The following is a 57,671-nucleotide window of genomic DNA, read 5'->3' on the forward strand; positions in this document are numbered from 1 at the left end:
AACGGAACGGACCTCATCTTCAAGTTCTTCGATGAAGAACAGAAACTGATCGATTACCGCGTTTATGGATTTGATGGAAAAAAGAAATTCAACTACCAGCGCGAAGTGGATAAGAAAACAAAAAGGTACATGGAGCAACTGGATGCCTATCTTAGGAATGGCGCAGAAAACAAATCCATCTTTTCTGTAGGCGACAGAGGGTACATCTCCGTTATCCCTGTTCGTGATGAAGGCGACTTCACATACGAAGTTTCTTACTATGGCAGCGAAAAAAAACGTAGCTGGACATTTAATCCCGATGGCGAAGATTCCAAAACAGCACAAGCGCAATACCTTGGCAGCACAGACAGCGTGGCTGTATTTTCAGTGATGAAAAAAAGTAACAGGTACACAACAAAATCTTCGTCCTTCCTGATGGGACTATACCTGCACAATGGGAAAATTGCATTTGATTTCGAGACGGATAAAGACAAATACAATTTCCTGCCAATGAACACTTCCCCTATCGCAGGCACCACCAATTTCCTTGTAATGGGTCAATATTGCGATAAAGAAGACAATATCTCTAAAGGAAAAAGTTTGGGACTTGGCATGTGGCTGGTAAATTCTCAGGGAAAAATCCTCAACGCCAAATACAATTCCTGGGGATCCGAGATCGGTAAGCATCTTAATGTAAACGCAAAGGGCCGCGTAGAAGATATCGGTTACATCTACTTCCACAAAATCCTGCAGACCGAAGACGGTAATTTCTTTGCCGTTGGAGAAGGCTATAAGCGGCAGGCTGATGCCATAGGCATTGCTGCTAATGTTCTGGCAGGCGGTGGGGCTGCATCTACAACCAAGATCAAGGTAACGGATATGATGATGCTCTGCTTCGATCAGCAGTTCAATATCAAAGCCGCCACTATTTACGATAAAACGCCAACCAATGTAGCATTACTGCGAGGAATGGATTTTGCCAACCTGCCCACTGTTGCAATGTGGGTGAAATATTTCTTCAACGGATTTGATTATGCATTCACGCAAACTGACAACTCGCATTCCACTTTTACAGTTGGTTATATCGATTTTGTAAAAGAAAAAGATTACAAAGGCGGTACTTTCAACGCTATCACATACCATAACGGACAATTTACCCGGGACAAGATCAATCTCGTGAAAAAAGGCAGCAAGCTCAGTGTGTATGAAGCCAAACTCGGCTCCATCATGATTGCTGAATATTTCAAGAAAGAAAAGAGATTTGAAATGAGATTGGAAAAGATCAATTAACCTGGTCATATGCAGCACATGAAAGATTTCCTCTCTGTAATTATCAGCTTATTGTTGCTGACGCATTCTGTTCTGGCGCAGAACAAACTGAGCATAGAAAACGTGCGCACCGTTTTCCTGCGCAGTACCGGCCCCATCACCAGCAATTATGAAGTGAAAGGGTATTTCACCTTCTTTCAGTCCGACAAAGTGGACAAAAAGAACAATGAGTACACTCTCCAGCTCATGGATGAAAACCTAAATAAGGTGAAGGATGTTCAGTTCGTTGATTCTAAAAATATCATCCTGCAGGAATCCGCTTCCGACAACAAAAGCATCCTTTTCAAATTCTATAATGCAGACCAGAAGTCTTACGACTGCAGGGTTTACGGAGTTGATGGAAAACAGAAATTCAGTTACCAGCGTGAAGTGGACAAGAAAACATTGGCTTACCTCAAAGCAATGAAAGTTCCACCCGGTTCCGAAAGCAACAACCTTTTTGCGGTAGACAACAAAGGCTTTATTGCAGTATACCAGCAGATGGTGGATGATATCCCTACATTCGAGATAAACTTCTACAGCAGTACGGACAAGAGACAATGGTCCTATGTTCCATCCGTTGTAAAGCCCGCCGGTGGCAGCTTCCTTGGCTGCAGCGAAAACCTGGCGCTGTTCAACGTGATCAAATCCGCCGGCACGCCCCTGTCTCCCAAAATAGAAACATGGATACTCGGCATCTATCTTCAATCAGGCGAACGCGCCTTCGAGATCAGAACAGATGCACAGCAGTACAACATGACGCCCATGAGTGTGATCAATTTCAAAGGCACAGACAATTTTCTGTTGATGGGTGCCTACTTCGACAAGAACGAAAAGAACCTCAGCGGCAGAAGCCTGGGTGTTGGCCTCTGGTTGATGAACAGTTCCGGCAGGGTGCTCAATTCCAAATACAATTCCTGGGAATCGGAGATCAGCAAAGTGCTCAACGTTAATCAAAAAGGAAGAGTGCAGGATTTTGGTTACGTTTTCTTCCATGATCTTATTGAAACATCCAATGGACATTTCTTTGCCGTTTGCGAAGGATACCGGAAATCCGGCTCTAAAATGCTGGTAACGGATATGCTCCTGCTTCATTTCGACGAGAAATTCAATATCAGGGAAGCGAAGATCTATGAGAAGAACAGTAATTCCCTGGATCTTCCGGCTGCTGTTGAAATGATGAACCTCGCCGCCGCTGGGAACTATATCAAATATGGCGCATACGGATTCGATTATGCTTTCACACAGATCGATAAAACACGAAGCTCCTTTTCCGTTGGGTATACAGACTATGTGAAAGACAGGGATTACAAGGGTCTTACCTTCAATGCCATTTCTTATAACAGCGGAATGCTTTCCACTGATAAGATCAATCTGAAAACCGAAGCTGGCGGCATGCGCATCTTTGCCGGAAAGCCAGGCTCAGTGATGATCCTGGAATATTTCAAAAAAGAAAAGAAACTTGATATGCGCCTGGAGAAGATCAATTAAGGTCCGGAGAGGGGGCTGACTAAAAAGATCAGGGAGCTGGCAATCGTTCGCCTCCCGGCGAGTGACTTGTATTTGTTCGCCTCCGGCGAACGCCGCGTCGCCGGAGGCGACGGAATATAAGTCACTCGCGGGACGCGAGCGACTGGCCGCACACTAAGTAAAAGAGGCGACCCAAAATCGGGTCGCCTCTTTGTATTTTCTTTCTTTGATTATAACGGATACTTATTTTCTCCGATCAGTCTCTTTGCAATTCTTCTTCTAGCCTCTTTGCTGTTGAAGGGTTCGGCTTTTGTGAAGCGTTTCAATCCCAGGAGCATCATGCGTTGCTCATCGCCTTCCGCAAAAGAGTTGATGGCGTCTTTGCCGGCTTTGTTGATACTGTCTGCTGCATCATAAAGATAGGTCTGCATGATATCGTTTTCGTATTGAACCGCATCAGCGCCTTTCATTTCCGACAATTTCATCACACGAAGCAATGCACTTTCTGCATTGAATGTTTCGATGGCCATATCGGCGATATTCATCAGGAGCTCCTGCTCATGTTCGATCTTCATCATCAGCTTCTGCACAGCAGCGCCCGCAGTCATCAGGATGGCTTTCTTGAAATTGGCGATCAGCTTACGCTCCTTTGCAAAAGGCGTTTCATCATCGGATCCGAAATCAGGAATGCTCATCAGCTCTTTCTGAACGTTCATGGCAGGCCCCATCAGGTCCAGCTTGCCTTTCATGGCACGTTTCAGAACCATATCAACGGTCAGCAGGCGATTGATCTCATTGGTGCCTTCGTAGATGCGGTTGATACGGCTGTCGCGATAAGCTTTGGAGATCACGTATTCATCGCTGTAACCATTGCCTCCATGCACCTGAACGCCTTCATCCACTACAAAGTCCAGCATTTCACTGCCACTTACTTTCAGGATCGCACACTCGATGGCGTATTCTTCAGCCGCGCCCAGCAGCGACTCATTGAATGGCTTGCCAGCCTTCAGCAATTCATTTTCCTTATCATCGATCCATTTGGAAGTGCGATAGAGAGAGCTTTCGTTCACCCACATTTTGATAGCCATTTCAGACAGCTTGTGCTGTATAGCGCCGAAATTGGCAATGGCAGTTTTGAACTGCTCGCGGGTATTCGCATACTGTATACTGGTAGTAGCAGCGCGTTTGGCGCCGCCCAGTGCAGCGGCACAAAGTTTCAAACGACCAATGTTCAGGATATTGAACGCGATGATATGACCTCTGCCGATCTCGCCGAGTACATTTTCAACAGGCACTTTACAGTCCTGGAAATAGAGCTGTACAGTGGATGATCCCTTGATGCCCATCTTGTGCTCTTCAGGCCCCTGCGTAAATCCTTCGAAACCTCTTTCAACAATGAAGCCTGTGAATTTATCCCCGTCGATCTTGGCGAATACAGTGTACACATCTGCAAAACCGCCGTTGGTGATCCAGCATTTTTGTCCGTTCAATAAATAATATTTACCGTCATCACTGAGTTTGGCGGTGGTTTTGGCGCCGAGCGCATCCGAACCGCTGTTGGGCTCGGTAAGCCCATACGCACCTTTCCATTCACCCGTTGCGAGTTTGGTGATGTATTTTTCTTTCTGCGCTTCCGTTCCGAAATACAGGATCGGCAATGTACCGATCCCGGTGTGTGCAGCAACTGCTACCGAAAAAGAAAAACCTCCGCCTAGTCCTTCATTCACCAGCGTACTGGTGATAAAATCCTTGCCGAGACCGCCATATTGTTCGGGAATAGAAGTGCCGAGCAGGCCCTGTTCGCCGGCCTTTGCCACCAGTGATGGCATCAGGCCCTGTTCCAGTTTATCGATTCGCTCGAGAATGGGGATCACTTCCGCATCAAGAAAGGACAAACACATATCCTTTACCATCTGCTGCTCTTCATTGAATTCTTCCGGGATGAAGGTATCTGAAGGAGCGCTTTCCCTGATCAGCCATTCACCGCCTTTCAGAACGGTATTTTGCTGGGTTGCTGTTGCACTGCTCATATGGACAATTTTATAAAGTGAATATTATGAATGAAAGTCTATTTCAAATTATCGTACACGATCTGTAAAACTTCTTTACATATGTCTACACGATCCGTAGGAACCCCTTCCAGCGCTTCGTTCAACGTATGCTCCGCGAGGCTCATGGTTTCTTCCTGTAATTTCTGTGCCTGTTTTGTAAGATACACCATATTCATGCGGCGGTCAGAAGAAGAAGGAACTCTTTTCACCAACTGCAGTTTTTCGAGATTGTCCACCAGTCTGGTAATACTCGGCTTGTCGCGAAAAGTAGCATTGCACAATTCCTGCTGGCTGATCCCATCCTGTTTCCACAAGTGATACAACACACTCCATTGCTCGATGGTTAAATTCAATCCCGCAGCATTGAACTTTTTCTGCAATCTTCTTGCGATTGCAGTAGAAGCCTTACCCGTGATGAAACTATATAATTCTCCTTTTCTGAATTGGTTGTTTGGCATATCGTTGTTTATGCAACTAATCGAATGTAGGATTTTTCCCGGGTTCCTGCAAGTTTTCCGTTATAATTTTTTGTGTTGCTTTTTATCAGCGATGCATCGCCGGAAATCCGCCCGGCAAGCCGGATTTTTTGTACTTTTATTTACTTCCCTTCCTTTGATTTACCAGCCCTGTACACACCCTGGAACACACCCCTAAACATCATTCAGCATGAATCGATTGCATCTGATTTGCCTGATGCTGCTGGCTTGTTGCCCGTCTGCATCATCTCAATACCGCGTAGCCGTAGTTGGTTCTTCCACCGCCGGAGGCACGGGCGCCTGGCCCCTGGACAGTTCCTGGGTGAACAGGTTCAATCAATATTACAAACACAAACTGCAGATCGTAGACAGCACTTACACACTGGCAGTTGGTGGTTACCCGGTCTACAAAGGAATGCCCAGCAGTTATGTTCCGCCTCCGGATCGGGACGGGCCGGACCATAATAGAAATGTGACCCGTGCCAATGCATGCCTGGCCGGCCTTCCATTGCCTTACAACGGCATCGTGTTCATCAATTATCCTTCCAACAAGTATGAAGAGTACAGTATTGCAGAGATCATGATATGCCTGCAGACTATTTACGATTCAGTACTAAAGGAAGGTCACCGTTGTTATATTATAACCACACAACCCAGGAGCGGTGGCATTTGGGACAATCCTGCACTGAAAAGAAAACTGGCCGTGATCAAAGATTCCATCATCAATCGCTTTGGAACGCAGTCCATCAATTTCTATGATGGGCTCCACAATCCTGCAGACAGCACCATCCTTACCAAATTCCATTCAGGCGATGGCATCCATTTCAATAACGAAGGGCATCGCGAACTTTTTGAAAGAGTTCGTGCAAAAAATGTATTCAATATTGTGTTACCGGTGAAGCTGCAGTATTTCAAGGGAGAATACGGGAATGACAAGATATCACTGCAATGGACAGCCGAATGCACAAATCCCAACACAACATTCATCATTCAGCGAAGCGAAGACGGTAAATCGTACAATAATCTTGGGGAGCTGAAGGCCACCAGTACCCAGGCCAGTGTTTACCGGTATTTGGATTCGACCCACCTGGCCGGAAAGAATTTTTATCGCCTGCAGATTCAGGAATCTGCCCAGCCTATCTACTCCAATATATTACTGATCAGGAATGCCAAACCTGGTCTGGCTTTGAACAAACTTTACCCGAACCCTGCAAACCAGCCCATGCTGGTTGCAGAACTCAGCGCAGCGCAGCATTATTCAGGGACCGTGAGTATTCACAGCATCAGCGGGCTTTCGTTCATGAGCCGGGAAACAAATTTCAGGAAAGGGGGAATGCAGCTCTGGCTACCGGTTGAACACCTGCCCGGCGGGCAGTATATACTCAGTATCCGCTATGGTGATGGGCAGTCGATCCTACGCTGCTTCAGCAAGTAGAAAAAAAGATTAGTAGATTTGGTCCTGTTCCATGCAGTCAGCCATTCTATTATACAAGCAATCGTCTGTTCATTACCGGTATGGTGGTAATGGAAATCAATTGTTACTGTGTCTGCATGGATATGGCGAAACGGCCAACAGCTTCGATTTCCTGGAATCACATCTTGGAGATGAGTTTTCTATCATCGCAATCGATCTTCCCTTTCACGGGCAAACGCAATGGAAAGAAGGCCTGGACTTTAGCGTGCAGGACCTCACGGGTATTGTACGAGCCATTCTGACTGCAAGGGGCCAGCCGTCCGATGTTGCATTTACGCTGATGGGATTCAGCATGGGGGGCCGCGCTGCACTCTCACTGTTGCAAGCGCTGCCTCAACAGGTACAACGTTTGGTATTGCTGGCTCCTGATGGCCTCAAAGTGAATCGCTGGTACTGGCTGGCCACTCAAACCCTGATTGGCAATGGACTTTTCCGCTTCACGATGCACCACCCCGCCTGGTTCTTCTTCATCCTCAACACAGGCAATAAGCTAAAACTGATCAATCAGAGTATTTACAAATTCACGAGGTATTATATACATGATGCAGCCATCAGAAAGGAGCTCTACAACAGGTGGATCTGCATGCGTCATATCACACCGGACCTCAAGGTTATCAGGAATGCCGTGCAACAATACAAGATCCCCGTTCGACTGTTGTATGGAAAATTCGATCGCATCATATTGACACAACCTGCTGAACGCTTCCGCAAAGGCATTGAAGAATGGTGCACCATCAGCATTATGCAAGCAGGGCACCAGGTGTTGCAGGAAAAACATATCGATGCCATTGCTGAATCCCTTCGCGTTTAGTTGCGATTGCATGGATACAATCGTATATTTATCGCATCAACCAATATCGAACCGATGCCCTTTTTTCTCTTGATATTCTTTCTTTTATTGATCGGATATGCGGTATTGATCGGGTATTATCACAATGCCTGGAACAAGCTACCCGTCTACACTCCGCCGGAAGATGCTCCCACTGCATCAGTGACGGTGATCATTCCCGCCCGCAACGAAGAGTCTAATCTGCCGGCACTGATCGATTCTTTGCGTCAACAGGAATATCCTTCCGGGTTGTTTGAAGTGATCATCATCGATGACCACTCCACCGATGATACATTTAGAATGCTGGATGAAGCCAGTAAAAGCTGGTCTTCCCTGAAAGTGGTCCGTATGGCCGATCTTCCTGCCGATGAAAATGCATCAACCGCTTTCAAGAAAAAAGCGATCCAGGCAGGCATCAGCCAGGCAAGCGGGCAACTCATTGTTACCAGCGATGCAGATTGCGTGTTTGATAAGAAATGGCTGCATACCATCGCCACTTATTATCAGCATACAGGCGCTAAATTCATTGCTGCTCCTGTAGTGATCGAAGGGAAAGACAGCTTGTTGAATATATTTCAATCGCTCGATTTCCTAACGCTACAAGGCATCACAGGCGCCTCTGTATTCAAGCGCGCGCATAGTATGTGCAATGGAGCAAACCTGGCTTATGAGAAATCAGCCTTTGAAGAAGTGAATGGTTTTGAAAAAATCGATCATCTTCCTTCTGGAGACGATATGTTCCTCATGCATAAGATCTTTACCCGCTATCCTGAGAAAGTTTTCTACTGCAAGAGCAAATCAGCTATTGTGAGAACAGCGCCGGTGGACAGCTGGAAAGCTTTCTTCCAGCAACGTATCCGCTGGGCCAGCAAGGCAGACAGCTATGACGACAAGCGCATTTTCTGGGCGCTTCTTCTGGTGTACCTGGCTAACCTGGGATTTCTCATTCTTTTCATCATAGGCTTCTGGAAGCCACTTGCTTTTTTCTTCTGCATTATTTTGTTACTCGCCAAGATGCTGATCGAATTTCCCTTTGTGAACTCCGTGGCCCTCTTCTTCGGGCAACAACGTCGAATGAAATATTTCCTGGTATTGCAACCACTGCATATTCTCTATACCATTACTGCCGGCTGGCTGGGTAAATTCGGTCATTATGAATGGAAGGGAAGAAAGGTTTCGAAGCGATGAAATACCGGATAAAATTGTAATTTCCGCAAATGGCTGCTGAGGCTTCCCGAAATACATGGAGAAGGTTACGAAAAAACAAAGGCGCGCTGTTTGGCATGGGCATCATCCTGCTGTCTGTACTCACCGCTCTCTTTGCCTATTTCATTTCACCGGACGGCACACCTGATGCCAACAGGATGATTGTTGAGATCGGTGGACAAAAGCCTGGATTCAAACAGCAGTTCCTTCAACTTCCCAAATCTCCTGTTCCACCCAAAGTCTCTTTTCTTCAACGATTGTTACGCGGGCAAGAGGACCAGTTCCATTTCATTCCTATCAGTTCCTATACCACTACCAGTGACAGCCTGATCATTCAGCAATACATCGATGAAGGCGTTACAGACAGAGTAGCGTATTCCATTCATACGCCTGGATGGAAAGTAAGCGAACAAACTTTTCACCTTGGCACAGACAAATATGGAAGGGATATTCTCAGCCGGCTACTGGTTGGTGTTCGTGTGAGCCTCAGCGTTGGATTGGTGACTGTATTGATCTCCCTGAGCATCGGCGTACTGCTGGGTGCACTGGCAGGCTATTTCAGGGGAAAAGTGGACGATGCCATCATGTGGTTCATCAATGTGATCTGGAGCATCCCTACCCTGCTGCTGGTATTTGCCATAACACTGATGCTGGGCAAAGGATTCTGGCAGGTGTTCATCGCAATCGGGTTGACCATGTGGGTGAATGTAGCGCGGATCATCCGCGGGCAGGTGATGAGCGTTAGGGAAATGGAATACGTGGAAGCCGCCAGGGCGCTGGGTTACGTGCATGGCCGCATTTTGTTCAGGCATGTTCTGCCAAACGTGATGGGTCCTGTAACAGTAGTGGCCGCTTCCAATTTTGCATCGGCTATCGTGATCGAAGCGGGCCTCAGCTTCCTGGGCGTAGGTGTTCAGCCGCCACAGCCCAGCTGGGGACTGATGATCAAAGAGAACTACAATTTCATCATTACTAATAATCCTATGCTGGCGCTCGCTCCGGGTTTTGCCATTATGTTGCTGGTACTGGCATTCAACATGCTTGGAAATGGATTGAGGGATGCGCTTGAAGTGAGAGGATAACAAAAAAGGCGCACCGTTGCGGATGCGCCTGTTACAAATTTTTATTTTGATTATTTTCTGATGTATCGGAAACTGCCTGTCCATTTATTTGTTGCACAATTCTTGGAAGTAACTGTCACCTGTACCAGTGCAGTGATTCCTGCGGGAGTACCGGTGATGGTAACGTTGTTTACCCCGGCTGTAACATTGGTTGGATTGGCTTCGAAGAATTGCGTACCGTTTGCATCGTTCTTAGCTATTACATTGATGGTTGCTCCTGCTGCAGGAAAGCCTGCCGTGATATTGATAGTTACAGGGAATGTGGCATCAACCTGTGCAGGAGCAGTAGTGTTGATTGCCGGAATGGTTGTTACTGCCAGCTTGGTTTCTGAACAGGGGTCTGGTGGTGCAGGCCCATCACCACCTTTATCGCTGCATTGAATAAAGGTCAGTGACACAAAAGCCAGTAAAGCAGCAGCCAACAATTTTTTCATACAAAGTAGATTGGGTCTATAATAACGATCCGTCTCTAAAAATAATATTTATTCCTTCGCCATAAAACAAATATTTCTGGATTTACGATGTATATACCTGAACATTACGACTAAAGGATTCTTCCAGCGAAATAAAGGTCTCGGTCCTTTCAATCCCTTTGATCTTCTGTAATTCATCGTGTAATACGGCACGGAGCTGATTGATATCTTTGCAGATGATCTCGGCAAACATGCTGTAGTTCCCGGTGGTATAATTCAGGCGGATGATCTCCGGTATCTTTTGCAGTTCCCTAGCTACGGAATCATACAGTGAGCTCTTTTCCAGGTAAATGCCGATGAAGGCGATCACATCGTATCCGAGCTGCTTCATATCCACGTTCAATTTGGTACCTTTTACGATACCTGCTTCCTGCAGTTTTTTGATCCGCACGTGGATGGTGCCACCCGATACAAATAATTTCTTACCCAGATCAGCATACGAAACCTCTGCATTATCGATCATCTCGTGGATGATCTGAAGGTCCAGTTTGTCAAGATTCAATTTAGCGCCCATTTTATAATCGTAATTTTATAAATTTCAAAGCAACCCTGCAAATATTTGTATAATCTCGAAACTTTCAAAATTTTTATTGAAAATTCTTCAAGCAATTGCTCGTTTTCTTTAATATTGCACTGTAATTAGCTCTTAACAAAACAACAGATACTGTGGAGTGATGGAATTTTGGCAGACATGCCCTCTTGTCTCGGGGGTGGGGGTCACAGGATAAACGTAGTGTAATGCCGGACTGGTTCACGCTGGTTCGACTGGGGTTGACCACCGCAGATTGCGCTATTGCTAACTGCCCCGTGGAGGTTCGAGTCCTCCCTCTACAGCAAAAACCCTTCCGTTATCCGGAAGGGTTTTTTTATTGTTCTTAATTGTACGGTTTAGGCTTGTATCATTTCCAGGATCCCTTCATTACGGATGATCATCATCCCCTGCCTGTCTTCCGTGATCCCTTCAGCCAGCTTATAAGTATATTTCGGCACTGAGCCTTCCAACATTGTGGGCATGTATACGAACCTGATATTTTCTTTCCCTTTTAATGCCTCACCCACTTCAATGATATGGGTAGACACCACAAAAAGGCATTTCCGGTAATCAGCAAACGCTTCTGTAACAGATAAAGTGCCATCGAATGCATCTTTTACATTCGTTCCTTTGAATAGTTCATCAAACATGAGCAAGAGCCGTTTACCACTGGCCGCAGCTTCAGCTGCCTGCTTTACCCTTACCACTTCCGCATAGAAATGACTGTATCCAAGATGGATATTGTCTGCCACATTGATACTGGTATATAACCCTTCTCTAACGGAGAAACACATACTATCTGCCGCCACGGGAAATCCCATTTGCGCCAGGTACAGGCTGATGGCAACCGCCTTCATAAGCGTTGATTTTCCGGCCATATTGGCGCCAGTCAGAAAAAGCACATTGCTATCTTCCTGCATCCTGATCTGATTACCCACTGCTTTATCGATACAGGGATGCCTTAGCTCCGTAGCTTCCAGCAGATTGCTTTCCGCAGGCAACGCCTCAGCATATGTGAACCCTTTAGCCCGCGACACATCGCTCACAGCAATGTAAACATCCACTTCATAAATGAAATCCAGAATGGTTTCCATGCTGGAAGCGAAACTGCTTTTAAGCAGGTGATCGTACCGGGCGAGCGTTTGTAATGGCAGTTCTTTATAGATATCGATATTACGCAGTTTGGTGAGCGCTTGTTCAGAAAGAATCCTGTGAACCTCTTGCATACGATTGACAAAAGGGCCTGTTGTTTTTTGTGCTTCTACAAATGCGAAACATTTGTTGAGGGTAACAATGGTAGCCTGCATACCCTGCACGATCTTCTTAAAACGCTCATCACGGGTCAGCCCTGCCAGGGCCTTCTTTATGAAAACTCCCGCCAGCACCGTGATAGCGGATTTCCCGGAACCGGCATCCAGGTATTCCCGCATGCTGTTCACCTGTTGCACATCGAAAGGAAACCTGATGGCAGTCTCCTGAAAATACCGGAAGATACTGCTACGCATATTGATTTCCGTTACACTGGTGAGCGGATCGCGGAACATGCCATCGAGCAACTGCTCCCCTCCCCTCGTTTTCACCTGGTTGAACAGATGGTACACGGAACCCTGCCGGAATTTTCCCAGCAGGTTCAATTCATCCAGTGTTTGTCTGTCGATACTGAAACTCATGATATTCTTAGTGGTTGTTTATTTCTTTCCATTCTGTAAAATATCCAGGATGCCTTCATTCCGGATGATGATCATCCCGTGCCTGTCTTCCGTGATGCCCCGCTCAAGCTTGTAAGTGTACTCAGGCGTGTGTCCATTCATACGGGTGGGCAGAAAGAGGAAGCCGGCATTGGATTGTTGACGCAGATCTTCGCCTGCTTCCACGATATGGGAAGAAATGATGAAAAGGCTGTTGGTTCTGCTGGCAAAAGACTGTGTAACGGCAACAGTGGCTTCATGAGCATCTTTCACATTGGTGCCCCGAAACAGTTCATCGAATACGATGAAGAGTGATTTTCCGGATTTCAGTTCAGCAGCCACCTTTTTTACACGCAGTACTTCTGCGTAAAAATGACTGGCGCCGATACCAAGATTGTCCGGCAAGTTGATGGTGGTATAAATACCATCCATAACCGAAAACTCCATGGAAGCAGCCGCTACCGGAAACCCCATATGCGCCAGGAATACTGCAGTGCTGAGCGAACGCAGGAAAGTGGATTTACCGGCCATATTGGCACCGGTCAAAAAGATCACACTCTGTGAAGCGTCCATCATTACATCGTTGGTGATGGGATCCTGAACTGCCGGGTGATAAACGCCTTTCAAATGAATTCTTGCCGTACCTTTTTCCAGCGCAATGGGAAAAATGAACTTCCTGGTATTGGCCACTTTGGCGATGGAAAGGTAAACGTCCAGGCTGTAAAGATAGCTCAGGAGCTTTTCCAGCCTCGCGGATTCGCGGATGCGCAGGAGCTGGTCAAATGCCGCTACTGCGGAGTAGGACAATTTCCCTTTCAGGTTTTCCCGCATCACTGGTTCGAAAGCCGGATCGCAGAGCAAGTCTGCGATCAACTTTCGTTCATGGCTATACGCTTCGATCTTAACTACAGCCGGGGATTCAATGAAGGAATGCACCAACTGCATCAGTTCGATCACGGCAGTAACACCGTTCTGCACTTCTTTTTCACTCAGTTTCCCCTGTTCGCCCTTCCCCGGCTGATGACCGGAGTGGGCGAGATACTTCTCTGCCATGTCGAACAGGGAAACATTGAAAGGGAAAGCAAGATCAAGTTGCGCGAACGCACGGATTACGCTGCTTCTGGTATTGATACCCTCACGATCAGATAAGGGATGACGGAACATTTCCTGCAGGTGATTTTCGCCACCACGGGTATGGGTATGATTATAGATATCGTAGATGCCTGCTACATCGCGTTTACTGAAGATCCGCAGGTCATCGATGGTCTGTTCGTCTGTATGTAGTTTCATCTCCAATCAGTTTATTGCCTTTTGCGGCGGATCAGCAATACAGTGCCACCAATCAGCAGTATGGAGGGCAATGCGTAGAGCAGGGCCGTTTTAAATACCAGTACTTTCGGGTGGGTGAAATCCAGTTTCGCATCATCAGGCAATGGCCACCATACGAACAGGGGAAACTCATTGTAGTTAAGCCAGCTGTAGATTCCCTGGAAAGGATCAGCTTTGGACATTCGTAATGCGCTAAGCCAGTCAGCATCACTGGTAACAACAATGCGTTGTTCCTTGCCGTTGATGCTGCGACTTAATTTCAATCCCGTTACAAATGAATCAACCTTGTAATCGCCTTCGGCAGGATTGAAAACTGGCAAAGCAGAATCGATCACCAGTTTTCCAGCTTTCCACCATACCCTGTTCTTGTAAGTGACCATGATCGGTTCGATGGTAAAGGAGCTGGTATCAGACCAGTGCAACAGGGAGGCGCCTGGAGTCAGCAGTCCCATGGTATCGCCATCACGCTTTCTCATGTAGGTGGAGACCATATCCGCCATATTAGCGCCAGGCCAGGTGAAGTAGCTTGCTACAAAATCAGGCGTATTGTCCCTTGACAGCTGCACCAGTTTGCCACCCATCATCTCCACGCCCAGTTGACGGAGAACAGGGTTGATGAGATCAACCTTCTCGGGCTCTGCAGTGATCAGCATATTACCACCTTTGCTTATGTAGCTGGCAATCCTTTGCTGAACTGTATCGCTGAGTTTTGTTTTGGGATCGGCCAGAACCAGGGTTGCCGTATTGTTGGGAATCTCCTTCTGGCCAATATCGATCGTATCGATATCAAATCCGTTATTGATCAGTGAGATGCGGCTTCCTTTGGCCAGGGTGTGAGAACCATATTCACGTTCTCCCATTTTCACTACAGAGCGCTCGAAGTGCCCGGTGGAATATAGCAGCTGCGGCATTTCAGGGAGCATCAGCCGCTTGAAAGCAGCAGCCACTTCCGGCTCATCAGGCCATACCCTGGGATCATCATAGGTGCGGATAAAAGTAGATTTGCCTTTGTAGTTGAGCTTCATCACCAAACGCTTTCCTTCCGGAGACAGGTCAATGATCTTGCGGATCTCGTCAGGTTTCATGAACAGTTTCGCATTCATATTCCTGCCATCCGCAATCAACGCTGCAATTTCATGGATGTTCTTGCCTGGGAAGCTCTTATAAAGATTGCTGTCTCCTTCCATTACATCATAGTAATATACATAGTTGAACTTGAACTCAGGTTTGAACCGGATGTATTTAGACCACATCTGGGCCAGGTAATTGTTGCGGCCCTGCGGCAAGCCATAATCCATTCCGCCGCCGAAGAAATTGCAATACATTGTTACTTCTACGGGATCATCACCCAGCTCTTTCACCACTTTCTGTGTTTTCACGTGAAGGGTGTTCACCTGGTCCCTGGTGGTATCCCAGTAACCAACCAGTGTAGGGCGTGATGCAAAATAACCTATCACCAGTCCGCAAGCCACAACTGCCATGTACCTGCTGGTTTTGGTCCACCAGGGTTTGATCTCTCTGGCGCCCTGCACTTTCAGGTAAGTAAAGGCAACGAACATGGCAATGATCACCAGGAAGTAGATCACATCATTGGTAGTGATCAGGCCCTGCAGCATATTGGCGGTCCTTCCCCTGATAGAAAGGAAATAAGTGAGGTCGCGCACGAAATCATATTCCTGCCAGAGCTGCCCTACATACCCCAGCAGGAAGAGTAACATGAAAGTACCTAATGCCGAAATGATCTGGTATGTAGTGAGGGAAGACATGAACATACCGATAGCTGTATAAGTACAAACCAGCAGGAAAAATCCGAGGATGGCAGACCACAGCATGCCAAACTCTGCATCTTTGATACCCGCAATACCAATGCAAACGAATATCGCGATGATCAGCACCAGGATAGCATTGAAGCCAATGATGGCCAGGTATTTTCCAAGTACGATATCCCTCGATCTCACAGGTGAAGAGTAAAGCAACCTGATAGTGCCGCTCGTGATCTCCCGGCTGATAATGCCCATAGTAAGAAGAGGCACAAATAAGTAAAGGTTCTGCAATGAGTTCACAAAAATGCCCGCGTCATTCAGAAAAACACCGCGGGTGATGGATCCCTGGAAGTTCTTAAATTGCCCTCCTGAATACTTCATCATCATATCCTGGAATTTGGCAATCGGTTCCATTGCGTTGATGAAAAAGAAGGCGCACTGCACCAGGAATGCGATGCAGAGAAACCAGGCAACCGGGGAGTAAAAAAGGTTGCGAAGCTCTGTTTTCGCTATTTTAATAATCATCTTCATGGCTACTGCTCTTATTGGTGGGATTGAGTGGATAATTGTTTGAAAATATCATCGAGATGCGTCTTGTCGGGATTGAGTTCACGTAAACGCCATCCATTGTTCACACAGGCATCTGCCAGTCTTTCAGCAAACTCCGGGTCATCATCAAAGTATACTCTTACCTGCTTATCGCTCAGCACTTCTACCCTGGTAGCGCCTTTTATCTTCAGGATATCCGAAACTGCCGGCATATTCTCCAGGCGGAGCAGGATGCTTTGCGGTTGTGCATAGTTGTTGAAGGCATCCATCGAGTCTGAGAATATGATACGGCCTCCTTCGATCATCACGATCTCACGGCAGAGCAGGTGGATCTCGGAAAGGATATGTGACGACAGCAATACGGTATGTTCTGTAGCGATCTCCCTGATCAGTTTACGTGCTTCGATCAGCTGATTGGGATCAAGGCCGGTGGTAGGCTCGTCCATCACCACCAGTTTGGGTTTGTGGATAATGGCCTGTGCAATACCAACCCGCTGGCGGTAACCCCCGGACAGGTTTCGGATCAGCCGGGTGCTGAAATGCGCAATGCCACAGCGCTCTTTTGCTTCTCCCACTGCTGCCTTTATCTTGCTGTCAGGGATCTGGCGAAGCTCTGCCGTAAAGCCGAGGTATTCATCCACAGTAAGGTCCATATGCACCGGCGGTTGCTGTGGCAGAAAGCCGATGTATTGTTTTGCTTCGAGTGGCTTTTTCCGGAGATCGATACCATTTATTAATACATTGCCCTCGGTTTGGTTCAACACCCCACAAAGGATATTCATCATGGTAGACTTACCGGCGCCATTGGAACCAAGCAGACCCACTACTCCCGTCTGATCGATCTCGAGATTGATGTCACGGATCGCCCAGGAGCTGCTGTATTTGTGCGACAGCCCTTCAATTTTAAGAATGGTATTCATAATATGTTTTATGGAAAGAAAACGATAGACGTTATTTTACGTATGCGTATCATCGTTAGAAATTATAGGTCCTCACCACAGCAGGGCCATTTGCGCCTGTTCCGGTCCTGTCGCCTGAAAGCACCATGGTATTGGACCTCCACATCCAGAAGTTGACTTCTCCGGGTTGATATACATCCATGTATGGTGTTGTGTAGGAAAAAATCAGGGAGCCTGTGCCAGCATCCCGGAATTCAAAAGTATAACCAGTGACGCCGGGCTTTACAGGGAGTTTGATAAAGTCCGAAACTCCTTTGTAAGCAAGTGAAGAGATGAGAGATCCGGGTGCCTTGTCTTTGATATTTACACTTACTGCACCGCTGTTGGCCAGCACATTCACAAAACGGAAACCGCCGCTGCTGTCTGTAAGAGGGATATACGGCACTTCATCCCTGATGAAAAGATTATCCGGTTGTTCCACCGTACCGATCAGGAATAGTGAATTGATGGAAGCCACGGGCAGGTCTACATTGCAGATCAGTACGGGCTTGCTTTTATCAGAGGTATCCGGCATGCTGAAGAAACCAATGTTCTGTGCGCCGCTAGTGGAGCTGAACCTGTTCTGATAATAAGTGAATGTGTTGTAGTAAAGAAAGGGTGCAGTAGCATAGTAAGTGAGCGGTGCTGTGCCTCCAAAATTGGCCACCATGGTTTGTACACCGCGTACCATATTCACAACAGTGAGAGAGGCGGTACCTGGCAGTTTCTCTTCTTTCTTACAGGAGAAGAAGGTGATGCTCAGCAATAACAGCATGGCAACACGTGAATTAATATTTGTGAACATAGCATTCATTTGTAAGTTGAAAATTTCGTTTACCTGTAACCGATATTCTGTACCAGTTTACTGTTGTTCTGGATCTCATTGGGCGGAATGGGATACACCAGCTGGTAATCGCCTTCCCAGGGTTGTTTGTTTCCGATCTGCGACAAAATCTCTGAGGCTTTTCCAGTGCGTTTGAGATCGAACCAGCGATGGCCCCATTCTGCAAACAATTCTGTTTGTCGTTCTTTGGCGATGGCAGCCTTGAGTGCGTCGCTGGCCAGGTTACCGGGCAGATCATCGATGCCGGCCCTGTGACGGATAATATTGAGGTCATCGATGGCAGCGGATGCACCACCGGAAGCTCCCAGCGCATTGGCTTCTGCCCTTATAAGGTATTGCTCGGCCAGGCGGAGGGCCATATAATATTCTCCGGGCATTCCCAGCACGGCATTACTCTGACCTATCTTGTATTTCGAAGGATACCAGCTCAATACAGAAGGAATGTTAGGGTTGGTAGAATTGTCTGTACTATCGAGCCATACATCATATCTCTTATCCCCGCCTTCGAATGCATTTCTCAATTCAGCTGTAATCCGTGCGCCTGCCGGGCCATTATATGGAATGATCGGGATCATGCAATACGCTTCCGGCGTTGCATTTCTGAGCGTGGAATTTTCCTGTGTTTGTTTCAACTGCCAGATCGCTTCCCTGCTTTGATAACGGAATACGTCATTGAGATCAGGTTCGATCTGGAAAATGCTGTGCTGATCGATCACGTCCGTAGCGGCTTTCATGGCATTCTCATATTCACCGGTATAGAGGTAGACCCTGGCGAGCATAGCGGTGGCGGCCCATTTGTTGGGCCTGATCCTCTCTCCATTTCCAACTGTAAAGTCCGCGGGAAGTACAGCCTGCGCGTCCTTCAGGTCAGTAATGATCTGGTCATACACCAGGCGTTGTGGTGTACGCGCCATCTGCCAGGTTTTATTGAAATCAACAGAGAGCACCAATGGCACATCTCCAAAGAAGTTGGTGAGATAGAAATAACTGAAGGCCCTGATGAATTTTGCTTCACCTGTCAGCTGCTTACGGGTACTGTCGCGCAGGTCCCTGGAAGTGGAAGCTGCTACTCCTTCAATTACGGCATTGGCAGCATAGATAATTTTATATGCGCTGCTCCAGAGTTCAGCTGTACCAGTGCTGGTTATGATCATTAACTTGTTCTGTTCTATTTCCCTCGCTGAATTAATTCCAGACACCTGTGTCATTTCATCTGCACTCATTCCCCCCAGCAGTGTTGAAAGGCCGCCGGCAAATGCTTTGTAAGGCGTGTTAATGAACATTGACATGCCCTCTCCATTGATCATCCTTGAATAGATACCGGTGAGAGCTCCTTCCGCATGTTTATCCGAACTGAAGATCTGAACGGTGGAGATGGTATCCAGGGGCGGATCTATTTCCAGCATCTTTTTACAGGAAGTACTGATCGTTGCCAGGATGCAGGCCGGGAGCAGTGTTTTGGTGATTATAGGTAAGTAGCGCATAACGCTGAATTTAGAAGTTGATGGAAATATTGGTGGTAATAACTCTTGGGTTGGGAACATTGGACAGATTTTGAATCTCCGGGTCCAGCCCTTTGTAGCGCGTTATAAAGAACAGGTTCTGTGCATCGATGGAAATCATACATCCTTTCATTCCTGTTTTCTTTAACAGTTTATCCGTAAATGAATAACTGATGGAGGCATTGGTCAGGCGCACAAAAGAAGCATCGGTAAAAGAGCCATCGGATGTATTGATATTGGATCCACCTCCGGTGGTGTATCGTTGGTACTGACTGTTGTCGCCAGGTTTCTGCCAATGGTTTTTGATCAGTTCCTCTGGCAGGAACATATTCACCATTCTGCCCACCGATTCTCCGGCAAGTGCATTCAATCCATACTGCTTCCTGAATTGAAAGATCATGCGGAAGTTGATATTCTTATAATATAAAGAAGGAACAAAACCTCCATAGAATGCAGGGTTACGGTCCCTTTCAATATAACGGTCATCATCACCTGTTCCGGCAACTCTATTCAGGTTGATCTTGGCAACACCATCTTTATTGTAATCGTAGAATGCATATTCCCCTGTAAGCGGATCAACCCCAATCAAATGCAGCAGGTATTCTGTTGAGAGGGATTTACCCACTTTGAAACGGGTGGCATAAGGAGAGTTCTCGATATTCGGATAAGAAACCAGCTTATTGCGATTGGCGGATATATTGAACCCGAGATTTACGTTCCAGTCTTTCTTTTCAATCAGTTTATAAGTAAAAGACGCTTCCAGTCCCGTATTACGCACTTTTGCATCCCAGTTACCGATCACACTGGGGAAGCCGGTCAAGATAGCAGTGGGGATATCTGTCAGCTGGTTGCTGGTCTCTTTCATATAGTATTCAACGCTCAGAGTCAGCCTGTCTTTCCAGAAACCCATAGTAGTAGCCAGGTTGATCTGTTTGTTGGATTGCCAGTGGTATTGGTCGTTCACTGCCTGTATGGGAAGGTAGCTTTGAATGCCGCCATAGGCCCATACGGGCATCTGGTATTCAGCGGGGTCTGTTACGCTCCAGCGGGAAAGATAGCGATAGTCCTGCCCCAGGTCTGAACCTGTAATTCCATAGCTTCCGTTGAATTTGAGGAAACTGAACCATTCAGGCAAGAAATTTCTCATCCAGGGCTCATCGGATGATATCCAACCCAGGCCAACTGATCCGAACTGACCGAACTGCCTGCCCGGCGCAAATCGGGAAGAACCATCACGTGCGGCACTAAGGTTAATGATGTATTTGTTATCCCAGTTATAGTTGAGTAAAGTGCGGAGCGAAACGAATTTGTTTTCACCAAAATTCTCCACTGTAATTTTTATGGGAGCATTATTGATGGTATTAAGCATGTTGTCGTTGGTATATCCCATGCCCCAGTTGGTCAAACCACGCATGGTTGAATACTGGTAATTGCCCATCAGCTGCGCAGTTAATCTTCCTCTACCTATCATTGTGTTATAGGTGATCTGGGGATCCAATACCATGTTAGTGCCTTTGGTAGTTCCGAACATGGCTTCGGGCATTGCATACCCAAGCGGGTCTAATGATGTTGAAGGAACAAGGCGCTGGTTGTTGTTGAGTGAATTATTAATACTTGCTCTCGTTCCCACTGTAAGGCCGGGTAACAATTCATAAGTGATATTGATATTTCCACTGAACTGATTGGTTTTTGAAATTATCGGCTGCAATAAATAACCGAAAGCGAACTTTTGCATCACCCCATATCCGATCCTCCAGCCATCAAAGTTCAGCTTGCCATCTTCCTTATAAATGGGAGGGGCATTGGGCGGTAAATTATAGATATTGGAAGTGTACGTTACAGCATCCACTTTGGTAGTGCCGTAATTGAGGATGGCTTCCACCGTCAGTTTTTCATCCGGGCTGCGATGTCTGAAATTGAAAGCAAAAGCGCCACGCTGTGTGGACCCGGAAGTGGCCATCAGATCCACCACTTTGTCATAAGAAGCATTCAGGCGAAAGGTATTACGTGCATCGCCGCCGGATAAGGTAACGGAAGCCAGACTGGACCTTCCTGTTCCCAGTACTTCCTTTTGCCAGTCCGTTTGCCGGGTACTATCCCACAACAACAGATCAGGTGCTGCATCCAGGGAAGGATTATAGATTCCGTCATTCTTGAAAGCCTCTCTCCGGATGGCCAGGTATTCTGGTGTGCTCAGCATCTTTACATGACGGGCAGGCATTACCAGTCCATCCGTGTAGGATAGATCCAGTTTAGTTTTACCTGGTCTGCCCTTTTTGGTATTGACCAGTATTATGCCATTGGCAGCCCTGGAGCCATAGATAGCCGTAGCATCGGCATCTTTCAATATTTCAATACTTTCAATATCACGTGGATTAATGGCAAAAAGCGGGCTCTGTCCTTTGAGATAAGCAGCACCTGCCTGTTCAACACCATAAGAAACACCGTCCTGTACAGCCCCTTGTAAATTCACCTGGTTGATAGGAATGCCGTCTATCACATACAATGGATCAGTCAGCTGCAACGGGTCGATGGAATTCCTTCCCCTGATTTCGATCTTAACGGGAGAACTTGAGTTCCCGGAGGTTGGCGTCATCACAAGACCGGGCACCCTGCCCTGCAATGCCAGCAGTGGATTCATCACTGGTTGCCTTTCTATCTCTTCTGCTGTTACACGGGCAATGCTTCCCGTATTAAGTCTTTTGCTGGTTACGCCGTATGCTTTCACTACAGCCTGATCAAGTTCATTGGTAGCGAGTTTCATTCTTACAGATATACTTGGTTCCAGGTCTTTCGCCAGCAGTGTCATGGATTCATAACCAATAAAAGTAAAGGTGATCTTATCCGTGTCTTCCACTTTCCTGAGCGTGAAAGCGCCACGTTCATTGGTTTGTGTACCCCTGGAAGCGCCTGCCACCAGGATACTCACAAAGGCAAGTGGCTGATTGGTCTTGCTATCATAAACATTTCCGGTAATGTCCCGTGGCGCCACCACAAATATGGCGCTACCGCCTGCATTCCCGGTTCCCGATGTAGCTTGTTTCTTAGCCACCACAATAGTTGTTCCTACAATGCTGTACACAAGTGGTGTATTGCTCAGGATAGTACGCATGAATTCTTCCAGAGGCAGATCTTTTACATTCACTGTGACGGTGATGGAACTGTCCAGTATTTTGGGATTGAACACCACTACGTAGCTGGTTTGTTTTTTGATCTCTTTGAAGAGCTTCTGAAGAGGCACTTTCTTTCCGTTATATGTTATCGTCTGCGCACTAACGGTGAGGGGCATTTGTAATGCGGCCAGCAGCAGGATAGTCAGTAGTACACTGAAAGTCCGTCGCTTTTCTACGGGGGGATATTTTTTTCTGGTAGCAGCAGGCCAGGAGTTCAAATTAAGCATAGTCTTGGTTTTGAGAATAATGAACGGTTTCATTCAAGGCAATACGATCTGGCTTGCTTTTCAGCATTACGTGTAGTATTGCAATAAAGAATTCAGGAAAAGTTTAAACGAAGTCTAAGGCTTGATGGTCAGGCGTCTTTCTTTCAGTGTGAAATGCACGCCCATTTTTTCCAGTACAATCATTGCCTGCAATAAGGTAAGATTGCGGTTCACTTCTCCGGTGAACAAAATATCAGGATCATTTTGTTCTATCACCACCTCCACATCATACCATCTTGCAAATTGACGCAACACATCATTGATGGGCGAATTCTCAAATCGGAACAATCCATTCTTCCAGGCAAGAACGAGGTCTGTATCGGCATCTTTCAACACATTCATGCCCTTTGTGTTGATCCTTGCCTGCTGACCCGGGGAAAGAATGGCAGTTTGTTGCCTGTTGATCATTTTGATAGCGCCCTCGGTTAATGTAGTTGCAATATATGGCTCATCAGTATAGGCATTGATGTTGAAATGCGTACCCAATACTTCCACAGTTGCTTTCCCATCGATATCCACTTTGAAAGGCTGGTCTTTCTTTTGCGCAACTTCAAAATATGCTTCACCACTTATTTTCACTTTACGTTCTCCTGTTGCAAAACTGTTTGGGAAAGTGATTGACGATGCTGCATTGAGCCACACTTCAGTGCCATCGGGTAGTCTCAGGTTATATTGCCCACCACGCGGAGTAGATAGTGTATGCCATTCAACCTTGTTGCTCACACCATCGTATTCCAGTTTTCCATTTTGATTGTTCACGCTCAGATCTCCGATGTGCAGAATTTGTCTGTCATTGCTATCAAGCAGGATTGTTTTCCCGTCTGCCAGTTGCAGTACCGCCTTGTCTGATCCTGATGGATTGCTGGTGGTTGCAACCACCGGAAGCTTGCTTTCTTTTTTATGATCCCTGCTGATCAGTAACCAAGCAAGCACAGAACCAGAAAGAACCAATACGGCAACAGCTGCATATCTGAACCAGGCTCTGTTCAACAAATGGACACGATGAACGGGAGCAGGATATTTTTCACTCAGTTGTTGTTGAATGGATTTCAGCAAGCGCTGCAGTACTCGCTTCGCTGCTTCCGCCGACATCGGGACAGCATTGGAAGATTGCAAATACAGCTGCTGGAGCACCTTCTCAAATTCAGGATCCTTTTCTGCAGCGCCACTTTTCAGATATGCAGCTAATGCATAGCTTTCCTCTTCAGTGATCGTACCATCCAGAAACTTCCACAGCAACGCTATTTCCTGATTTTTTTGAGAACCCATATTAATAAGACTAATGAGATTAAAAAAAGGGTGGACGCGAAAAAAAAATTAATTGAAAGCAACCAGGATCATCAGCAAGGAGATGTTCCCATGTTCCAGCAAATACTCTTTGATAGACTTCACAGACAGTTGCAAATGTTGTTTCAAAGTATTCTTTGAGATGTTCATGATAAAAGCAGCTTCTTCATATGTTTTGCCCTGCTGCCTGCAGAGGATGAAAGCTTCTTTCCGCTGGGGAGGCAAACTATTGATAGCTTTTTCCAGTAGCTCTTCATATTCTCTCGCTTCCACTTTGTTCATCAGGTGGCGGGGATGCAGTTCCAGTTCTGCGTTGCTCAGTATCTCTTCGCGGATGGCATCGTATAAAGACATCCGGTTGAGTTGTGTGATCACGGTGTTCCTGGCCAGGCCGAACAGGTAAGCACTGAACGACGTCTTAATGTCCACGCGTTCGCGGGCATCCCATATTTTGAGGAAAATATCGTGCAGCAGGTCTTCTGCCAATGTTGGATTTTTTGTGAACTTGAGAAGGTAATTATAGATGAGTGAATGATACTGTCCGTAGATAGCGGCAAATGCTTGTTGATCTCCCTGTGAAAAGCGCTGGAGTAATGCGGGGTCGGTATTAAATAATGAAAAATCGATCAATGCAAAAACATTTGAAGGGCAGTTCAAAAACCTAAGTTAGGGGTAATTGCGCAACATCGGTCCGGGAGCTTATTAAAATCTGACTTTACAGATATGATTTTACCTTGTACAGCCGCTGTGGAAGCCAGCTTTGCTGCTCTTGAGCAATAGTCATACTGTCTTGCTTTGTATGCCGGTAAAACGATTGTTTGTTCTACATTTGCAGGATAATGGGACAGAAAAAATTAGTTCGTTTTGCAGAGTTGCTCACTTTTCCGAATGTATTACAGAACCCCGAAGGAATGCCGGGAAAATGGCATGAATTCTTTCGCAATAATCATCCGATCACATTGGAACTGGCCTGCGGGAAGGGAGAATATGCAGTGGGCCTGGGAAGGATCTACCCTGAGCGCAATTTTCTCGGTGTGGACCTCAAAGGAAACCGCATCTGGGTGGGCGCTAAAAAAGCGCTGAACGAGCAACTGACGAATGTTGGATTTCTCCGCACTCATATCGATCGCATTGCAATGCATTTCCAGCAGGGTGAAGTGAGTGATATCTGGATCACTTTTCCGGATCCGCAGTTACGCACATCCAGGGCAAAAAAGCGACTGACCCATCCGAGATTCCTCAGGCTCTACCAACAGATCCTCTCGCCCAATGGCATCATTCATCTTAAAACAGATTCGCCTGCATTGTACCGCTTCACCAAATGGGTGATCGATCTTCACGGGCTGGAAGTGCTGGACGACAGGGACGATGTGTATGCCGCTGGCGAAACAGCCATTACAGATGAATTGAAGATCAAAACGCACTATGAAAGCCTGGACATTGCCGGTAGCAGCCGCATCCATTACCTGAGCTTCAGATTGCCCGATACACCGCTGCCCGATAAAGACGCAGCGCTAAAAGAAATGCTCCGTGAAGAAGAATCTGACAGAAGGAATTGATTTCTATTACAACGAACAGGGCTATGTAGTACTTACTGCCAAATTCCATCTCGACAGAGGGCGGTGCTGCGGAAATGGCTGCAAACATTGTCCGTACAATTACATGAATGTCCCGGAACCCCGCCGTACTGAGTTGCTTCAAAAACGTAACGATCATGGGCAAACGAACATCAACTAAATCAGCCGTTAAAGCTGCTTCAGGGAAGACAGCCGCCAAAGCTCCGGCCAATAAGGGATCGAAGCCTGCCGCCACAAAAAAGACAGCAGCAGCCAAAAATGCCGGCCAAAAGGGAAGCAGCAGAATACCAGTGTCTTCTTCTTCAAAAAGAACTTCAGTTCAATCAGTTTTCAAAGAAAAGCTCAACACAGTAACCCCATCAGGTTACAGGGACCAGACTTTTTTCGAGCAGGTTTTCAATGTGGCGAGACAGATCCCGAAAGGGCGTGTTACCTCCTATGGAGCCATTGCGGCCAGTCTTGGCGCCAAATCTTCATCCAGGCTGGTAGGCTGGGCAATGAATCTCGCTGGAAGCGCAAAGCCTAAAGTGCCTGCACACCGCGTAGTGAACCGTAATGGGATGCTCAGTGGCAAACATCATTTTGCCACTCCTACCCAAATGCAAGAGTTGCTGGAGAAAGAAGGGATTAAAGTCAAAAATGATAAAGTGGTCGAGTTCAATAGACTCTTCTGGGACCCGATGGATCTTTAAACTGAAACTTACCAGTTAATGTCGTAGCCGATGGTTGCTATCAATTCTGCATAGCCGAAAGCGTGTTTCGCTTTGCCTCCATCTACAGTAAGCGCATTGGTATATTTTGCATAACCGGTTTTGGCAGTTCCCTCAAAGAAGAAATTCCTGGTGATATAATATTTGATACCGCCTTCCACGCTGGCCATATAGCCTGCGAGATGGAATTTATTGTCGAGCCTTTTGCCAAAAAGCGTTACGTCTGTTTTGGGGATCATGAAACCAGCCCCCAGCTTCAGCATGGGAACAAAATATCCAGCCTTCCTGTTTGTCCTGTTCAGCGGCCAGAACTGTACATAATTGATATGATAGAAATTGGCGCCATTGGTATGCTCCAGATGGAAGAGCCCATCCTTTGTTACCAGGGTGTCCTGATCAAAATACTGGTCTCCGATAGTTCCTTTGATATGCAGGCGCTGGTCATCACTCACGATATATTTCGTGTGATCGAAATTGAATTCGATAGCCTTTGTCTTTTCCTTGTTCAGGTAAAAACCGATCCGGTAATTGTATTGGGGAACGCTGACCTGAATGGGTTTCTTCCAGATCGCATCCAGATCGTTCTGATCAACACCTTTGGCATTGTAAACGGTGAAGTCGTGAGGAACTCCATTCACTGAACCTTTGAAGTGAATATCGCTTTTCGTATACCACTCGGTGTTATACCCCCACTGAAGGTACATTCCTTTGATGCTGAAACGGGATTGCCCCATGGAGGCAAGGTTGCCGATGATCATTAAGAGAAAAAGAGCGGAAAACCTTTTGATTGACCTGGCTACTCTATTCCTGTCTGTAGTTTCAATTAACGTCTTGTCTTGCATTGGGCCTAAGATTTATAGGGTTACGGCAGGGTAAAAACCGCCGCAAATTACGGTGTTATTTCCACAGTTATATAACCTTAACCATTCACTAACCTTTTTTTGCGCTACTGCACAGAGCCCTAACCGTGAGGTTGGATTACTAGACAAGAATGAGCGAGACAATTATCAATTTTTAATAATGCGACAAACAGGATTCTTTAAAGGTCCATTTACCTTCTTCTTCTCCTTTTTCAAAATAGATCTGTAACGGAGAGTACTGCACGCTATCGGGAACATTCACGGCTAGCAGTTTTTTTTCAGGGTGTGCCTCCCAGTTGCAGCCCCTGCCTCCGACATACTCAAAGACAGTCTCCATCTGCGTTTCATCAAAGAAATATACCTGGATGGTACTATTGCCGGAAGCGTCCATCACCATCTCGAAATGCAGTTCATCTTCCTCCATTACGGCAGACACAATATCCCCTTTGGAAACCGAGGGTGTGAATTGGGGTATACTCTCAACCTTGTAACAGGATCCGGCCTGCGATGCGCGCAGCCTTTCAATTTGAAAATCGCCATATTGATCCCGGAAGGTGAACACAATGTAGCAATCACTCATAAGGATATGTTTAGATGTAAATAAATACATGGCTGTTCGGGCATCAATAAGATTGACGCTGTTATGCTCGATGTATTAAATGGTTGGATGGCGGAGAACTGGCTTGTCAGAAATTATATCCTACCCTGAATTTGAGCGGTTGGGTCTGTGGTCTTTGAGAATAACTCAGGAAATCCCAAAGCAATTGTATCTTGGTTTTCTTGAACATTTTACTTTTCAATGAAACAACTTTGCTGATGCCAGCAAGTCCGCTTTGCTGCCAGCTGTCGAGGTCCTTCACAATCGAAACAGAACTGAAAGGCTGCTGATAGTTGTATTCAAAACCGCCGGAAGCGAAGAAACTTCCCTTGATCTTATAATCCGCGAACGAGCGGAAACCTACTCCCTGGCTACTAATGCTGATATTGCGGATATTTTGTCCCCAGCCCACTTTGTAACTGGCGCCTACTCCGATCACACTTTTATCATTCAGTTTGTATCCCACAGATAATCCAATATCCGTAGTGGTGGGAAAGAAATTATTCGAGCGCTGGCTTTGCAAGTTGGTTCCATATTCGAGCCTTTGCAAAAAGGTTTTCGTTTTTTGGTTGTTGGGTTTGAAATCCGGCAGATCACCTTCGCTATTTCCCATTCCTCCAAGCTCATTCAGCTTATCCTTCAATCCGGATAACTGCGCCTGCGCGGCCTGAACGTTTTGCTGTAGCATAGCCGTGGCATTGGGCCCTGCAGATGCGATCCGCTCCTGGATCAGGTTCTGTACACTACTCCTGGTTTGCAGACCGGCCAGGCTGGCTGTGGACCCATAATTATCCGGTAACCTGAAAAGACTGGCAAGCTCAGAGTGCTTCTTGAAAAAATCCTGAAATGCAGGGATCTTCTTCACCAGCTCCAGCGCCTTCTGTTGCAGTTTAGATGGGTCCTCCAGCATCGCTTTGTAAGAGTTGATCTGCTCAGCATAATAATATGCCTGCTGATTGTATTTCTTCAACTCCTTTGTGAGCCCAAAACGATTCAGTTGATCTTTGAGCATTTGCTTCCTTTCGCGCAGGTATTTCTTTACTTCTGCGGCCTGATCAAATTTGCCTTCCAGTCCTTTTACTGAATTCAACGCCTCTTTTATTTTGCCGGTCATTTCAGAACTGGTTGCAAGCAGTTCATTATTCTGAGAAAGGAAATTCAAGGATGTTTTGAGTGTATCCAGGTGCGGAAGGTATTGGCCTGCCCTGCCATTCAGTTTGACTGGTTGCTGCAATTTGGATTGCAGTTGTTGGTAACGCTCCTCAACATTGCCGAAGAGTTGTTCTGCAGCCGAAGAATCTTTACGCGCCAGCTTCTTCTTCAACTTTTTTTCCTGCCTGGCCAATCGCTGCAATGCCTTCTCCGAACTGGCAACCAGCTTGTCCTCGAGGTCAGCTGATTTCTTATTCAGTTTATCAAGAAAGCGTGTGGGAAAACCAGTGATCTTATCAAGGGTAGAGGTTGATTCCTGGGCTTGTGAATAAAGTCCGATAAGCAGCACTATTGAAAGGAAAAGGTATTGAAGTCGCATAACTAAGGCTTAAAGAGGCATTCCAATATAGTGAATTAAGCGATGCCAGATCAAACATACAGCTAATATCAATCATGCCAAGGGGAAAAAAAACGCCATTTTACGGGTTTTTTCCCCTTGTTATCTCAATAGAAATATGTATTGGATCAGAAATCTTTTTCAGTCAGCCGGAGCAATAAGACAATATTATTTTTTCTGGGCATGAACGCGAGCAGGATCAGACAATGCAATATAGCCAGCGCAACAAAGGAGTAATAAGCAGAGAGTACGAACAGCGCCAGGGCAACTATTCCCGGAAGATAGATCAGGCTCCACCAGATCATGCAGGCGGCGAAATACTTTCGCATACGCATCTCCGGTAATTCAATGTTGCGGGCTTCCATCATTTTTCTTTTGAAAAAATTGAACCCAATTAGCAGGCAGGCAACAGACAGGATCACCGCTACAGCCGAACCTGTTCTTTCCAGATCTTCGTTTTCTGTAATTACAGCAGAGGCGGTATACACCAGCGCTCCTGTAATCGCCAAAACCAACAGAACAAGGAATACCGTATGCTGGAATTTAAGTTTGCGGATAGTGCCTGCGATATTCATAGGTAAGCTGTTTAGTAATATGGACTGATCATCAGGTACACCAGCACACCTGTGATGGCAACGTATAACCAGATAGGCCAGGTAATACGCGCCAGTTTTTTGTGCGCCGGAAATTCGGCTATCATTGCACGATAGGCTGTGAAAAGAATAAAAGGAAGAATAATCCCGGCCAGTGGGATATGGGTAGCAAGAATTATGTAATAAATGGTACGAAGTGAGCCACCTGCAACCTTCTCTTCATCCGTAACGATCCCGTTACGGTCAAGATCCCCGAATTTTGTTTCGCCAGCAAAAAGATGGTGTGCGATATAGGAAACCAGGAAAATCACAGAGAGTATCATGGCCGTCATCATGATCTTCTTATGCAATTGATAATTGCCTTTTTTCACTGTAACGAAACCTGCGATCAGCAAAAGCGTTACCATGAAATTGATCACGGCGTTGGCTGTGGCAAAAAGGTGAGGATCGAAGCCCAGATCAACTTCCAGCTTCACCCTGCTGAGCAGTACCACTGCAGCAAAAACAATGAAGGAAAAAACCAGGATAAGCGTTCTCGCTTTCTTATCGTTCTTCTGTAAAACCGGAGGTAACATAGATCACGCGTTTGTTTGATTGCGCGGTTTGCGCGTAATACGAATGAATATTGCCAGTAGCGCCAAAGCTATCAGGTACACAGGCCATAATCCGAGCAGTTTTGCCAGAACAGGCGATTTCTCCTGCTTATCTTTTTCCAGCATAAGCAGGGTAACGTCTTCCCCGAGAGTTGACAATGAAGCGCTATCCAGGCCATTGTAGTAGCCACGCACTACACCTTGTTTATCTATCAGCACAAATTTCTCGGTATGGATGAATGCGGAGTCAACAGTGCCGCCGTCCTGAAGGCCAAGTTTAAGCTCTTCCAGTGCGTAATCATAGATCTCTTTTTTGGGGCCGGTAAGCATCCACCACATATCATGATTCACCCCGTACCTGTCAGCATATTTTCTGAGTACAGGAACTGAATCGCGTTCCGGGTCCACGCTGAATGAGATCAGTTGAACGAATGTGGTATCGATGCGTTTGGTGAGGTCTTTGAATTTGAGCCCATCCTGGATCATCTTCATATTTCGAGATAGTCCGGGGCAGATAGAGGGGCAGCGGGTGAAGAAGAAGTTGGCGATCACGATGCGGCCGCGGAGCTCGTCCATGGTAACGGTCTTTCCCAGCTGGTTGGTCAGTTCAAAATTTCCAACCTGGTGCCAGATGGTGTCCTGGTGCAATTTGCCATTGATGATGGTATCCTTCGTGTCGTCGAAATAATAATGCTTCGGCATTCGAAGGGAGTCCTGGCTGATGCCTTTCACCAGAAAGTAACTGGCAACCGGCAGCAGGAGGGCAACACACAGAGCTAAGAGGGCTTTCTGACTCACCTTATTTCATTTAGTTGCGCAAAGGTACCACTGTAACGGATGCAATGTGGCGTTTGGTCCACTTAAATTATGCTAAAAACCAACGGAGAGTGGCAGTCGCTCGCCTCCGGCGAGTGACTTTTATTGGTTCGCCTCTGGCGAACTCTGTGTCGCCGGAGGCGACAGAATACCAGTCACTCGCCGGAGGCGAGCGACTGCCACCCTTCGAAAAAGCAACGGGCGTACCCTGATGAAGGCACGCCCGTTTATCGGAATCTGTTTCTGATCTTTCTTAGTGCAAAGCGCCCGGCTTTTCAGTTTCATGACCATGAGCAGGAGCTGTTTCCTTTACCGGCGTGGTAGTACGTTCCAGGTGATACGGATCGTAGGTATTACGCAGGTTCCTGTATGAATCACCATCCCAGAGGAAGGCGGTAATGAACCATATGAACAGCAGTGCAGGGATCGCGATGGTCATCACAAGATTCTTGATCTCATGACCCAGGTGCATGAACTCTGCAATGATATAGAATGCTTTCGCGAGTGTGAAGATGATATACAGGATGTTGAACCAGATCTTCAGGCTATGGAAGTGCGGTGCGATAAACATACCCACTACCAGTTCCACAACAGTGATCACCAGCAGGATCCAGAATGTACGCCAGATGGCCGCTTTATCAAATCCGTGTCCGTCTCCATCCGCGTGTGATTGCTTTACGCTTTCAAAAGTTTCCATAATATCTTTTTACAGTTGTAGTTTGATCAATGTTGTTTAGAACAGGTAGAAGCAGGTGAATACGAATACCCAAACCAGGTCTACGAAGTGCCAGTACAGACCGGCTTTCTCGATCATGAGGTAATGGCCTCTTCTGTCGAATACTCCTTTCCAGGTCATGATCAGCATGATGATGTTGATCACTACACCGGACAATACGTGGAATCCGTGGAATCCGGTGATGGTAAAGAAGAAGTTGGTGAAGTTGGTAGATGCAGGCGTTCCTCCAAAGTTATTGAAAGGGTTCCTTCCCCACCATGCACCCTGCTCATGCAGGTGATGCCATTCCCATGCCTGGCAGCCCAGGAACATGAGACCACCAATGATGGTCAGGATCATATACTTCATTACACCTTTTCTATTGTTGGCATGTCCTTCGCCTACAGCCAGTACCATGGTAACGGAAGATGCGATCAGGATGAAAGTCATGATACTCACGAATACCAGTGGCAAATGCGCATGGCCCATGAAAGGAACAGAGGAGAATACCTCGTTGGGGTCAGGCCAGCCGTTGCTTGCAAAACGAACGGTACCGTAAGAGATCAGGAATGCACCGAAGGTAAAAGCGTCACTCATCAGGAAGTACCACATCATTAACTTCCCATACTCCACGTTGAAGGGACTCTTTCCTCCATCCCACCATCTTTGCTTACCTGCTACTGCTGTTTGTGCCATGTTACTGTATTAGAAATTTTGAATGATATACTATTTTCAGTTAGCGTTTGATCAGGAAAAAAATGAACAGATACAACCAAAGCGCATCTACAAAATGCCAGTAGGTGCTGATCACTTCCACAGGCACTGCATTGTAGTTCCTGAATTTCCGGCTGAATGCTTTGAAGAACATAATGAGCAGGGCGATAGCGCCACCCAGAACGTGCACGGCATGCAGACCGAAAATGATGTACAGGAATTGACCGGCCCCGGTTCCACCGTGAAGGAACACTCCTGTATCGCTCAGTTGTTTGAAACCGATCACCTGCATTACAATGAACAACACACCGAGTACTGCTGTAACAGTAAGCAGTTTACGATAGAGGTTCATTTTACGCTCTTTGAAACTCTTCAGAGCGTACTGCATGGTGAAGCTGCTGAGCAGCATTACACCGGTTGAATAAAAAAAGATCTGCGGCATTTCTACGGTTGACCATCCGGGTAAGCTACCCTTTACAATGTATGCACTGGTCAAACCTGCGAACATCATAATGATGCTGCCTATGGCAACCCACAAGGTGAACTTGTGAGGATGTACTTTTTGTCTCTGCGAACTCACCATCTCCATTATCTGTTTTCTTTATAGTTTGTCTGCCAGCATAGCCAGAAATACTATGGGCAGGTAAATATAACTACTGAACATCACTCTTCTCGCTGCTTTTGCTTCCATCTCACGGTACAGCCTTATACTTTGCCACAGCATAAAGAGATTGGCCGCAAAAATAATCCATAGGCTCACGATGCCGCTGATATTTGCCAGGTAGGGCAAAATCCCGATAGGGATCAGCACCAGTGAATACACAATGGACTGAATGGCGGAAAACTTTCCTGGTCCTTCGGTGGACGGCAACAGTTTGAATCCTGCATGACTGTAATCCTTATGCGCAAGCCAGGCAATAGCCCAGAAATGCGGGAACTGCCAAAAGAACTGGATTGCAAAAAGCACCCATCCGCCTGCACTGAGCTTATCTTCACCGGCGGCCCAGCCGATCAGGCAGGGAAGCGCGCCAGGCACCGCTCCCAACAGAACAGCAACAGAACTGACCTTTTTGAGAGGAGTGTACATGAAGGCGTAGATAAACCAGCTTACCAGCGCCACTGCGGCCGACAAAATGTTAAAGAACCATCCCAGTATCCCCAGCCCGATCACCAGCGTTACGATGGCGAAAGCCCATCCTTCTGCAGGCGTCATACGGCCGGAAGCTACCGGTCTTCTTGCTGTACGCTTCATCATCGCGTCAGTATCTTTCTCTACCACCTGGTTCACCGCGTTGGCGCTGCCAGTTACCAGCATACCAGCTACGAAGAGTAAGATTACCATACTCCAGTTCAACTGTACAACAGTAGGAGCCAGCAAATAACTGATCACAGATGAAAACACTACCATGAAGCTCAGGCTGAACTTGATCAGCGCCATGTAGTCACGCAATTTGCCGGCGATTGAAAAAGAGCTGTGTTGCTTCACGGTTTCCTGCGTCGTCATCAGTTATGAATATTTTAAACCGGTTACCGGATGAGGATTGCTCATCCGGCAATCAGTTGTTGCTTAGTGATGCTTGCTCTCATCCGGGCTGATAGGCTCGGTCTGAGGAATGAAATCTCTTCCATCCTTGCTGTAATCATAAGCCCAGCGGTGAACTTCAGGGATCTCACCAGGCCAGTTTCCGTGACCAGGATGGATTGGAGCAGTCCACTCGAGGGTTGTAGCACCCCATGGGTTCTGTGTGGTTACTTTTCTACCTTTGAAAATAGAGTAGAAGAAGTTGAAGATGAACATCAACTGAACCGCGAACACGATGATGGCTACAGTAGAGATGAATTTATTCAGTTCTCCGAATTGTTTGAAAGATTCCCAGATACCGTACTCGAAGTAACGGCGAGGCATACCCGCAAGGCCTTCGTAGTGCATTGGCCAGAAGATCAGGTAAGCGCCGATCAGTGTGATCCAGAAGTGGATGTACGCCATGGTATTGTTCATGAAGCGTCCATACATTTTCGGGAACCAGTGGTATACACCTGCGAACATTCCGAAGAAGGCAGACACACCCATTACGATGTGAAAGTGCGCAATTACGAAATAAGTATCGTGAAGGTGGATATCCAAAGTAGAGTTACCGAGGAAGATACCGGTAAGACCACCGGAGATGAACAGGCTCACAAAACCGATAGCGAAGAGCATACCAGGTGTGAAGCGGATATTCGCTTTCCAGATCGTGGTCAGCCAGTTGAACACTTTGATGGCGGAAGGAACCGCAATCAGGAGCGTTAGCAGTACGAACACTGAACCGAGGAACGGATTCAGACCTGTTACGAACATGTGGTGCGCCCATACGAGGAAGGCCAGGATCGTAATAGCGAACATGGAACCTACCATCGCCATGTAACCGAAGATCGGTTTGCGTGAGTTCACAGACAGAACTTCTGATGCGATACCCATCGCAGGCAGCAGGATGATATATACTTCGGGGTGACCCAGGAACCAGAACAAGTGCTGGTACAGGATAGCGCTACCACCTTCATTGGGGAGGGCGCCTACACCCGTGATGTAAATGTCGGAGAGATAGAAGCTGGTACCTGCGTGACGGTCGAACAACAGCAGGATGAAACCAGAGAGCAGTACAGGGAAAGATAGGATACCGAGTACGGCAGTGAAGAACAGCGCCCACATGGTCAGTGGCATCTTGGTCATGCTCATACCCTTTGTACGCATGTTCAATACAGTGGACACATAGTTCAGGCCACCGAGCAGTGAAGAGATCACAAACATTGCCATGGCTACGATCCACAGGTCCATACCCGTTTTGGAACCTGGCGATGCATCTCCGAGCGCACTCAATGGCGGATAGGCCGTCCAGCCACCGGAGAAAGGACCGGTTTGTACGAAAAGGGAAGAGAGCATTACGATGCTACCGCCGAAGAAGAACCAGTAGCTAAGCATGTTCATCATGGGAGATGCCATGTCTCGCGCACCGATCTGTAGCGGAATGAGGAAGTTGGCGAAAGTACCGCTCAAGCCACCGGTCAATACGAAGAACACGAGAACGGTTCCGTGCATGGTTACCAGTGCGTAATAGTTTTCAGGAGTGATCTTGCCACCTTTCGCCCATCTGCCCAGGATATCCTCTAACCAGGGGAAAGTCTGATCAGGATACCCCAATTGCAAACGGAACAATACTGACATCAGACCTCCGAGTATCGCCCATACCATCCCTGTGATCAGGAATTGTTTCGCGATCATTTTATGATCCTGACTGAAAACGTATTTGGTAATGAACGTTTCCTTATGATGATGACCGTGATCATCGCCATGATGCACTTCATGAGAATGGGCTACCTCAGAATGGCCGTGCAGTGCTGCTTCGTTGCTCATGATATTCTTTTTTAAATCGGGTATTCAAAACTTTTTTCGTTACTGATTAGCTGCTGCGATGGCTGGTTTCACTTCTTTGGCAACAGTTGTTACTGCTGCTTTGGTTGTGTCAGCGGCAGGAGCCGGGGCTGCTTCCGGAGCGGGAAAAGCAACTGCATAAGCAGGCTTTTGTTTCGCTTTCCAGAGAATGAACTCATCTTTGGTTACCACTTTGATCAACCCTTTCATAGAGTAGTGACCGTTTCCACACATTTGGTCGCAGGAGATCTCATACTCGAACTTGGGATTGCCTGTGATCTTCCTCATTTCTTCGGTAGTGTACTTGGGCGTGAACCACAGTGTAGTGGGTGTTCCAGGTACAGCGTCCATTTTCAGGCGGAAGTGAGAGAGACCTACGTCATGCACCACATCGCGGGAGTTGATCACCAGTTTCACAGGTTGATCTTTCACCATGTAGATGGCTTCGTTGGTAACGATATCATCATAAGTTGCGGGGTCTGCCTTGATCTCAACAGTACCTGCATCTCTTTTATTGTGATCTTTTTTCACGATGGTTGTATCGATCCAGTTCAGACCAAGCTGGTTGTTCTTTCCTTCATCGATCATACGGAAATATTTCTTTCCGAAAGTATTGTCCTTACCTGGATAGCGATAGATCCAACCGAATTGTTTACCGGTGATCTCCACTACGAGTGAATCCTTGGGAGCGTCGCCGGTGATACGGAACCAGTAGTACAGACCGAAACCAACCAGGATACAAAGTGTGATGGCAGGAACGGTAGTCCAGAGGATCTCCAGTTTATTGTTATGCGGATAGAAGAATGCTTTTCTCTTGGAGCTATACTGGTATTTGTAAGCGAACCAGAACAGTAGGATCTGCGTTATGATGAATACAATACCACAAATAGCAATGGTAATGTACAGCATGGTATCGATGTTCTCACCATGGTCAGACGCGGAGGGGTGCGCCAGGAGGGTTTTACCAAACAGGAGTTTGTTGCACCACCATACGCCGAGGAGGCCCAGTACCAGGAATACCACCATCAGAAATGCATTGACCTTATTACTTTGCTCGAAAGCTTTCTTCTCACCTTTCAGCACAGAAACATACTCGCTGGCCTTGGCAATCTGAAACGTAATCAGGAAGCCCAGTGCAAGGATCGTTAAAAGAAATATTCCGGTAGTTGTCATGATCTATCAATAAATTTTATTCGAACAAACAAGTTTTACTTCTTGAACTATACACACAGTTTTCAGATCAGGTATGGTGTATGATACTTTCCTTCATCAGCGGATGGTTTTTGGCCACCAGCGGTTTTTTGGCAAGCGCATTACCCACGGCGAACATGATCAGACCAACGAAGCCGGCTGCAACACCGAAGTCGAACAGGTTGAGGGTTACATGATCTTTCATTACGCTGGCGAATACCATCTGGTAGAAGTCGAACCAGTGACCAACCAGGATCACAATCGCCATCATGGCAACGGCAGTATAGTTTCTTTTTGGTCCGCGACGCATCAGGAAGAGGAACGGAGCCAGGAAGTTGATCACAAAGTTAAACCAGAATATTCCTGCATAAGCGCCTGTCTCATGATCGGTAACGATACGTGAGCGGAAATAAACTGTTTCTTCAGGGATGTTCGCATACCAGATCAGCATGTACTGGGAGAACCAGAGATATGCCCAGAAGATGGAGAAGGCGAACATGAACTTACCCAGGTCATGTAAATGTTCTTCGTTTGTATATTCCAGGTAGTTCTGATTTTTCAGGTATACTACAAACACGGAGATAAGCGCAACACCTGCCACGAAGGTACTGGCGAAAGTATACCAGCTATACATGGTGGAGTACCAGTGAGCATCGATGCTCATCAGCCAGAGCCAGGGAACAGTGCTCATTACAGTGAGGGCAAACCACACGATGAATACGGCGGCCCATACTGTGTTCCTGAACAACCATTTTTTGGCAGACTCGTTACTCGCAGGGGGATTGTTGTCCAGCTCGCTGTTGAGCTTGCGCATTTTAGCGCCCAGTGCGATCCACCCTACCAGGGTGAGGGCAGTCCAGACAATGAAGAAGCCTTTATTGAGGAATCCTGCTTTACCTTCCAGGATCTTGTCTCCATCAGGATGCAGCCAGTGGTAGATATGTGGATCTACAGTCACCAGGCAGATGAGGATGATAGCAGTGATGATACCGATGGGGATCACTGCTGTAGAGATAGCCTGCGTAACCCTTCCGAAGGTCAACTGCCAGCTTCCCCATGCGAGCGTGGTAGCGCACATGAAGAACATAGACGCATTTACCACCAATAAAAAGTAGACGCTATTTTGTAACAGGGCGGCCCAAAACCTTTGGGGATGCTCGCTGTTCCCGTAGAGGAAGAAACCGATAATCACAGACAGCACACCGATTCCCATCAGGGCTAACGACCATGTTCTGTATCGCTTCGGTATCTCAAAAAATTCTTTAATAGCCATTGTCAACAGTTTATAATTTCAATGTGTCTTCTCAGTTATTTTTTAGCAGTTGTATCGGCAGTTGCTGCGGGCTTTGCTTCTTCAGCGGCGCCAGCGTTAGCTTCAGCCTGTTTTGCTTTCACATAAGCGATCACCATCCAGCGCTGTGTAGTGCTGAGTTGTGAAGCGTAGCTACCCATCAGGTTCTTTCCGTAGGTTACGGAATACATCATCTGACCAGCAGGCATGTTTACATATGTGGCATTGGTTGCCAGGTTAGCGGGAGCAGCGGCGTAAGGACCGTCAGTGCCATCGCTTCTCTTGTGCAGTACACCATTGCCATCCAGTTTTGCGCCGTGGCAGATACCACAGTTGATCAGGTAGAGACGCTCAGCTTCTGTATGCTGCTCGGGGCTCATAGCGGTGATTGGGTTGGGCACGGCTTTGGAAGCTTCATAGTTCACAGTCTCTCCCTGTTTGTCATGTGCAATAGGGAAAGGGAACAGTTCGCCTCTTTTGATCGTACCTGGAACAGGCCTGGCGTTGTAATTAATGCCCAGCGCTTTGAAAGTATCAAGCGGGGTATAGCTTTCAATAGCCACGCTATAAGCCATGTCTGGCATGTATGCCTTACCGGGATTCCTGCTCGTATCACTACAACTCCAGGCTACAATGGCCAGTACAAAAACAGCTATGATCGATAATTTTTTCATCGTGCTTCAATATTCAATTATGCTGAAACGGTTTCGTCTGCGTATAACTTTTGCTCTTTGTCGTAACGACCTATCCACCATCCGGTCTCTGCCACCTGTGTATTCACTTCGGTAGCGCCGAGGCTGTTGAGGAATCCGCTGATCTCAGACTCATCATTTTTAGGAGTTACTTCAATCACCATTACCATTTTGTCGTCAGTGGACCTGGGATGGAAGTGATGTTTCTTCACAAAGGGAGCCAACTGGCAGAGATAGCAGAAAGTGAGCACCATACCCACGGCTGCGCACAATACCGTGAACTCGAACATGATGGGGATCCACGCTGGTAAAGCGAAGTGGGGTTTACCACCGATGTTCAAAGGCCAGTCCTTGGTGAAGACCCAGGAGATGCAGCTCAATGCGATGGTAGTGCCGGTGATGCCGTAGATGAAACCCGCGGTGTGAATGCTGGTGTCGCGCAGACCCATGGCCTTATCCAGACCGTGAACAGGCAACGGCGTATACACATCGTGCAGTTTATATCCAGACTTCCGTACTTTCTTCACGGCGTCAAATACCGCTTCTTCTTCATCAAAACAACCGACTACAAATTTTTTAACAGCCATATAGCGATTTGTATAAGTTAAAATTCAATTAGTGATGTGCAGCGTGCACTTCATGATACAACTGGTCAGCGCTCTCGTTTTCTACTTTACCCATGTCTTTCTTATAGCTCTCACCTGATTTCTTCAGGATATGCTTGATCTCAGCGATCGCGATAACCGGGAAGAATTTGCTGAACAGGAAGTAGCAGGTGAAGAACAATCCGAAAGTTCCAAGGTAGAAACCAACTTCCCAGATGGTAGGGCGATAGTAAACGGCCCAGCTACTTGGGATATAGTCACGGTAGATAGAGGTAACGATGATCACAAAACGCTCGAACCACATACCGATGTTCACGATCACAGACATGAAGAAGGTAACCACGATATTCCTTCTGAGTTTGCGGAACCAGAAGATCTGCGGAGAGAGTACGTTACAACCCATCATCAGCCAGTAGCTCCAGCCGTAAGGGCTGAACACATCCAGCCTGTTCTTCATGAACGCGTAGCTCTCATATGGGTTCTGACCATACCATGCGATGAACAGCTCTGTGAGATAAGCGATACCCACGATAGAACCGGTGAGTACGATAACCTTGTTCATCACTTCGATATGTTCCATGGTGATATAATCTTCGAGGGCCAGTACTTTCCTGGTCACCAGCAGCAGTGTTTGCACCATCGCGAAACCGGAGAAGATCGCACCCGCAACGAAGTAGGGTGGGAAGATGGTAGTGTGCCAGCCGGGAACCACAGAGGTGGCGAAGTCGAACGATACCACTGTGTGTACAGAGAGTACGAGTGGTGTACTCAAACCGGCCAGTACGAGAGAGAGGCTCTCATGACGTTGCCAGTGTTTGGTAGACCCGGTCCAGCCGAATGCGAGCAGACCATACATGAACTTTCTCCATTTCAGTTTGGCGCGGTCGCGGATGGTAGCGAAGTCGGGGATCAGACCAGAGTACCAGAACAACAGTGATACGGTGAAATAAGTAGAGATCGCAAATACGTCCCACAACAGCGGAGAGTTGAAGTTAACCCACAGCGGTCCGCGTGTGTTGGGGTAAGGCAGTACGAAGAAAGCCATCCATACACGGCCCATGTGCCAGATCGGGAACTGACCCGCACACATTACGGCGAAGATGGTCATCGCTTCCGCAGCGCGGTTCACACCTGTTCTCCATCCCTGGCGGAACAGCAGGAGGATCGCAGAGATCAGCGTACCGGCGTGACCGATACCCACCCACCATACGAAGTTGGTGATGTCCCAACCCCAACCGATGGTTTTATGCAGGTTCCACTGACCCACACCGTAAGTTACCTCACGGTAGATGGAGTACACACCGAACAGCAGCAACGCTACTGAGATGATGAACCCGATCCACCAGGCGCGGCTGGCCGGACCTTCAATAGGACGCACAATATCTTCCGTAACCTGGTGATAATCCTTTGTACCATCCACCAACGGTGCTCTTACTTGCGATTCGTACTTGAATGATGCCATTTGATATAAGCTTTAAGCTATTAGCATGTAGCTTGAAAAAAATTAATTCTTGATCACAACTCCTTAGTGCGCTGAATGATGTTCTCCAGCAGCAGCAGGCGTTTCAACTTTGTGTTCGAATACCTCAGCGCTCAGGTGACCGGCATTGGCGATCTCGTGTGAGTTACGCACTTTAGCCAGGTAGTTGATGTTGGGCATTACGTGGATTTGCTCCAGGGCATGGTAAAGACGGAGACCATTCTCTTTTCTCACCTTGCTCACTTCGCTCTCAGGGTTGTTGGCGTTACCGAACACGATCGCATCGGCAGCACATGCCTGCTGACAGGCAGTCTTCACATCATCGTCCTGCAATTCACGTCCGGCTTTCTTCGCTTTCAGTTTACCTTCCTGCAGACGCTGAACGCAGAAAGAACATTTCTCGATCACACCACGGCTACGTACAGTAACGTCTGGGTTCAGTACCATGCGGGTGAGCTCATCGTTCATCATCAGCACCACATCGTCCAGGTTGCCTTCTTCAACAAGCGGACGCTGGTTGTCTTTGAAGCTGTCTGCTCCGGTGTAGTCTGCCCAGTTGAAGCGACGCACTTTGAACGGACAGTTATTAGCGCAATATCTTGTACCGATACAACGGTTATAAGTCATTTGGTTGAGACCTTCACTGCTGTGGTTGGTAGCGGCTACCGGACAAACGTTTTCGCAAGGAGCATTGTCGCAGTGCTGGCACAACATCGGCATGAATACAGTCTGGATGCTGTCAGAGTCGTTGGGGTTACCGCTGAAGTAACGGTCGATGCGCAGCCAGTGCATATCGTGGAACCTTGCTACTTCATGCTTACCAACGATGGGAATATTGTTCTCAGCGTTACAGGCTACCACGCAGGCGCCGCAACCGTAACAACTGTTGAGATCGATGCTCATGCCCCATTTGATACCAGGGCGGGCGTGAACAGGGTAGAGTGTACCTTCTTGTTCGTAGTTATCGAGACCACCCCATGGAGCCAGCTCTTTCGCTCTTGCATCACGGATGATGGTAGGAGTTTTCTTGAATTCATCGAGCGTAACTTCCTTCACCACTTCATGACGACCTTCGTAGCTGTTATGGTTCTGGGTTTGCGCGATCTTGTATTCTTTGTCCAGTTTCTTCACTTCCACCTTGTCTGTAGCAATCCACTCAACAGTAGATCCGTTGTATGACAGTAATGGGTAAGCGTTGAAACCTACAGGAGCACCACCGATCGCAACCACTGCTCTTCCGATCTCTTTCACGCGTCCGTAACCTACGGCCACGGCGATTGTGTTGGCCTGTGTACCAGGAATTACCATGATCGGCAGTTCCAGTTTTTTATTTCCTACAGTGAGCTCGAGCATGGGCTTCATCACTTCCACCTCATACTTGTCTGCACCGCGACTGTTGCTGATATCGATGCCGAACATTTCTTTCGCCATGGCGGGAGAAATGACTGCGTAGTTATCCCAGGAAACGCGGGTGATCGGATCAGGCATTTCGAGCAACCAGGGGTTGTTGCCTTGTTTACCATCGCCCATCGATACTTTCTGGTAGATCACTACCTCAACATTCCCTGCTTTCTTCATTCCGGCAGCGGCTGCCTGTGCACCTGCTACTGCAGCGCCGTTGAAGGCTGCACCAGCCGGAGCGATCTCGGTTTCGATGATACCATCCTGCAGGGCTTTGTTATAGTTGTCTGCAGTTCCGAGTTTGGCAGTCCAGTAATTCTTGAAGTAGAGATCATATGCTGTTGCGTTGCCAGCCCATTTCAGAAGAGAATCCTGAACAGGTCTTGTATCGAACAGCGGATTGATGGTTGGCTGGATCATGCTGATCTGGCCAGCTTTGAATTCTGCATCACCCCAGCTCTCGAGGAAGTGAGGGGCGGGCAGGGAGTATTTACACCCCTGAGTGGTTTCGTCCATTTTCTCATTGAAGGAAACGGTAACAGAAACTTTGGCGAGGGCTTTTTTAAATCTTTCTCCGTCGAAGTATTCGTAAGCGGGGTTAACGCGGTCTATCAGGAGCGCGCCCACTCTTCCGGCTTCCATATCAGCAACCAGGGTAGCCATTTCACTGTCCAGACCCTGATGGGTGAGGATGGGAGCAGCCCAGTTGATGGTGGTGCCGTTGGCACCGATTGCTTCGTTGATGGCATTCACCAGGATCTGAACGTTCACATTGTTGCTGTCTGCAACAACCAGCGCTTTGCCTCTGTTGGCAGCCAGGTCTTTCGCAGCGGCCTCAATGCCTTTCTTCAGGTTGCCTTCAACACCGGCAGCACCCTGACCGTTCACTGCGCTGAGCAGTGCGGCAGCCACAACACCGATCTGTGAAGGGCGGTGAGTATAACGTTCATCCGCATTCGAACCTGTGAGGCTCATCATGCTTTCGAACTGGTAGTGTTTGCTGATATCGGGGTTCTTTTCGTTCACCTTTCTTCCTGCGCTGTATCCGCGTTGGAATTCAACGGGGCTCAACCAGGTGGCGAGGAAATCTGCGCCGAGGCTCACGATCACTTTAGCATTTTCAAACTGATAAGAAGGAATGGCTTTCTTACCGTAAGTGGCTTCGTTGGCCAGGATCATACCGCTATAAGAAGTAGCGTCGAACTGAACATGGCGGCTGCCCGGATATTTGGCCAGGAATTCGCCGATGACCTGTTTGTATGTGGGAGAGTTTACAGTTGCAGTAAGCAGCACGATGGGAGCGCCGTTGAGGGCTGCCAGTGCATCAGTGATCTGTTTATCGATCACATCATAATGAACTGCGGTTTTGTTGGCTTCCGGATTGCGGAGGCGGGCAGTGTCGTAAAGGTCCAGCACAGAAGCCTGTACTCTTGCGGTGGTGGCTCCTTTGGTGGATTTGCTGAGGGTGTTGCCCTCAACTTTGATGGGCCTTCCGTCACGCACTTTCGCTACGATGGGAATTGCTTCGCCACCGCTGATATAGGTAGTAGCATAGTAATCAGCAACGCCGGGAACGATATCCTGTGGCCTGTTCACATAAGGAACAGCTTTCCTTACGGGAACTTCGCAACTGGCGGCAGCCATGGCGGCAGCAGTGCTGAATCCTAAATATTTAAGAAAATCTCTACGGGTTGCAGAACCATTGGCTAATCCGTTGTTGTCTGCAGCATCTTGAACCGGCAAGTCCTCGTTGAATTCGTTCTCTGCCAACTTTTGATGGGCCTCACTGTTGTTGAGCTCTGTGAAACTCTGCCAGTACTTTTTTTTAGCCATTTATATCAGTTTGAAAAATTTGGAAAAAGGGGGCGTTATCGAGTTTTCAATTAATAGTGACATTTCTGACACTCGGTACCGCCGATATCACTTACAGTCACGCTGTCTCTTGTTTTATTCTTGATCTCGTTGTGATACTTTTCGTAAATGCTGTAGAACTTGTTGTCAACGAAATCAACTTTTGTTTCACGGTGACAGTTCACGCACCATCCCATGCTGAGTTCAGCAACCTGCTTCACTTCATGCATATTGTTGATTTCGCCGTGGCAGGTCTGACATTGTACCTTTCCAGCTTTCACGTGTTGAGCGTGGCTGAAGAATACGTGATCAGGCAGGTTGTGGATCTTCACCCACTCCACTGGCTTTTCTTCACCTGTATATTGTTTCTTGGCAGGGTCCCATCCGGCAGCGGCGTAGATCTTCTGGATCTCAGCAGTACCGTTCACTTCGGTTCCGTCTTCTTTATAGATAGGATCACCAGTGTATTCATTGATGCTCATGTGACAGTTCATACAAACGTTCACAGAAGGAATGGAAGCCTGTTTACTTTCCATAGCGCCGCCGTGACAGTACAGACAGTTGATCTGGTTGGTTCCGGCATGCACTTTGTGAGAATAGTAAATCGGTTGTACGGGCTCGTAACCTTTTCTGCGATCGAGGCCGATCATACCTTTGGTTACAAAGAAGCCGCCGATCACGAAAAGCAATACAGTGATGAGCGCGATATAAGTTTTATTTCTGTAGAAAGGAATAGGCTCTTGTGCTGGAATGCCGTCTTTATCATCGGCCAGCTTTTTCAGGTTGCTGTTAACACCGAGCATCACGAGGGCTACAACGGCAAGGATCAGGGTAAGAACGCCATAGAGGATTGCGTTGTCTGAAGAACCCATTTTACCATCAGCAGGAGCGCCGTCGCCAGTTTTAGCAACAGGAGCTTTATACTCTCGAACATATTTAAGAATGGCTTCGATCTCTTCATCAGTCATCGCAGGGAATACGTTCATCGGAGTTTTGTTCCACTGAAGGAACAGATCGTTGAAGTATTTATTTCCTGAAGCCAGTACTTTCTGGTTGTTGCGGATCCACTCATGAAGAAGTTTTTTATCCTTCACACGGTCCTCGATCCCTTGCAGCTTCGGGCCAGTCAGGTCTTTAACCACACTGTGACAAGTGGCGCAATTATCCTGGAACAATTTTGCCCCATCCTGCGCAGTCAACTTATTTCCGAACGACAATAACGTAATCAATAATACACTGAGAAGGGCCCCTCTGGCAATTGGTCTTTGTACTCTGTGGTCAATCATATCAGTTGAATATGACGAGATTATGTGGAAAAATTTCCTGATTTGGCTGCAAAAATAAGTCAGGATTCTAACAAAATATCAACATAGTTAAAATTTTTTTAAGCCAGTCCTGTAGCGGGTTTCAGCCGATTTTTCTATAAAAATCCATTATGTCATGACATTAATGTCATGTTTTTGTCACCCCATTTTGGGGAGAAGCCTGGTGTGGAAAAGCAGCGAATCTCATATAACACAATTATTCAATACAGCGTCCTAAAATGCAAAATCTGACCAAATTGCCTCACTTTTGCGTCCATGTTTGAAAGGCTTCAGCAAAAATGGAAGGTCAACGGATGGCGCCTGCTTCTCATTCTCGTCACCTTTGCAGTGGGCGGCAGCCTCTGCGGCTATTTAGGCCGACTCATTCTTAATCAGCTGCACATCAGCCAATCCGTAATACGTATTATATTATATATAGTACTCGTAACCATCCTCTGGCCTTTCTGCGTCATCCTCATCAGCATACCAACCGGCCAGTTTTTTTTCTTCCGGTCTTATCTCAAAAAAATGGGACAAAGGATCGCAGGCAGAAAAACGCAGGCCTTCGATAAACTTATCATGAACAAAGAAGGAAACTCATCCCCATTCCGTATCGCCGTATTCGCTTCAGGCGCCGGCTCCAATGCAGCTAAGATCATCGAATATTTTAAAGGAAAGCCCGGCATCGAGATCGGTCTTATCGTTTGCAACAAACCAGAAGCAGGAGTTTTGAGCATCGCGCAAAAAGAAGGGATCCCTACCCTGCTCCTCGAAAAAGAAAAGTTCTTCCGTGGCAATGCGTATGTAGATGAACTGCAGCACGCGAATATCAGCTTCATCGTACTCGCTGGTTTCCTCTGGAAAATACCAGTAGCGCTGGTGCAGGCATTCAGCGGCCGTATCGTGAACATCCATCCCGCCCTCCTCCCCAATTATGGTGGTAAAGGCATGTATGGAATGCACGTACACAATGCCGTGATCACTGCCAAAGAAAAAGAAAGTGGTATCACAATCCATTTTGTGGACGAAGTGTATGACCACGGCGCAGTGATCTACCAGGCCATCTGCTCCATCACTGATACTGATACACCGGAAACGCTGGCGCAAAAGATCCATCAACTTGAACACGCACATTATCCACGTGTAATTGAAGAAGTGATCACCGGGTTGCAAAAACGCAGTTAAATACACCGAACCCTCGGCTACATATCCTATCTTGCTGCTGTATCAATCAATTAAAACACGTTGCTGCGGACTGCTCTCTTCATATTATTGACCGTGCTGTGCTCTATGACAGTGCTACCTGCCTTATCCCAATCTAGGTTCAAGGTTTCAGGAAGAGTGGTGGACGTAACGAAAGCTGTACCGCTTCCTTCCGTAACAGTAATGACCACATCGGGAATGGGCACTGCTACAGATTCCATGGGCAGATACAGCATTCCGGTATTGGAAACAGATTCCATCTGGTTCAGTTATCTGGGAAAGCCGACACCGAAATACGCGGTGAAATCCATTCCGAATATCAACCAGTTTGAATTATCGTTGCACGTTACCGTTACCAATCTCCCGGTTGTGACGGTGAAAAGTCCCAATTACAGGATGGACTCTTTGCAGAATCGCCGCGACTATGATAAATATTTCAATTACCAGAAACCTGGCCTAAGTCCCAGTATCAATCCGGATGGCCGCGTTGGTGCAGACCTAAATGAGCTCATCGGCTTTTTCCAGTTCCGCCGCAACAAACGAATGGCCCAGTTCCGCGACCGCCTTATCCGCGAAGAAGAAGAAAAGTATATCGACCATCGCTTCAGCCGGCCACTGATCATCAAGCTCACCGGCCTTCGTGGCGCTGAACTCGAAGCATTCATGATGCAATACCGCCCTTCCGTTTGGTTTGTGCGTGTAGCCACCGATTATGAAGTGGGCATGTATATTAAAGAGTGCTTCCTGAAATACAGGATCATGAAAATCGAGCAAAGTGTAGAGGAAGAGAGTAAAGAAAAATAGACCATCTAGTTAACTACAGAGTTTCTCTTACCACAACTTACAAATATATTCCTGATGCCGTGTACGATAATAAAATTTCTGCAGGTGGCATATCCCAGGTAGGCAGGGTTGCAGATCCTTCGCAAGAAAGCCAATAATCAATAACCGAAGAAAAAGGAATCCCTGCAACGGTATAATTGTGTTGAAGCAATTGCTTAATTAAGTTGGGGCTTAAAGTGGGTGACCCCATTTCCTGAACGGTCCCAAGCCCATTCAGTAGATATGCAGCGTTCGCAAAATTCATATCTACCTCATTCAAAATGTAGTACTCTTTCACGTCAAAAAGATCAACACGATAAGTAAATGTTGCGAAAGGAGTAGCATCCACATTAATATAAACATAAGTTGGCCAGGTAGCATTTCCAATACTTGCTCCCGTATAAACAACAGTTGGAAAATACCAGACATTCTCATAGAATAAGTTGCGAGCTATAGAAGCAGTAGAAGCAGTTCTGATCCTGTTTTTTTCCTTATTTATCTTTACTACTTTGGAATTTCTCATTCCAACAATCTTTCTGGTATTATAGTAATCATATGCATCCTTGAAAGAAACAAAACCAGCAAGATTTTTAGAAGATGGCGTAGCTGGCGTCAACACAGGTAAAGCAGTCATGTTCTTTCTAATGAAGTCTTCATAAAAAGTTTCCGGGACTAGTTCTTCCGAAACCTGACTTCTCTCTTTTTTACAACTGAATAATGAAAAGACGATTAATAAGACAGATAAGGTTTTCATGCTTTTAGATTATGCGTTAATAACGTATGAAGGATAAAATTGAGACAAGAAAATAAACCGGTTTATCAAATCCATCCTATAGTTCACTCATCGAACTAATGGGAACACGATGTTTCACTATTACATCAGAGGGAATGGTAAACAACCCGCTGTTTAATTTCTCCCTCCGCATAACTCCCACTTCATACTTAATATAAAAATTATCTTTTCCGCTATTGGCCACAACCTGCAACTCAAGGATCTGATGGGAAAATCCAGGAACGAAATAATTCAATGGAGATGTCATTGTCAGCCGTTCTGTAGTGTATTTAATTAAGAAAGTATCCCCTGAACTATAAATAGCTTTTGCGGCCAGACATTTCTTTCCCAGTATCGTATCAACGAATTTCTTACTACCAAACAAAATAGTATGCTGCTTCAGATTTGGAAAGAGTTTTAAACGATAAAAGGATTCAAACGGGTTATTTTTCAAAGAATCGACTGAGGCAAATGGCTTACCTTTTTCTTTATAAAAAATGGTGCATTGATTTGTATTCAGGTCGATGAGGTATTTAGGAAAACGCATTGCAGACGCTGCATTTATTTTCAATCGCAAATTCTGATGGCTTCTCTGATTTTTTCCGTTATTGCTCAATTCAGGTTCAATTATGCTGTCATTACGCAAGATCTTGTTGCCTTTAATGAAATACCGGTAATTGAACGAGGTCGCTGCCGGAGAAATTGAATCTTTAAACCCTTGAACTTTGATAACAATAACCCCTTCCTCATTGTGTACAGTTTCCTGAGCGACACAAAAAATCGGAAAGAGTATTGTTGAAGCGAGTACACTAATATACATCCGCATAAGGATAGGTTTAATTGAATACACTGGTAAAAGATAAAAATAAACCTTCACTTGTCATAAAGATTTATCTGAGGTGCTACATTAATACAGCAGAAAACTCATTATATTGATCCCCAGACTTTTCTAAATTCATAATAAATCATGGACCAACTCAATCTCGGCATCGGCACCCGCCTGCAACACACACAATTCGGACCCGGCGTTATCACCGGCATCCGCTACGCCACTTACCTGATCACTTTCATCAATCACGGAACAAAGGAGATCGATAAGAACGACTCCAACCTGGATGAGATCATCCCGGACAATGTAACCGAAGAGATCGAAACCCATAGCGATGTAGAAAAATCCCTGCTCAAGATCCTGCGTTTGTGGAATGGCGTTAGTGAGGTAGTGCCACTCGGCGACAAATGGAAAGGCGGCGTCATGGTCCTGCAACCGGCAGACAAATCACAGAAGCCCAAAGAAGTTCCTGTGGAAGTTTTCTTTCATAAGATCGTGATGCTGCGAGACAGGCTCCGCGTGCTGGAACAACAGGTAAATGTGCACAAACAACTCGGCGACGAGGAAAAAGTAAACCTTCAGCAATATATCACCCGCATCTATGGTACCCTTACCACTTTCAACGTACTGTTCAGGAATAAGGAACAGTGGTTTGTGGGAGAAAAAGGAACAGGTGAATAAGCAAGGTGTTGCCAGTCGTTCGCCTCTGGCGAACGCTGCGTCGCCGGAGGCGACTAAATAGAAGTCACTCGCCGGGAGGCGAGCGACGGGCCACACCTTGAAACAGCTATTTTTCCGGTGATCAAATTTGATTATGGCGTTCTTAGAACTCTTGATTACATTTATTATCTCCAAGACCACCACTATGAGAAAAATCGTATCACTGGCAGTAGCGCTGACCTTTTGCTTTTATGGTTATGCACAAACCTGGAAAGAGCTTCATTTCGGCTCCATCGTTGTAGATACGCACAACGATATTCTCACCACCGCCATCGAAAAAGGATACAGCTTCGATCAAAACCTCAAAGGCAAAACACATTCTGACCTTGCCCGCTTTGCCAAAGGCGGTATCGATGTTCAGATCTTTTCAATCTGGAGCGATGGCAGTTATACCCATGGCAAAGGTTTCCGCCGCGCCAATCAACAGATCGATACACTCTATGCAGTACAGAAAAGGAATCCCGGCAAGATGACTATCGTTACCAATTCCAGAGAACTGATGCAGGCGGTGAAGGAACAGAAGCTCGCCGCCATGATCGGCGTGGAGGGAGGACATATGATCGAAGACAGGCTGGATTATCTCGACAGCCTTTTTATTCGCGGGGCCCGCTACCTCACACTCACCTGGAACAATTCCACCAGTTGGGCCAGCTCGGCAGCCGATGAATACAAAGGCAAACAACCTAAAGGTCTCAATGATTTCGGCAAACAAGTGGTGAAGCATATGAACCAGCTCGGTATGCTGGTAGACCTCAGCCATGTTGGAGAACAAACTTTTTGGGATGCCATCAATACCACTTCACAACCGGTAATCGTATCTCACAGTTGCGCACATGCGATCTGTCCCGTTTCCCGCAACCTCACAGATGAACAGATCAAAGCCGTGGGTAAGAATGGTGGCGTGATCCACCTCAATTTCTACTCCGGTTTCCTTGACAGCAGCTTCTTCAAAAAGAACCGCGAATTCAGACGCAAGCACCGCGCCGAAGCAGATTCACTTTTCGCCAGTGGAAAAGACACCAATACAGTAACCGAGTTACTGGCCGAAAAATATGCGAAAGACGCACAACAACTCCGTGCTCCCTTTTCTCTCCTTTTCGATCACCTGGACCATATCGTGAAACTGATCGGATCAGAACATGTAGGACTGGGCTCGGACTTCGATGGCATCACGTCAACACCGCAAAGACTGAATGATGTAACTGATTTTCCACTCATTACCCGGGAACTGATCAGGAGAGGCTATACGCAGCAGCAGATCAAAGGCATATTAGGCGGCAATTTTCTTCGGCTATTCGAGACCGTTGAAACGGCCGCTCACCCATAAACCTTTACTATGCAACCACTCGCTACATCCCGTAGCCGGATCATGTCTATCGATCTCCTTCGCGGAGTGATCATCGTGATCATGGCCATCGATCACGTTCGTGATTTTTTCACCAACGTCAGGTTCGATCCAACGGACCTCACGCAGACCACACCGGGCTTGTTCTTCACCCGCTGGATCACGCATTTCTGTGCGCCGGTATTTATGTTCCTTGCAGGCACGGGTGCTTTTCTCTTTGGATTAAAAAGATCGAAAGCGGAATTATCGAAATTCCTGCTCTCACGCGGCCTCTTCCTGGTATTGATCGAATTCACCATTTCACATTTTGCCCTGCATTTCAATTTCCGCTATGATCTCATTCTCGCGATGGTGATCTGGGCGCTCGGCATGTGTATGATCTTTCTTTCATTAATGGTGAAGCTGCCGCTGAAAGCGATCCTTATCATCAGTTTGTTGTTGATCGTTGGTCATAATGCACTGGATGGGATCAGTCCTGCTTCACTGGGCAGCGCCGGCTGGCTATGGAATATCCTGCATGTGCCTGGCTTCTTCCCACTGGGCGCCAATCACGGACTGGTGATCGGTTATCCGCTGATACCCTGGGTGGGTGTGATGGGCGCAGGGTATGTGTTTGGAAAGTATTTTCAGCAGGATGCCGACCAAAGAAGAAAGATATTCATCCGGCTCGGACTGCTCCTTACAGTGCTATTCATCATCATCCGTTTCATCAATATTTATGGCGATCCGCAGCGATGGTCCACCCAATCATCTTCCCTGTACACTTTTCTATCTTTTCTGAATACCACCAAGTATCCGCCATCACTGGGTTTCCTGTTGATGACCTTAGGGCCCGCCATCTTTGCGCTGGGCTTGATGGAAAGAGCGAAAGGCCCACTCACTGATTTTTTCCTGGTATATGGTAAAGTACCGATGTTCTTCTTTCTGACACATTTCTACCTGATCCATTTGATGGCGCTGATCACCGGAGTTATGCAGGGATACGATGCTTCAGCTTTCCTGAATTTCGTGAACAGCTTCCCGAAAGATTTCGGATTTGGCCTTGGTGGCGTTTACGCATATTGGGCAACGGTAGTTCTATTATTGTATTTTCCATGTAAATGGTATGGCAGGCTCAAAGCCGCCAGCAGAAACCCTTTATTGAGTTATATATGAAAATCATCCTCCCATTCATTTGTTTGTTAGTAGTGGTGGCGGCAAACGCACAAATGTCCTGTGACCTCCTGATCATAAATGGCAAGATCATAGACGGCACGGGCAATTCCTGGTTCTATGGAGATATTGCCGTGAAAGATGGTAAGATTATGGCAGTTGGCAAACTGTCTGGTTACACAGCAACCACTATTATTGATGCGAAGCAGCAGGTTCTTGCGCCAGGCTTCATTGATGTACATGGCCATATCGAAGGCGGCATCAAAGAAACCCCCACTGCCGACAATTACATTTTCGATGGTGTCACCACCGTGATCACCGGCAACTGTGGCGGATCTGCAGCCAGTCTCGGAAAATTCTTTGCACAGGTAGACAGTATACATAGTTCCATCAACGTAGCTTCACTGGTTGGTCATAACACCGTTCGCGAACAGGTAATGAAGCGCGATAACAGACTGGCAACACCAGAAGAACAATCCCGCATGGACCAGTTGGTGGAAAAAGCCATGCAGGAAGGCGCTGTAGGATTATCCACCGGGCTGATCTATATCCCCGGCACATTTGCCAACACCGCAGAAGTAGTGAGTCTGGCAAAAGCTGCCGGCAAATACAACGGACTATACGCATCGCACATACGAAATGAGGAAAACGGCGTGGTGGATGCCATCAATGAAGCCATCCAGGTAGGGAAAGAAGCCAATGTTCCGGTGCAGATCTCACATTTCAAAGTGAGTGGCAGGGCCAGCTGGGGTAAATCCAATATCACACTCGGCCTTATCAAAGCCGTGAGGGATGAAGGTTATGATGTTACCATCGATCAATATCCTTATACAGCCAGCAGCACCAACCTGGGCGTTCGACTTCCCGACTGGGCGCTTGCCGGCGGGCAGGACAGCCTGAAAGCAAGACTCCGCAATCCCGCCATCCGGGCAGCAATCAAAAAAGGAATGCTGGAACAACTTGCCAAATACAAATACAAGAACTACAGCTACGCGGTAGTGGCCAATTTTTCTGCAGACAGCAGTTACAATGGTAAAAGCATTACCGAGATCAATAAGAAACTGGGAAGAAAACCGAAAGCCGCCTGGGAAGCAGAAACCATTATGGACATGATGGAAAAGGGAGGCGCGCAAATGGTTTATCATGGCATGAGCGAAGACGATGTGAAATACATCATGCAATATCCCTTCTGTATGGTAGGCGCAGACGCCGGTGTACCAAGCCCCGGAAAAGGAATGCCGCATCCAAGGGGATATGGCACCAATGCGAGGATCCTGGGCAGATACGTTAGAGACATGCAGGTAATTTCTCTGGAAGAAGCCATCCGCAGAATGACATCACTCGCTGCGCAAAAGTTCCAGCTCACCAACAGGGGATTGCTGAAACCCGGAATGGCAGCAGATATCGTGATCTTTGATCCTGTTACAGTGAATGATAAATCCACATTTGAACAACCACATCAATATTCGGTAGGCTTCAGCCATGTGATTGTGAATGGTGGCATTACGATGCAGGAGGGGAAGCATACAGGGTTGCGTAAAGGACAACCCTTGTACGGGCCGGGAAAAACCAACCAGTAACTGAGCCCGGCTGTGGAAGCCATGTTTTATAGTTGATGCCCGATACCAAGAGATCAGGTGTCATGGAATTCCGGGTGAAATTCCAGATATACGTTTCTTCGCTGAAAGCCGAACAAAAAACCGGACCATTGTTTTGTGCTTCTGAAAAACTTCATTTCAGGTCAGTCCTCCAGATATATTCCCGGTGTTTTTGCATGGATCTTCCATTTTCCACTAATGGTTCTGTTGAAGAGTAGCAGAAACCTGATGTATGTTCATGACTATTGACAGGCTGTATTCAAAAGCAGGCAGTCGGTCAGAATTAGCTTTTGGCTGTTATAATAACAAACTAACTTCCCTGAATTTCAGTAAAAAAAATCTCAGACGGCTACACACTGATATTAACGAAAAGCTCAGCTTCAACTCAAAAAACTCATTAATCCAGGCAACATGATATCGCATACAGTTCCCATTCCCGACACCAAAAGAACAGATGGAGTAGGTATTTATTTTGGTCAGTTCTCAGACAATACAAAAAGCATACAGCAAATTCAATCCTACCGGAGAGCCATGAAGCTGATTGAAGAACAACAATACCTGGATGGTGTGGAAGCCTATTTCTGGTACCTGAAAGATGAACAGCTCAATAATGTAGTGTGGCAAAGGGAAGAAGACCAGCTCTCTTTTCTCGTATATCAGGGGCCTGTTATTGTGCGTGGAAATGTTTCCGGAAATATTTTAAAAGCTGAAGTCAATATCGGAAGCGTGGAGCAGCCTGATATTGGCCTGACAGACTACCTTCTCGCAGAGAACCACAAAAATTATTATTCCCGGTTTTCTCTGAACGGCAACCATATCAAAATGAATATTGAACTGGATCTTAACCGGCAGGGAATATCATCTCTTCTTTATGAGAATCTGAGAGAACTTTCATTGCAGTCAGAAAAAGCATTCCGGCATATACAGGCATCCTTCCCGCAGATAATTCCCACCGATACTGCTACCGATATAAGTATTCCACATGCAGAAATAACAGTGAAATATAAATATTTCCGTAAATGGATTGAAGAAACATTGGAGTTATCTGCAGAACAAGATGTAACCGCAGAATCTGTTCTATACCGGACACTTGCATACAGGCTGGATTTTCTGCTGGCTCCTGAAGGGCTCCTGAAAAAAACGATCAACGACATACACTGGATCTACTTTACCAATGACGGCAGTAGTGAAGAATCCCGTAATCAAAAGATGGAACAGAAGTTCAGGCAATTGCTTGCCAAACCGGAAAACGAGATCACAAAATCTTTCTGCAGAACACTGTACACTTTCACCCAAAGAAGAAAACCCGCAGCAAACGAAGTGATGGATGTTCTGGACGAATTACAGGAAGATATTAGTTTTTATGCCGATAGTGAGCCGGAAGTGGTAAAAAACCTGTATCAGCAGGCTCCACTGAATATACAGTATGTGTGCTCGATGGCAAGACCTTTTACAGATTTGTTTGTGGTATATATGCAGGTAATGTATTCAGATTATTTTAGAGACCTGGGTTTGCCTGCTTTCAGATCCGATGATGGGAAAATAGAGGCCCTGAGTGTAAAAAAAGCAATTCGTAGCATAGAAGAATCCTGGCAGGCCACATACCCTGATTTCAGGTTCAATAAGGATGAAATAATTTATGATAGCCCTGGCTCATTCTATCCCTCATTCATTTATCAGCTGGCCTCTCAACAATTCGTTTTCTAGTACTCTAATAATTATTCAATGGCAAATCAGGCAATCATATTTCAGTTCCAGGATGCGATGATGCAAGTGAAAGCACCGGAAAAAACACAGTCTGGGTTCTACCTTCAACAACACGGGCTGTTGGTAACATCTGCATTGGGACTGGAAACTGTAAGTGCAGTGAAGCTCTACGACAAAGCATTCAATGAATATTCGGCCCGTGTATTATACTGGGATGAACTGCATGACCTCACCTTCCTGGAAGCTCCAGCCAACTGGCAGGGACCTGCTATTGTATTCGGAGACCCCTCAGTTCTTAAAGCAGGAGATAAAGTGGCTTCTGTTGGATTTGAAGCAGATGCGATTGAAGCATCGTTGACAGGAGTAATACTGGACCCCGTTTCAGAACAGGATGGTTTGAATTATATCCATGTAAATGCGGCTATCCATAACGGTAATACCGGCGGTCCGCTGGTTAACAACAAAGGTGAAGTGATAGGCGTGAATTCAGAAAAAATAGACGGCGGATATGATTATGGTTACGTGCTTCCCCTGAAATATCTCCAGGAAGCCCTGGATTTGTATAAACCGTATTACGGTAAAGTAACAGTGCGGTGCCCCCATTGCGGAGCGCTCGTTTTGCAGAAAGACCCGGATCCGGAACATTGCACAGCATGCGGAGAAGAAATCACATTCCCCCATCCTGAAGTGGTGCCTGTTGACACCATTCACACCTTTATTGAAAAATCCATTCGTCAGGCAGGTAAGTCTGTTAGTAAGAGTAAGGTCGGGTTTGAATATTGGGCAATTCAGGAGGGAAGGGCGAAGATCAATATCGTGTACAGTTTCAAGAGTTATTTGGTAGTGATTGAATGTATACTGGCCAAAGCGCCCGCAGATCCGGAAAAAATAAATTCAATTAACAGGTTCCTGTTAGAGGAAAACGGACAGTTATCACATATCTCGTTATCTAAAACTAACAATTCAATTGTGCTCGGCACGATGTTCGATGAAAAAGACTTTGATGTATACACCGGTACAAAAACGCTGATAAGCATGATAGAAAATGCAGACCGCTATATCGGACTGCTAACTGAAAAATATGGCTGCACTGCGGATACAGCAGCTCAATAAGTAAGTAATTTCTTCACACACTCGTCCAGCCTCGCCTTCGCCAGGAAATTATTTTCCAGGTCAATATTGAAAGGGACGGGCGTATCGAGAGAAGCGCATCTCAAAACAGGAGCATCGAGATGCTGAAAGCAATGCTCACTGATCCAGGCGCTGATCTCACCGCCAATACCGCCGGTGAGCGTGTCTTCATGCAGGATCATTAC

The 57,671-nt window shown here is 46.7% G+C and carries 51 protein-coding genes (2 of these 51 cut by a window edge); 17 read left to right on the plus strand and 34 right to left on the minus strand.

The features are described 5' to 3' along the window. Positions 1–1,269: the 3' portion of a DUF6770 family protein gene (locus D9Y29_RS19775; protein WP_127131475.1), read on the plus strand. Its footprint begins 282 nt before the window's first position; 1,269 of the gene's 1,551 nt are visible here — the last part of the coding sequence; its start codon lies beyond the left edge, outside the window; it ends in the stop codon at positions 1,267–1,269. Between the two features lie 9 nt (positions 1,270–1,278). Continuing rightward, positions 1,279–2,778, plus strand: a complete 1,500-nt coding sequence (locus D9Y29_RS19780) for a DUF6770 family protein (protein ID WP_127131477.1) — start codon at positions 1,279–1,281, stop codon at positions 2,776–2,778. Positions 2,779–2,987: 209 nt separating this feature from the next. Here the strand turns inward: D9Y29_RS19780 and D9Y29_RS19785 are convergent, their stop codons facing one another. Continuing rightward, a complete protein-coding gene (locus D9Y29_RS19785) occupies positions 2,988–4,787 on the minus strand; it encodes an acyl-CoA dehydrogenase family protein (RefSeq protein ID WP_127131480.1) in 1,800 nt (599 codons plus the stop codon). Between the two features lie 38 nt (positions 4,788–4,825). Then, positions 4,826–5,266 (minus strand): MarR family winged helix-turn-helix transcriptional regulator, encoded by a 441-nt coding sequence (locus D9Y29_RS19790; protein ID WP_127131482.1) that lies wholly within the window; start codon positions 5,264–5,266, stop codon positions 4,826–4,828. Positions 5,267–5,474: 208 nt separating this feature from the next. Between D9Y29_RS19790 and D9Y29_RS19795 the strand changes: the two genes are divergently transcribed. The 4 genes from D9Y29_RS19795 to D9Y29_RS19810 are packed head-to-tail and all read left to right on the plus strand — an operon-like array spanning position 5,475 to position 9,875. Further along, complete coding sequence (locus tag D9Y29_RS19795) at positions 5,475–6,719, plus strand: SGNH/GDSL hydrolase family protein (RefSeq protein WP_127131484.1); 1,245 nt, start codon at positions 5,475–5,477, stop codon at positions 6,717–6,719. Between the two features lie 31 nt (positions 6,720–6,750). Next, positions 6,751–7,569, plus strand: coding sequence for an alpha/beta fold hydrolase (locus D9Y29_RS19800; protein ID WP_127131486.1), 819 nt, complete (start codon positions 6,751–6,753; stop codon positions 7,567–7,569). A gap of 54 nt (positions 7,570–7,623) precedes the next feature. After that, positions 7,624–8,775, plus strand: coding sequence for a glycosyltransferase (locus tag D9Y29_RS19805; protein WP_127131488.1), 1,152 nt, complete (start codon positions 7,624–7,626; stop codon positions 8,773–8,775). Between the two features lie 29 nt (positions 8,776–8,804). Then, a complete protein-coding gene (locus D9Y29_RS19810; RefSeq protein WP_127131490.1) occupies positions 8,805–9,875 on the plus strand; it encodes an ABC transporter permease in 1,071 nt (356 codons plus the stop codon). 50 nt (positions 9,876–9,925) lie between these two features. On the opposite strand, the gene D9Y29_RS19815 is transcribed toward D9Y29_RS19810, so the two are convergent. The 11 genes from D9Y29_RS19815 to D9Y29_RS19865 all read right to left on the minus strand — a co-directional run bounded on the left by D9Y29_RS19815 (position 9,926) and on the right by D9Y29_RS19865 (position 24,915). After that, positions 9,926–10,348 (minus strand): hypothetical protein, encoded by a 423-nt coding sequence (locus D9Y29_RS19815; RefSeq protein WP_127131492.1) that lies wholly within the window; start codon positions 10,346–10,348, stop codon positions 9,926–9,928. Between the two features lie 82 nt (positions 10,349–10,430). Continuing rightward, positions 10,431–10,901, minus strand: a complete 471-nt coding sequence (locus tag D9Y29_RS19820) for an Lrp/AsnC ligand binding domain-containing protein (protein WP_127131494.1) — start codon at positions 10,899–10,901, stop codon at positions 10,431–10,433. A gap of 374 nt (positions 10,902–11,275) precedes the next feature. Next, entirely contained in the window at positions 11,276–12,589 is a 1,314-nt protein-coding gene (locus tag D9Y29_RS19825; RefSeq protein WP_127131496.1) for a MutS-related protein, read from the minus strand. 18 nt (positions 12,590–12,607) lie between these two features. Next, positions 12,608–13,897: a MutS-related protein gene (locus tag D9Y29_RS19830; RefSeq protein ID WP_127131498.1), complete on the minus strand. Its 1,290-nt coding sequence runs from the start codon at positions 13,895–13,897 to the stop codon at positions 12,608–12,610. 11 nt (positions 13,898–13,908) lie between these two features. Then, positions 13,909–16,230: an ABC transporter permease subunit gene (locus D9Y29_RS19835; RefSeq protein ID WP_127131500.1), complete on the minus strand. Its 2,322-nt coding sequence runs from the start codon at positions 16,228–16,230 to the stop codon at positions 13,909–13,911. Between the two features lie 11 nt (positions 16,231–16,241). Then, entirely contained in the window at positions 16,242–17,168 is a 927-nt protein-coding gene (locus D9Y29_RS19840; protein ID WP_206513833.1) for an ABC transporter ATP-binding protein, read from the minus strand. A gap of 55 nt (positions 17,169–17,223) precedes the next feature. Continuing rightward, on the minus strand, positions 17,224–17,991 hold the full coding sequence (locus D9Y29_RS19845; protein WP_127131504.1) for a hypothetical protein: 768 nt from the start codon (positions 17,989–17,991) through the stop codon (positions 17,224–17,226). A 29-nt stretch (positions 17,992–18,020) separates the two neighbouring features. Further along, positions 18,021–19,514: a RagB/SusD family nutrient uptake outer membrane protein gene (locus D9Y29_RS19850; protein ID WP_164735491.1), complete on the minus strand. Its 1,494-nt coding sequence runs from the start codon at positions 19,512–19,514 to the stop codon at positions 18,021–18,023. Between the two features lie 10 nt (positions 19,515–19,524). Then, positions 19,525–22,932: a SusC/RagA family TonB-linked outer membrane protein gene (locus D9Y29_RS19855; protein WP_164735492.1), complete on the minus strand. Its 3,408-nt coding sequence runs from the start codon at positions 22,930–22,932 to the stop codon at positions 19,525–19,527. 114 nt (positions 22,933–23,046) lie between these two features. Continuing rightward, the gene (locus D9Y29_RS19860) at positions 23,047–24,240 is read right to left on the minus strand and encodes a FecR family protein (protein WP_127131510.1); all 1,194 of its coding nucleotides are present in this window, start codon (positions 24,238–24,240) and stop codon (positions 23,047–23,049) included. A gap of 48 nt (positions 24,241–24,288) precedes the next feature. Beyond that, positions 24,289–24,915, minus strand: coding sequence for an RNA polymerase sigma factor (locus tag D9Y29_RS19865; protein ID WP_127131512.1), 627 nt, complete (start codon positions 24,913–24,915; stop codon positions 24,289–24,291). 182 nt (positions 24,916–25,097) lie between these two features. On the opposite strand from D9Y29_RS19865, the gene trmB reads away from it, so the two are divergent. Genes trmB through D9Y29_RS19880 form a run of 3 tightly spaced genes read left to right on the plus strand, consistent with a single transcriptional unit; the run spans position 25,098 to position 26,527 of the window. After that, a complete protein-coding gene (gene trmB, locus D9Y29_RS19870; protein ID WP_127131514.1) occupies positions 25,098–25,817 on the plus strand; it encodes a tRNA (guanosine(46)-N7)-methyltransferase TrmB in 720 nt (239 codons plus the stop codon). After that, positions 25,789–25,995 carry a C1orf53 family protein gene (locus D9Y29_RS19875; RefSeq protein ID WP_127131516.1) on the plus strand — a complete coding sequence of 69 codons (207 nt, stop codon included), beginning with the start codon at positions 25,789–25,791 and terminating at the stop codon, positions 25,993–25,995. Before trmB ends, D9Y29_RS19875 begins: the two co-directional genes overlap by 29 nt. Further along, positions 25,973–26,527, plus strand: coding sequence for an MGMT family protein (locus D9Y29_RS19880; protein WP_127131518.1), 555 nt, complete (start codon positions 25,973–25,975; stop codon positions 26,525–26,527). The genes D9Y29_RS19875 and D9Y29_RS19880 overlap by 23 nt, the downstream gene beginning before the upstream one ends. An 8-nt stretch (positions 26,528–26,535) precedes the next feature. On the opposite strand, the gene D9Y29_RS19885 is transcribed toward D9Y29_RS19880, so the two are convergent. From D9Y29_RS19885 to D9Y29_RS19970, 18 genes are all read right to left on the minus strand, one after another. Further along, positions 26,536–27,387, minus strand: a complete 852-nt coding sequence (locus D9Y29_RS19885; RefSeq protein WP_127131520.1) for a hypothetical protein — start codon at positions 27,385–27,387, stop codon at positions 26,536–26,538. A 172-nt stretch (positions 27,388–27,559) separates the two neighbouring features. Next, entirely contained in the window at positions 27,560–27,985 is a 426-nt protein-coding gene (locus tag D9Y29_RS19890) for a DUF4265 domain-containing protein (RefSeq protein ID WP_164735493.1), read from the minus strand. A gap of 106 nt (positions 27,986–28,091) precedes the next feature. Beyond that, positions 28,092–29,534 carry a hypothetical protein gene (locus D9Y29_RS19895; protein WP_127131524.1) on the minus strand — a complete coding sequence of 481 codons (1,443 nt, stop codon included), beginning with the start codon at positions 29,532–29,534 and terminating at the stop codon, positions 28,092–28,094. A gap of 146 nt (positions 29,535–29,680) precedes the next feature. Beyond that, positions 29,681–30,127, minus strand: a complete 447-nt coding sequence (locus tag D9Y29_RS19900) for a hypothetical protein (RefSeq protein ID WP_127131526.1) — start codon at positions 30,125–30,127, stop codon at positions 29,681–29,683. 11 nt (positions 30,128–30,138) lie between these two features. Further along, the gene (locus D9Y29_RS19905; protein WP_127131528.1) at positions 30,139–30,720 is read right to left on the minus strand and encodes a DUF420 domain-containing protein; all 582 of its coding nucleotides are present in this window, start codon (positions 30,718–30,720) and stop codon (positions 30,139–30,141) included. Between the two features lie 3 nt (positions 30,721–30,723). After that, a complete protein-coding gene (locus D9Y29_RS19910; protein ID WP_127131530.1) occupies positions 30,724–31,536 on the minus strand; it encodes an SCO family protein in 813 nt (270 codons plus the stop codon). Positions 31,537–31,807: 271 nt separating this feature from the next. Further along, positions 31,808–32,251, minus strand: coding sequence for a cytochrome C oxidase subunit IV family protein (locus D9Y29_RS19915; RefSeq protein ID WP_127131532.1), 444 nt, complete (start codon positions 32,249–32,251; stop codon positions 31,808–31,810). Between the two features lie 36 nt (positions 32,252–32,287). After that, a complete protein-coding gene (locus tag D9Y29_RS19920) occupies positions 32,288–32,965 on the minus strand; it encodes a cytochrome c oxidase subunit 3 (RefSeq protein ID WP_127131534.1) in 678 nt (225 codons plus the stop codon). Positions 32,966–33,005: 40 nt separating this feature from the next. Beyond that, a complete protein-coding gene (locus D9Y29_RS19925) occupies positions 33,006–33,566 on the minus strand; it encodes a cytochrome c oxidase subunit 3 (RefSeq protein ID WP_241237991.1) in 561 nt (186 codons plus the stop codon). Between the two features lie 18 nt (positions 33,567–33,584). Next, positions 33,585–34,487 carry a heme o synthase gene (cyoE, locus tag D9Y29_RS19930; protein WP_127131538.1) on the minus strand — a complete coding sequence of 301 codons (903 nt, stop codon included), beginning with the start codon at positions 34,485–34,487 and terminating at the stop codon, positions 33,585–33,587. A gap of 63 nt (positions 34,488–34,550) precedes the next feature. Continuing rightward, entirely contained in the window at positions 34,551–36,374 is a 1,824-nt protein-coding gene (locus D9Y29_RS19935) for a cytochrome c oxidase subunit I (protein WP_127131540.1), read from the minus strand. Positions 36,375–36,413: 39 nt separating this feature from the next. Continuing rightward, complete coding sequence (locus tag D9Y29_RS19940; RefSeq protein ID WP_127131542.1) at positions 36,414–37,565, minus strand: cytochrome c oxidase subunit II; 1,152 nt, start codon at positions 37,563–37,565, stop codon at positions 36,414–36,416. A 67-nt stretch (positions 37,566–37,632) separates the two neighbouring features. Next, complete coding sequence (locus tag D9Y29_RS19945; protein WP_127131544.1) at positions 37,633–38,856, minus strand: quinol:cytochrome C oxidoreductase; 1,224 nt, start codon at positions 38,854–38,856, stop codon at positions 37,633–37,635. 35 nt (positions 38,857–38,891) lie between these two features. Continuing rightward, positions 38,892–39,548, minus strand: coding sequence for a c-type cytochrome (locus D9Y29_RS19950; RefSeq protein WP_127131546.1), 657 nt, complete (start codon positions 39,546–39,548; stop codon positions 38,892–38,894). 17 nt (positions 39,549–39,565) lie between these two features. Next, entirely contained in the window at positions 39,566–40,153 is a 588-nt protein-coding gene (locus D9Y29_RS19955) for a DUF3341 domain-containing protein (protein WP_127131548.1), read from the minus strand. A gap of 28 nt (positions 40,154–40,181) precedes the next feature. Beyond that, positions 40,182–41,633, minus strand: coding sequence for an NrfD/PsrC family molybdoenzyme membrane anchor subunit (gene nrfD, locus D9Y29_RS19960; RefSeq protein WP_127131550.1), 1,452 nt, complete (start codon positions 41,631–41,633; stop codon positions 40,182–40,184). 63 nt (positions 41,634–41,696) lie between these two features. Beyond that, positions 41,697–44,885: a TAT-variant-translocated molybdopterin oxidoreductase gene (locus D9Y29_RS19965; protein WP_127131552.1), complete on the minus strand. Its 3,189-nt coding sequence runs from the start codon at positions 44,883–44,885 to the stop codon at positions 41,697–41,699. Positions 44,886–44,935: 50 nt separating this feature from the next. Beyond that, the gene (locus tag D9Y29_RS19970) at positions 44,936–46,189 is read right to left on the minus strand and encodes a c-type cytochrome (RefSeq protein WP_127131554.1); all 1,254 of its coding nucleotides are present in this window, start codon (positions 46,187–46,189) and stop codon (positions 44,936–44,938) included. A 294-nt stretch (positions 46,190–46,483) separates the two neighbouring features. Between D9Y29_RS19970 and purN the strand changes: the two genes are divergently transcribed. Next, positions 46,484–47,392 carry a phosphoribosylglycinamide formyltransferase gene (gene purN / locus D9Y29_RS19975; protein WP_338143010.1) on the plus strand — a complete coding sequence of 303 codons (909 nt, stop codon included), beginning with the start codon at positions 46,484–46,486 and terminating at the stop codon, positions 47,390–47,392. A gap of 105 nt (positions 47,393–47,497) precedes the next feature. Beyond that, complete coding sequence (locus D9Y29_RS19980; protein ID WP_127131556.1) at positions 47,498–48,214, plus strand: peptidase associated/transthyretin-like domain-containing protein; 717 nt, start codon at positions 47,498–47,500, stop codon at positions 48,212–48,214. 37 nt (positions 48,215–48,251) lie between these two features. Here D9Y29_RS19980 and D9Y29_RS19985 read toward each other — a convergent pair whose 3' ends face one another. Together D9Y29_RS19985 and D9Y29_RS19990 are read right to left on the minus strand one after the other, a co-directional pair. Then, entirely contained in the window at positions 48,252–48,986 is a 735-nt protein-coding gene (locus D9Y29_RS19985) for a hypothetical protein (RefSeq protein WP_127131558.1), read from the minus strand. A gap of 76 nt (positions 48,987–49,062) precedes the next feature. Next, a complete protein-coding gene (locus D9Y29_RS19990) occupies positions 49,063–49,830 on the minus strand; it encodes a hypothetical protein (protein WP_127131560.1) in 768 nt (255 codons plus the stop codon). 141 nt (positions 49,831–49,971) lie between these two features. Between D9Y29_RS19990 and D9Y29_RS19995 the strand changes: the two genes are divergently transcribed. The 6 genes from D9Y29_RS19995 to D9Y29_RS20020 all read left to right on the plus strand — a co-directional run bounded on the left by D9Y29_RS19995 (position 49,972) and on the right by D9Y29_RS20020 (position 57,468). Beyond that, positions 49,972–50,514, plus strand: coding sequence for a hypothetical protein (locus tag D9Y29_RS19995; RefSeq protein ID WP_127131562.1), 543 nt, complete (start codon positions 49,972–49,974; stop codon positions 50,512–50,514). Positions 50,515–50,698: 184 nt separating this feature from the next. Next, complete coding sequence (locus D9Y29_RS20000; protein WP_127131564.1) at positions 50,699–51,880, plus strand: dipeptidase; 1,182 nt, start codon at positions 50,699–50,701, stop codon at positions 51,878–51,880. Positions 51,881–51,889: 9 nt separating this feature from the next. Then, positions 51,890–53,053: an acetyltransferase domain-containing protein gene (locus tag D9Y29_RS20005; protein WP_127131566.1), complete on the plus strand. Its 1,164-nt coding sequence runs from the start codon at positions 51,890–51,892 to the stop codon at positions 53,051–53,053. Then, positions 53,050–54,630: an N-acyl-D-amino-acid deacylase family protein gene (locus D9Y29_RS20010; RefSeq protein WP_127131568.1), complete on the plus strand. Its 1,581-nt coding sequence runs from the start codon at positions 53,050–53,052 to the stop codon at positions 54,628–54,630. The genes D9Y29_RS20005 and D9Y29_RS20010 overlap by 4 nt, the downstream gene beginning before the upstream one ends. Positions 54,631–55,059: 429 nt before the next feature. Further along, entirely contained in the window at positions 55,060–56,355 is a 1,296-nt protein-coding gene (locus D9Y29_RS20015; RefSeq protein WP_127131570.1) for a hypothetical protein, read from the plus strand. Positions 56,356–56,373: 18 nt separating this feature from the next. Further along, positions 56,374–57,468: a trypsin-like peptidase domain-containing protein gene (locus tag D9Y29_RS20020; RefSeq protein WP_127131572.1), complete on the plus strand. Its 1,095-nt coding sequence runs from the start codon at positions 56,374–56,376 to the stop codon at positions 57,466–57,468. Here D9Y29_RS20020 and D9Y29_RS20025 read toward each other — a convergent pair. Then, positions 57,462–57,671, minus strand: partial view of an alpha-ketoacid dehydrogenase subunit alpha/beta gene (locus D9Y29_RS20025; RefSeq protein WP_127131574.1) — the end only. 1,782 nt of this gene lie beyond the right edge of the window; the window shows 210 of its 1,992 coding nt (coding positions 1,783–1,992); its start codon lies beyond the right edge, outside the window; it ends in the stop codon at positions 57,462–57,464. The two genes, D9Y29_RS20020 and D9Y29_RS20025, sit on opposite strands and share 7 nt — an antisense overlap.

The sequence above is a fragment of the Pseudoflavitalea rhizosphaerae genome (assembly GCF_003991355.1).
In the GTDB taxonomy this organism is placed as follows: Bacteria; Bacteroidota; Bacteroidia; order Chitinophagales; family Chitinophagaceae; genus Pseudobacter; species Pseudobacter rhizosphaerae.

What these genes read in the sequence shown, in the direction of transcription:
- D9Y29_RS19780 (WP_127131477.1), top strand. Translation starts at nt 1,279, where the DNA reads ATGCAGCACATGAAAGATTTCCTCTCTGTAATTATCAGCTTATTGTTG.
- D9Y29_RS19785 (WP_127131480.1), bottom strand. Translation starts at nt 4,787, where the DNA reads ATGAGCAGTGCAACAGCAACCCAGCAAAATACCGTTCTGAAAGGCGGT.
- D9Y29_RS19790 (WP_127131482.1), bottom strand. Translation starts at nt 5,266, where the DNA reads ATGCCAAACAACCAATTCAGAAAAGGAGAATTATATAGTTTCATCACG.
- D9Y29_RS19795 (WP_127131484.1), top strand. Translation starts at nt 5,475, where the DNA reads ATGAATCGATTGCATCTGATTTGCCTGATGCTGCTGGCTTGTTGCCCG.
- D9Y29_RS19800 (WP_127131486.1), top strand. Translation starts at nt 6,751, where the DNA reads ATGCAGTCAGCCATTCTATTATACAAGCAATCGTCTGTTCATTACCGG.
- D9Y29_RS19805 (WP_127131488.1), top strand. Translation starts at nt 7,624, where the DNA reads ATGCCCTTTTTTCTCTTGATATTCTTTCTTTTATTGATCGGATATGCG.
- D9Y29_RS19810 (WP_127131490.1), top strand. Translation starts at nt 8,805, where the DNA reads ATGGCTGCTGAGGCTTCCCGAAATACATGGAGAAGGTTACGAAAAAAC.
- D9Y29_RS19815 (WP_127131492.1), bottom strand. Translation starts at nt 10,348, where the DNA reads ATGAAAAAATTGTTGGCTGCTGCTTTACTGGCTTTTGTGTCACTGACC.
- D9Y29_RS19820 (WP_127131494.1), bottom strand. Translation starts at nt 10,901, where the DNA reads ATGGGCGCTAAATTGAATCTTGACAAACTGGACCTTCAGATCATCCAC.
- D9Y29_RS19825 (WP_127131496.1), bottom strand. Translation starts at nt 12,589, where the DNA reads ATGAGTTTCAGTATCGACAGACAAACACTGGATGAATTGAACCTGCTG.
- D9Y29_RS19830 (WP_127131498.1), bottom strand. Translation starts at nt 13,897, where the DNA reads ATGAAACTACATACAGACGAACAGACCATCGATGACCTGCGGATCTTC.
- D9Y29_RS19835 (WP_127131500.1), bottom strand. Translation starts at nt 16,230, where the DNA reads ATGAAGATGATTATTAAAATAGCGAAAACAGAGCTTCGCAACCTTTTT.
- D9Y29_RS19840 (WP_206513833.1), bottom strand. Translation starts at nt 17,168, where the DNA reads ATGAATACCATTCTTAAAATTGAAGGGCTGTCGCACAAATACAGCAGC.
- D9Y29_RS19845 (WP_127131504.1), bottom strand. Translation starts at nt 17,991, where the DNA reads ATGTTCACAAATATTAATTCACGTGTTGCCATGCTGTTATTGCTGAGC.
- D9Y29_RS19850 (WP_164735491.1), bottom strand. Translation starts at nt 19,514, where the DNA reads ATGCGCTACTTACCTATAATCACCAAAACACTGCTCCCGGCCTGCATC.
- D9Y29_RS19855 (WP_164735492.1), bottom strand. Translation starts at nt 22,932, where the DNA reads ATGCTTAATTTGAACTCCTGGCCTGCTGCTACCAGAAAAAAATATCCC.
- D9Y29_RS19860 (WP_127131510.1), bottom strand. Translation starts at nt 24,240, where the DNA reads ATGGGTTCTCAAAAAAATCAGGAAATAGCGTTGCTGTGGAAGTTTCTG.
- trmB (WP_127131514.1), top strand. Translation starts at nt 25,098, where the DNA reads ATGGGACAGAAAAAATTAGTTCGTTTTGCAGAGTTGCTCACTTTTCCG.
- D9Y29_RS19880 (WP_127131518.1), top strand. Translation starts at nt 25,973, where the DNA reads ATGGGCAAACGAACATCAACTAAATCAGCCGTTAAAGCTGCTTCAGGG.
- D9Y29_RS19885 (WP_127131520.1), bottom strand. Translation starts at nt 27,387, where the DNA reads ATGCAAGACAAGACGTTAATTGAAACTACAGACAGGAATAGAGTAGCC.
- D9Y29_RS19890 (WP_164735493.1), bottom strand. Translation starts at nt 27,985, where the DNA reads ATGAGTGATTGCTACATTGTGTTCACCTTCCGGGATCAATATGGCGAT.
- D9Y29_RS19895 (WP_127131524.1), bottom strand. Translation starts at nt 29,534, where the DNA reads ATGCGACTTCAATACCTTTTCCTTTCAATAGTGCTGCTTATCGGACTT.
- D9Y29_RS19900 (WP_127131526.1), bottom strand. Translation starts at nt 30,127, where the DNA reads ATGAATATCGCAGGCACTATCCGCAAACTTAAATTCCAGCATACGGTA.
- D9Y29_RS19905 (WP_127131528.1), bottom strand. Translation starts at nt 30,720, where the DNA reads ATGTTACCTCCGGTTTTACAGAAGAACGATAAGAAAGCGAGAACGCTT.
- D9Y29_RS19915 (WP_127131532.1), bottom strand. Translation starts at nt 32,251, where the DNA reads ATGGAAACTTTTGAAAGCGTAAAGCAATCACACGCGGATGGAGACGGA.
- D9Y29_RS19920 (WP_127131534.1), bottom strand. Translation starts at nt 32,965, where the DNA reads ATGGCACAAACAGCAGTAGCAGGTAAGCAAAGATGGTGGGATGGAGGA.
- D9Y29_RS19925 (WP_241237991.1), bottom strand. Translation starts at nt 33,566, where the DNA reads ATGGTGAGTTCGCAGAGACAAAAAGTACATCCTCACAAGTTCACCTTG.
- cyoE (WP_127131538.1), bottom strand. Translation starts at nt 34,487, where the DNA reads ATGACGACGCAGGAAACCGTGAAGCAACACAGCTCTTTTTCAATCGCC.
- D9Y29_RS19935 (WP_127131540.1), bottom strand. Translation starts at nt 36,374, where the DNA reads ATGAGCAACGAAGCAGCACTGCACGGCCATTCTGAGGTAGCCCATTCT.
- D9Y29_RS19940 (WP_127131542.1), bottom strand. Translation starts at nt 37,565, where the DNA reads ATGACAACTACCGGAATATTTCTTTTAACGATCCTTGCACTGGGCTTC.
- D9Y29_RS19945 (WP_127131544.1), bottom strand. Translation starts at nt 38,856, where the DNA reads ATGGCTATTAAAGAATTTTTTGAGATACCGAAGCGATACAGAACATGG.
- D9Y29_RS19950 (WP_127131546.1), bottom strand. Translation starts at nt 39,548, where the DNA reads ATGAAAAAATTATCGATCATAGCTGTTTTTGTACTGGCCATTGTAGCC.
- D9Y29_RS19955 (WP_127131548.1), bottom strand. Translation starts at nt 40,153, where the DNA reads ATGGCTGTTAAAAAATTTGTAGTCGGTTGTTTTGATGAAGAAGAAGCG.
- nrfD (WP_127131550.1), bottom strand. Translation starts at nt 41,633, where the DNA reads ATGGCATCATTCAAGTACGAATCGCAAGTAAGAGCACCGTTGGTGGAT.
- D9Y29_RS19965 (WP_127131552.1), bottom strand. Translation starts at nt 44,885, where the DNA reads ATGGCTAAAAAAAAGTACTGGCAGAGTTTCACAGAGCTCAACAACAGT.
- D9Y29_RS19970 (WP_127131554.1), bottom strand. Translation starts at nt 46,189, where the DNA reads ATGATTGACCACAGAGTACAAAGACCAATTGCCAGAGGGGCCCTTCTC.
- purN (WP_338143010.1), top strand. Translation starts at nt 46,484, where the DNA reads ATGTTTGAAAGGCTTCAGCAAAAATGGAAGGTCAACGGATGGCGCCTG.
- D9Y29_RS19980 (WP_127131556.1), top strand. Translation starts at nt 47,498, where the DNA reads ATGACAGTGCTACCTGCCTTATCCCAATCTAGGTTCAAGGTTTCAGGA.
- D9Y29_RS19985 (WP_127131558.1), bottom strand. Translation starts at nt 48,986, where the DNA reads ATGAAAACCTTATCTGTCTTATTAATCGTCTTTTCATTATTCAGTTGT.
- D9Y29_RS19990 (WP_127131560.1), bottom strand. Translation starts at nt 49,830, where the DNA reads ATGCGGATGTATATTAGTGTACTCGCTTCAACAATACTCTTTCCGATT.
- D9Y29_RS19995 (WP_127131562.1), top strand. Translation starts at nt 49,972, where the DNA reads ATGGACCAACTCAATCTCGGCATCGGCACCCGCCTGCAACACACACAA.
- D9Y29_RS20000 (WP_127131564.1), top strand. Translation starts at nt 50,699, where the DNA reads ATGAGAAAAATCGTATCACTGGCAGTAGCGCTGACCTTTTGCTTTTAT.
- D9Y29_RS20005 (WP_127131566.1), top strand. Translation starts at nt 51,890, where the DNA reads ATGCAACCACTCGCTACATCCCGTAGCCGGATCATGTCTATCGATCTC.
- D9Y29_RS20010 (WP_127131568.1), top strand. Translation starts at nt 53,050, where the DNA reads ATGAAAATCATCCTCCCATTCATTTGTTTGTTAGTAGTGGTGGCGGCA.
- D9Y29_RS20015 (WP_127131570.1), top strand. Translation starts at nt 55,060, where the DNA reads ATGATATCGCATACAGTTCCCATTCCCGACACCAAAAGAACAGATGGA.
- D9Y29_RS20020 (WP_127131572.1), top strand. Translation starts at nt 56,374, where the DNA reads ATGGCAAATCAGGCAATCATATTTCAGTTCCAGGATGCGATGATGCAA.